Below are 56,084 nucleotides of genomic sequence, written 5' to 3'. Positions count from 1 at the left end.
GGAGATCTTGCAACGGAGATCATGAGAACCTCACGATCAAGAGAATTCCACGATCAAGAGAATTCCACGATCAAGGCCATCCCTATTCCACCCAGAGGGCATCCCTGCAGCAAGGCTCTTCTGAATGAAGCCGGGAAACCGGCCACCTGAACCACTCAGGGGGTGGGCTTCAGAGCACCTGGCCAACCATCACGGCGGCGAGAGCGGAGAAAACAGTGATTCCCAGAGCCGTGAGCGGATTCTGCCCCTGGGCCACAGCGAAGCTGGTGATCACACCGGCACCGAGGAAAGCCACGGTGATCTGGGTGGCGGCGGAAGGACGATCCAAGGGGTGGTGGGCGATTGCAGGCACCGTAGGGATCAATGGCCTGCCCGCCATGGCCAGCCGGTTGTTTCGTTACCCGGCGTCGGGCTTCGTTACGGGGCGTCAGCTTTCGTTACACCACGCAACCTGGAGGCCGGTCGGGCCCGGCCACTGCTGGCCCACTGCTTCAACGACTCAAGCTGCTCCCGTGCCGTCCGCGACAGCGGCACGAGATCGCTGGCGGCCCGGATCAGGTCGCTCTCGCCGAAATCGCGATGGTCACCGAAGGCGAGGTGCATGGCCTCCACAACAGTCTGCTCGAGTTCGGCTCCGGAAAATCCTGCGGTGCGATCGACCAGCACCTCCAGGGGAATGCTGTTCCCCGGCCGCCGCCGCTGCAGCTGCAGGCTGAGGATCGCTCGCCGTTCCGCCGCGTCGGGGAGATCAAGCAGGAAGATCTCATCGAATCGACCCTTGCGCATCAGCTCCGGGGCCAGGTTGGCGACCCCGTTGGCGGTGGCGACCACGAACACCGCCGAGGTCTTCTCCGCCATCCAGGTGAGCAGGCTGGCCAGCACCCGCTGGCTGGCACCCCCGTCGCTGCGGCTGTCGCCACCGAAGCCCTTGTCGATCTCGTCGATCCAGAGCACGCAGGGGGCCATCGCCTCGGCCCGCCGGATCATGTCGCGGGTGCGGGCCTCGCTGGCTCCCACCAGGCCGGCGAACAGGCGGCCCACGTCCAGGCGCAGCAGGGGCATCGCCCAGCTGTGGGCAATCGCCTTGGCGGTGAGCGACTTGCCGGTTCCCTGGGGACCGACCAGCAGCACACCCCGCGGCAGGGGCAGTCCATAGCGTTCCGCCTCGTCGCTGAAGGCCAGGCGACGCTGGTCCAGCCATTGCTTGAGCGCCTCCAGGCCGCCGATGTCGGCAGGGCTCGCCTCGGTGGGGCAGTATTCCAGCAGTTCGCTGCGGGCGATCGCCTGGCGCTTCTCCTCCAGCACCTCGGCTAGATCCTCGGAGCCAAGCTGGCCACGCCGGGCGAGGGCCCTGGCCGCCACCTGGCGGATCCGCTGCTCGGTGAGGCCACTGCAGCAGTGGATGAGCTGCTCCAGCTCGGCGGCGGGGGGCGTGTGGCCGCTGGCCCGGGCGATGCTCTCCAGCAGCCCTCGAATCTCGATGGCCGAGGGCAGGGGAAGATCCACCACGGTGAGGCACTCTTCCAGCTCCCTGGGGACCTGCCATTCCGGGGCGGTGATCACCAGGGTGCGCGGTTGTCGGCGCAGGCTGGTGGAGAGGTTGCGCAGGCGTCTGCAGATGCCGGGGTCCTCGCAATAGCGGTGAAAATCAAGCAGCAGCAGAATGGCGGGTTGGTCCTGCGGCAAGGCCTGCAGGCTGTCGAGGGCGGCCATCGGGTTGCGCGCCGCCTCACCGGAGCGGTTTGGCAGCCCGGCCAGGCCATCGACGAAGTCCCAGCGGAAGAGTGTGCGGTTGCCGAGTCGCTCCGCCGCCTGATTCAGGAGAGTTTCGACGCGCTCCTCCTCGGGCGAGCGGATCCAGAGAATCGGCGCCCGGGCCCGGATCAACAGATCGAGGTGATCCGACCAGGACTCAGTCATGGGAGGTCAACCATCGGCCTGGATCAACCAGGACGGCTCAGCTGGCTCAGCTGGGCCCAGCGGGGATCAGGCAGGGGCGCCGCCGCCAGCAGCGGGCCTGGGCCCGGGCAAGTGGCGCCGCAATGGTTGCGGCAAGGCCGCTGCAGGCTGAGCTGCTCAACGAACCAACGGGCCGGCTCGAAGCTTCCGAGGGGATCGAGGCAATCCACCGGCTGCTCGGAATCGGCGGGATCGGCACCATCGGGTGATTCGGCCGACTGGGCTGATTCGGCAGCGGATTCCAGCCAGGCGCCTGGATTCTCGACACTGAGGGCAACCACCTCACTGCAACGGAAGCGGAGCGGCTGGCTGAAGGGGTTGAGGCAGCGATCACAGCGCAGAGTGATGACCGTGCGGCCCTCGCCGCTGAGCTCGATCCGGTGGCCGGCATGGATGGCCGTGAGCGTGCCGCGCACCGGGGTGAGGCTTTCCAGCTCCGGCAGGAACTGATCCACCGACCAGCTGGCCCCACCGGCGAGCAGGCGCAGCTCCTGCACAGGCACCGGCCGCAACGGCAGGTTTTCCGGGCGGAAGGGCCGGCTCGGCTGGGTCATTTCCTGCCCTTCGGCTCGAAGGGCAGCCGCTCGATTCCGGAGCCGCTGGTGGCCGTGACAGCCACGGTCTGCTGGGCCAGCTGCTGGTCGAGGATCTCCTGAAGGTTGTCTGGGAGAGCTTCGCGGGTGAGCAGAAAGGTCTGGAGACCCTGGAAGATGTTGGCCACCACCATGTAGAGCAACACGCCGGCGGGCAGCGGGAAGAACAGGAACATTCCGGTGATCATCACCGGGGTGATCTTGTTGGCGGTGGATTGCTGGGGGTTGGGGGGCATTCCCATCCCGGAAAGGATCTGGGAGACGAACAGGCTTGCCCCGAAAGCGCCCACCAGGATGGCGATGTCCCAGTTGATCGCCCCGTCGGTGTAGAAGCCGACCTGGCCGAGCGCCTTGATGAACAGGAAGCCGCTGCGGGCCGCCAACCCAGGCACCTTGGCCTCGATCGTGGCATCGCCAGGGCTGAGGGCTTCGATCCGGCCGGTGTCGCTGACCCGGACCACTCCTTCACCTTTGGTGATGCCCCAGCTGGGCAGGTAAGCCGAGCCGTTCTCCACATTGGCCAGGGAGGCGGCGAAGGGCTCGCCGTCCTTGGTGTGAAGATCGATCTGAGCCGTGTCGCCGACGCCGAGTTTGGTTCCCTGCTCCAGGCTGGCGATCACCGGCACGTGGCTGGTTTCGGTGATGAAGATCGAATGGCTGGCGGTGTTGAACGGCTTTGGCTCCACCGTGGCGATCTGCTCGGCCGGCAAGACCTTGAGATTCAAGGTGTAGGGCACATCGGCGAACGGTGAGCCCCGCAGGGTGGCGAACAGGGCAAACAGAATCGGCATCTGCACCAGCAGGGGCAGGCAGCCCGCCAGGGGGCTGCCGAATTCCTTCATCAGCTTGCCGAGCTCTTCCTGCTGCTTCTGGGGGTTGCTGGCGTAGCGCGCCTTGATTTCCGCCTGCCGTTTCTGCATCACGGGCTGGGCGATCCGCATGCGACGGGCACTGCGGATCGATCCGGCACTCAAGGGGAACAGGGCCAGGCGGATCACCACCGTGAGGGCAATGATCGCCAGCCCGTAGCTCGGCACCAACCCGTAGAAGAAATCGAGGATCGGGAGCAGCAGATTGTCGGAGATGTAGCCGATCACGGCGGGGTGGCGACGGGGGTGGGAAGGTTCTTCAGGACAGTGTGCCCCAGCAGGGGGCTCAGGCGCCGGACGCCAGGGCGTCGCCGAATCCCTTGCTCTCCGCGGTGCGGAGACCCGAACCATTCGACTGGTTGCGGGCGGCCATGCGCTCAAGGATGTAGGCCTCGGTCTCCCGGAAGCGGGGCAGGGAGCGCATTTCCAGCTTGGCGCCGTCGTTGAGAACCAGGACCATGTCACCCCAGGCACCGAAACCGCGGGACACCGAGCGCACCTCACGGATCTGGGCGTAACTGATCTGGCTGCGGTCGCGGCCCAGCCAACCACCACTCACCGAAATCCGGCGGCTGGTGATCCGATAGCGCAGCCACAGGGCTCGGACGATGGCGCCGACGGCGAAGGGAATGCCGATCAGGGTGAGGCCGAAGACCAGATTGAAAATCAGATCTCCCCTGGCCGGTCCGCCCTCATAGAAGACTGGCTCCAGCAAAGGCGTGGGGGGGGAAGAGCTGGTGCCCTGGGCTTCCGGCGCTTGACCTGTCATCGGCTCAGACCTGCCTTCCGCAACAACGATGCACATTCTCCCAGCAAGGCCTCGGGGTCGGCTTCGGCGCAGCCCGGCTTGAGGCTGAACAGCAGCCACTGGGGTGGGTCAGCCAAGGCAGCGGCAGAACCGCAGTGGACCTGGAGCCAGGCATGAATGAGCCGGCGCAGCCTGTTGCGACTGACCGAACGCTTGCTCACCTTGCTGCTGATCACAACAGCGCAGCGCAGGGGGCTCGTGGGCACGGCCACCAGGCTGCTGCTCAGCAGGCTCTCCTCCGCCTTCAGGGTGCGCAGCACCATCCAGGTGCCATGAAAGCGGCGTCCGTTCCTGTAGAGGCGGTCGAAGGTTCTGTGACCCCGCAGACGCAGGTTCGGCGGCAGGGCCATGGTGCCCGCCGGCTGGGGCTCAAACAGCCAGACGGGCGCGGCCGCGGCGGCGGCGGGTGCGGATCACCCGACGGCCCGTGTGGGACCGCATCCGAACACGAAAGCCAGACACCCGCTTGCGCTTGCGGCTCGTTCCTTCCAGGGTGCGCTTCGTCATGGTGCGGCTCTACTACTCGCTCAGGGTCGATGAACCAACGTATCAGTCGGCCGGTCATTCGATCGGTCAGTTGGTGGGATCGATCTGAATCAGCCAGCTGCCGAGGTATCCGGCGAAGGGAACGTCGCCGGGCGCCTGGGCCAGGGCATTGAATTGATACATGCCGATGTTGAACGGATTGAAGATGTTCATGTAAACGCCGATGGTGCGCTCATCCGAAACAGGCCGATCCGGGAAGATGTCGATCGAGCGGCCATCCTTCGAAATTTCAACCGTGGCAGGAATCTTTTCCTTGCAACCGGTGCGCGACATCATGCCTCCTTCCTTCATGAAGCAGAGCTGTACATCCTCCGGCGAAATCTTGACATCAAAATTCTGGGGCACCACCACGCTGAGTTTGAGGATGGCCGTGTTGCGATCCTTGGGCCGCAACAGCAGGTAGTACTCCGAGCGCTTGAGCCGGGCCGTATCGGTGATGAAGTAATAAAGCCGCCGGTAATCCTTGCTGTTGTCCCAGCGGAACTCGACCAGGCCCGGGGTGCCCTGGGCCTGGGCCGAGCGGGGCGCTGAGGCACCCAGCAAGCCGGCCCCGAGTGTCCCGAGGGCGATGCCGGCCATCGCCGCCATCGCCAGGCGCAGGCGGCTGCGAAGTGGCCGTGCCGGGGAGTGCTGCGGCCGATGCTTCAGAACAGACATGGGGAGGGGCAGGCGACGGGTCGAACGATCATCGATTGGATTCTCGGACCAGGCCGCGGACCAGACCGGTCGGCAAGGGCAGCCACACAGCTGTCAGGTGTGACCGGATCTGTCCGGCCGGAGCCCGGCGGCCTCGCGAAGATAGGGATGGGCCGGGGTGCGGCCTGTCTCCATCCAGGCATGGGCCAGCAGACGGATGCAGCGGCACAGATCACCATCCACGGCCATCTGCTGGCAATCCAGCAGGGCCACCCCATCCCAGCCGGCCTGGCGGCGGGCGATCGAGGCGGGGAAGCAGGCGGTCAGATCCGCCGTCACCGAGAAGGTGACCGAGAGCACCTGGGATCCCCGCAGACCGTTCTGGCGGATCAGGGCATCGAGCAGCTCCTCAACCGCGGCGACGATCGCGGCCACCGTGTTGGCCTCCGCGGTGGTGGCACCCCGCAGGGCCCGCAGCTGCTGCCCGCCGCTCATGGCCGCCAAAGCCAGAGCGGCATGCCGCACCAGGCCAGCTCCAGGCTGAGGGCCTGCTGCAACGGGCCCAGCAGATTGAAACCAGGAATCAGGGAGCTGAGCCGCTTCGGTGGCTTGCCGAAAGTGGTCGGCCTGATCTTGTCCTCATCCAGTCCGACCAGGCGGGCCAGCAACCGTCGTGCATCGTCTTCGTCGCCCAGGGCATCGACGAGGCCGAGCGCCTTGGCCTGGGCGCCACTGAACACCCGGCCGTCGGCGAAGCCTCGCACCACCTCCTCGCTCAGACCACGGCCCGTCGCCACGGCTGCAACGAACTGGCCGTAACTGGAATCGATCAGCTCCTGAAGCAGCTGGCGCTCGTCGGCGGTGAGGGAACGATCCGGCGAAAGAATGTCCTTGTAGAGGCCGCTCTTGACGGTTTCAAAGCTGATGCCGATCCGCTTGAGCAGCTCGGAGAGGTTGTTCCCCCTCAGAATCACGCCGATCGAACCGGTGATCGTGCCCGGATTGGCCACGATCGTCTCGGCCGCCACCCCCAGATAGACCCCGCCGGAAGCGGAGATGTTGCCGAAGCTCGCCACCACTCGGCAACCCTTCCGGCGCAGCCGCAGCAGGGCACCATGGATCTCCTGGCTGTCGCCCACCGTCCCCCCCGGACTGTCGATGCGCAGCAGCAAGGCCGGGCATTCCCGCTCCTCGACCTGGCGCAGGGCCTTGAGCACCCGCTCCCGGGTGGCCCCGGCGATCGGTCCCTCGATCGCGATGCGCGCCATGGTTTTCCGAGACTTGCGGCGCCAGGGCCAGGGCATTCGCTTCGATGCGTGGTGGCTGGATCTTAAAAAGGTGGTCGGCGGCTGTTTCGATGATTCCAGGAATGACGTGGCTGCTGAGGCTGTTGCCCTTTGCGCTCTGGGGCACGGCGATGGCGGCGATGAGACCCCTGCTGGATGGGGCGGCCCCCCTGACGGTGGCCTGGATGCGGCTGATTCCAGCCGGGGCGGCGGTGCTGGCTGCGGCGGTGCTGATGGGCCGCTCCCTGCGGGTGGATCCAGCTGACCGGCTGTGGCTGCTTGCCTTTGCCCTTGTCGACGGCGCCCTTTTCCAGGGCCTCCTGACCAGGGGGCTGGGCAGCACCGGGGCCGGCCTGGGCTCGGTGCTGATCGATTCCCAGCCCCTGCTGGTGGCCCTGCTGGCCCGCAGCCTGTTCGGAGAGGCGATCAATCCGGTGGGCTGGCTTGGCCTTGTGCTCGGACTGGCCGGGATCCTCTGCCTGGGGCTGCCGGCTTCGCTGCTCAGCCACTGGTGGCTGGATGGGCCGCAGAGTCCCGCCGGGCTGGCCTGGAGCCATGGTGAACTCTGGATGCTGGGGGCGGCGGTGGCGATGGCGGTGGGGACCGTGCTCTGCAGGTTCGCGATCGGCCACAGTGATCCTGTGGCGATCACCGGCTGGCATCTGTTGATCGGCGGCGTGCCGTTGCTGGCCGCCAGTGCGCTCGGTCCCTGGCTTGATCCCGGGCTGGCACCGTTCTGGCCCCACTGGAGCCGCCTCGACTGGAGCCTGATGACCTACGCCAGCCTGCTGGGCAGCGCCCTGGCCTATGGACTGTTCTTCTGGTTCGCCCGTCGGGGTGATCTGACCGGCTTCAGTGCGCTCACCTTTCTCACCCCGGTCTTCGCCCTGCTCTGTGGGGTGATGTTTCTTGATGAACGGCTCCGGCCCCTGCAATGGATGGGGGCCGGTCTGGCGCTGGGATCCGTCGCCCTGATCAACCAGCGTCAGCGGCTCTGGGAAGGGCCGCGGGAACCATCGCCGGAGCCCCTGCCATGAGCCCGCCCTGCCTGCGGCTGCTGGTGGTGAACACCCCGGTCGGCACCCTGGGCAGCGGGCGCGGCGGCGGTGTGGAGATCACCCTGACCGGCCTGGTCGCCGGCCTGATCGCCCGCGGTCATCAGCTCACGGTGCTGGCCGCTGAAGGCTCCCGGCTGCCGCCGGGCTGCGAACGGGCGGCGCTGTGGACCCGCCCGGGAGTGGAGCAGCCCAGCTGGCAGCACCAGCCCCGCGATGGGTCCGTGCAGATACCAGCCGATGCCCTGCTGGCGGCCCTCTGGGATTGCGCCCTGAAGCACCAGGCGGATTTCGACGCCATCCTCAACCTGGGCTACGACTGGCTGCCGTTCTGGCTGACCCCCCATCTGGCCGCCCCGCTGTTTCACCTGGTCAGCATGGGATCGGTGGCCACGGTGATGGATGGGGTGATCCAGGCGGTTTCCGGCTGGGATCCCAGCCGGCTCGCCTTCCACACGGCTGCCCAGGCGGCCGATTTCGAGCTGAATGGCCCGGCGCGAGTGGTGGGCAATGGGTTTGATCTCTCCGCCTACCGGTTCCGCCCGCATGCCGATGCCCAGGCCCCACTGGGCTGGGCCGGACGGATCGCACCGGAAAAGGGCCTCGAGGATGCGGCGGCCGCCGCCGCCCAGCTGGGACGGAAGCTCGCCGTCTGGGGGTTCTGCGCCGATCCCATTTATGCCGCGGCGGTGGAGGCCTCCGTTCCGGCCGGCACGATCATCTGGAAGGGATTTCAGCCCACCGAACGGCTGCAGGCGGAACTGGGGGGCTGCGGGGCCCTGCTCAACACGCCCAAATGGAATGAGGCCTTCGGCAACGTGGTGGTGGAAGCGATGGCCTGTGGTGTGCCGGTGGTGGCCTACCGCAGGGGTGGGCCTGCCGAACTGATTCAGCCGGGCCTGAACGGCAGCTTGGTGGCCCCCGACGATGTCGGCGCCCTGGCCGCCGCGGTGGGGCCGGCGGAAGCCCTGGATCGGGGGAGTTGCAGGCAATGGGCGGAGCGGCACTTCTCCCGGGAAGCCTTCGCCGCCAGGATCGAATCCTGGTTGCGGGAAGGGCTGCTCGCAGCAGAGCGGCCCACGCCTCCGACTTAGGTTCTCAGCGCCCGAACCCGCTGCCGTGCCTTCCGCCCGCCCGCCGGCTGCCCACCGCCCCAGACCCGCCCATGGGCCCGTTCTGCTGGCTTGCCTGCTGGTGGGAACGGCCTGTTTCCTCTGGCAGCTCGGTGACACCGGCCTCGTCGATGAAACCCCGCCGCGCTTCGCCGAAGCAGCCCGGACCATGGCGGAAAGCGGCGACTGGCTGACCCCCTGGGTGAATGGTCTGCCCCGCTACGACAAACCCCCCCTGGTGTATTGGCTGATGGCCCTGGGCTACAGCCTGCCCGGCCAGGAATCCTGGAATCCCCTGGGAACCTGGGCCGCCCGTCTTCCCTCCGGGCTCGCCTCGATCGGGGTGATGCTGGCCCTCGCCGACACGCTGCTGCGCTGGCCCCAGCCCAGTCCAGGGGACCCGCCGCCCCCACCGTCCAGTCGAACCGCCGCCCTGACGGCCCTGACAGCGGCCCTGGCCTTCAGCCTCTCCCCCCTGGTGCTGCTCTGGAGCCGGATCGCCGTCAGTGATGCCCTGTTCAGTGGTTGCCTGGCGGTGGCCTTGCTGCTGTTCTGGCGGACCTGGGCAGAACCGCAGCAGTTCTGGTGGCCTGGCTGGGCGGTGCTGGGGCTGGCCGTCCTCAGCAAAGGCCCGGTCGCCCTGGCCCTGGCGGGCCTGACCCTGCTCGGCTTCGGCTGGCGACAGCAGGCCCTGTTGCCGCTCTGGCGCCGACTGAGGCCCCTGCCTGGGCTGGCGCTCACCCTGGCGGTATCGGGGCCCTGGTACGGGGCGATGCTCCTGGTGGAAGGACGCCCTTTCTGGGACAGCTTCTTTGGGTATCACAACTTCCAACGCTTCACATCGGTGGTGAATGAGCACCTGCAGCCCTGGTGGTACTTCCTGCCGGTGCTGGTGGTGGCCAGTCTTCCCTTCACCCCGCTGCTGGGGCTGGGGCTCGTTCGGGGCCTGATGGCCACGACCACCAGAAGCCTGCCCCCCAGCTCCTCACTGCGCAGCTTCGCGGCCTGCTGGTTGCTGGCGGTGCTGCTGCTGTTCACCCTGGCGGCCACCAAACTGCCCAGCTACTGGTTACCGGCCACGCCGGCCGCAGGCCTGCTGATCGCCCTGGCGGCCCAGGACGGAGTCGCCCGGGGCGGCCGCAGCCAGGCAAAAGCCGCGCCGGATCGCTGGTTTCAACGGGCCCAGGGCCTCACAGTGGCGCTAAGCGGCCTCCTGGCCGCCGCACTCTGGGCGTCCCCGGCCTGGATTCCCCTGATCGATGACCCCGAAATGCCGACCCTGCCAGGCGAGCTGCTGGCCAGCGGCTATGTGCTGAGGGCGGCCCTCTGTTTCAGCCTTGCCACCCTTGCCGGCGCCTGGTTCTGGTTGCGGACCCGGACCCCAGGCCCGGGCTGGCTGCTGGGCCTGCAGCTGCCCCTGGTGGCCTTCCAGCTGCTGGCGGTGCTGCCGATGTGGCAACTGGGGGATGGGGTGCGCGGTCGGCCCGTGCGGGCGATGGCGGCGGCGGCGGCGCAGCTGGCCCGGCCGGGGGAGAAGCTGGCGATGGTGGGGATCCTCAAGCCTTCGCTGCACTACTACAGCCGCCGGGTGGTCCTTTATGAGGGCACCACAGCCGACGGTCTTGCCAATCTCAGCGACCGGCTGCGCAGCGAACGACGCCGCAACCTGGAGCCATCCAGTTCGATGGCTGCTCCCACCGTGCTCATGGTGATCGACGCGGCGACCGCGGCCCTGCCCCACTGGCGCAGCCTGAAGGGCGCTCCCCTGTTCAGCAGCGGCCTCTACAGCCTCTGGCGCGTCGAGCGGGGTCGGCTGGATCAGCAGGCCAGCTCCCTGGTGCGTACCGGAAAGGCCAGGGTCAGCTGGAGGGATCCCCGGCCTGAGCGCTACTGACCTCGATCACCTGACGCTGACAGAAGCTGCAATGCCCCCAGCGACCCAGCTCTCCAGCCGGCGCCGGGCTGCCGCAGCGGGGGCAATCGGCGAGACCATGCACGTCGATGCGGCTGGGATGGGCGGCCCAGATCCGGGCTTCCTCCTCGGTGCCGGGGGTGGGGGCGCTGCCGGGATGGTGCTGCTGGAAACGCAGGTCGCGAACCGGAAATCCAGCACCACGCAGGGCACCGAGAAGCTGGTGGCGGTTGTAGCGCAGGGCCTGAAGCCACTGGGGATGGGTGGCGCCAACGCAGAGCACACCGGCCTGGAGGCTGAGCGGTTGGCAGTGGGGAGCCAGGGATGCCCCGGCGATGCGGGGCCAGGCCTGCCAGAGAGAGGCGAGATGGCCGTTGCGTTTCCACTGGCCTTGCAGGGCCGTCAGGCACTGGCCAAGCCCGGTGGCGGGCGGACGGACCGGCGAGGTCAGGATCTGGAGATTGCCGAACCGCCTGGTCTGGTCGCTGGGAGCGATGGCCATCCCCCGATCCTAGGTGCGGTCAACCGGCTGGCTCCAACCATTCCGCCACCGCTAACCTCAGATCCGACCCCACCGTGATCCATGGGCTTCTTCGATCGGCTCAGCCGCCTGCTGCGGGCCAACCTCAACGATCTGGTCAGCAAGGCGGAGGATCCAGGCAAGATCCTCGACCAGTCGGTGGCCGACATGCAGGCCGATCTGGTCAAGTTGCGGCAGGCCGTGGCCACGGCGATCGCCAGCCAGAAGCGCATTCAGAACCAGGCCGAGCAGGCAGGGGCGCAGAGCAAAACCTGGTACGAACGAGCCGAGCTGGCCCTCAAGAAGGGAGAGGAAGACCTGGCCAGGGAAGCCCTCAGCCGCCGCAAGACCTACCAGGACACCGCAACAGCTCTCACCAATCAGCTCAACAGCCAGGCAGGCCAGGTCGAAACCCTCAAGAAGAGCCTGCTGGCCCTGGAGGGCAAGATCGCCCAGGCCAAGACCAAGAAGGACATGCTCAAGGCCCGCTCCCAGGCCGCCCAGGCCCAGGAGCAGCTTCAGAGCGCTGTCAGCAGCCTTGGCACCAACTCGGCCATGGCTGCTTTCGAGCAGATGGAGGAGAAGGTGCTGCAGCAGGAGGCCCGCAGCGAAGCCGCAGCCGAACTGGCCGGAGCCGACCTGGAGAGCCAGTTCGCCTCCCTGGAGGGCGGCAGCGATCTGGATGATGAACTCGCCGCCCTCCGGAACCGCCTGGAAGGAGGCCCTGCCGCCCTGCCCCTGCTGGCTGCCGACAGTCCCACCCCCCAGCTGGAGCCCGTCAAGGTGGCGGAGGTCAACGCCGAACTGGAGGAGCTGAAGCGCTCGATCGACAAGCTCTGAATCGGTTCAGCCACCATCGATTCATACAATCGCCGCAGCTGACCTTCTGCCGTGGCCGTTGCCGTATTCACCGACGCGAGCTTCCAGGCCGATGTCCTTGAGGCCAGCGGCACAGTGCTGGTCGATTTCTGGGCCCCCTGGTGCGGTCCCTGCCGTCTGATCGCCCCCCTGATGGACTGGGCTGCGAACCATTACAGCGATCGGTTGGTGGTGGGAAAAATCGAGGTGGATGCCAATCCTTCCAGCCGCGACGCCTACCGGGTCCAGGGCATTCCCGCCCTGATCCTGTTCCGCGATGGCATCGAACTGACCCGCCACGAAGGCGCGCTCTCTCAATCCCAGTTGCAGGCCTTTCTCGACACCCATCTCTGATGCCGATCTCCCAACGGCTGAGCCGGTTGGGCCAGGGGGTGTTCGCCCGCAACGACAGCCGCAAGGCGGATTACCGCCAACGGTTGGCCGCAGCAGCCGAAGGCAGCGAGCCCTTGCCTGCCCTGCTGGACCTGTCGCTCGGCTCCACCGACCTGCCGCCGCCACCTGAGGCGATCGCGGCGATCGCGGCGGCTCTGGGCCGACCTGACAGCTCCTCCTATTGCCTGCACGGCGCCACCGGGCCCTTCCGCCAGGCGGTGGCCGCCTGGGCCCAGCGCCGTTTTGCGGTACGGGTGGATCCGGACTCGGAAGTGCTGCTGCTGGTCGGCTCCCAGGAGGGCACGGCTCACCTCCCCCTGGCGGTGCTCAATCCAGGCGATGCCGCCCTGCTGCTCGACCCGTACTACCCCTCCCATCTCGGTGGCCTGCAGCTCGCCGCCGCTGACCCCCACCTGCTTGGCCTGCGCAGCGAAGAGGGCTGGCGGCCCGACTTCGACCAGCTCCCCACCAGCCAATGGGAGCAGCTGAGGCTGATGGTGCTGGGCTTTCCCCACAACCCCACCGCCACCGTGGGGGATCAGGCCTGGGTGGATGCGGCCGTTGAGCGGGCCGTTCGTCACGACATCGTGTTCGCCCATGACAACCCCTACGTGGATCTGGCCCTGGAGGGAGAAGCTCCGGCGCTGTTGCGCAATCCGCTGTGGCGCCGCTGCGGCATCGAGTTCTTCTCCTTTTCGAAAAGCTGGTGCCTGGGGGGCTTCCGGCTGGCCTTCGCGATCGGTGCCGCTCCGCTGATCACCGCCTTGCGACAGCTCAAGGGGGTGGTGGATTTCAACCAGTCGCTGGCCCTGCAGGCCGGCGCGATCGCCGCCCTGGAGCAGGCCCCTCAGTGGCCGGATCGGATCCGGGCGATCTACCTTCAGCGGCGCAACCGGATGGCGGCGGCCCTGGAGTCGGCTGGATGGCTGGTGGAGCGGCCTTCGATGGCCCTTTACCTCTGGCTGGCCCTGCCCCCGGTGGCCCGTTCGGCCGGTCTGAACTCGGAGGCCTTCTGCGCGGCCCTGCTGGACCGCACCGGCGTGGCGCTCACCCCCGGCAACGGCTTCGGCGCTGGCGGGGAAGGCTGGGTGCGCCTGGCCCTGGTCCATCCGATCGAGCAACTCGAGGCCGGTGCGCTGCGGATGGGCCACTGGCTGGGCACTCTTTCGGCATGATCGGTGCCATTGCGGCCGCCAGGCGGCGGCTACTGGCGAAGCCGTCGCTGGCGGGGAACCGGAAACAGCCGCCGCCGATCGCCTGGCAGCTGCATGGCAGGGCCGTCTGCGCCAGCAGCGAAACCGTGCTCGACCGGTTGCTGGGAGCCGGCGCCCGGCCCCCTCTGGCCGTGTTCAGCCGGCACCAGCGCTTTGGCCATGGCCAGCAGGGAAGGCCATGGCTGGCCCCTGCCGGGGGGGTGTGGCTCAGTGCCGCGCTCCCCTGGGCCGGCGACCCCGGGGCAGCGGCTGACCTCGGCCTGGCCGCAGCGGTGGGGCTGGCCCTGCAGCTAGAAGATCTGGGCCTGGCGGTCGCGATCAAATGGCCCAACGACCTGCTCGTCGATGGACGCAAGCTGGCGGGCCTGCTGCCGCGGCTGCGGCTGAGCGGCGGCCGGATCCGCTGGGCCAGGGTGGGGCTCGGGCTGAATGGCTCCAACCGGGTGCCGGCCGGCGCGATCAGCGTGGCCCAGGCACTCGGCCGCTCCCTGGTGGCGGCTGAGCTGGCGGCACTCGCCGCCAGGGCTTTGTGTGCCCTCGACTGGGCCGCCGAGCATGCCGGCAAGCCCGAGGCCGTGCTGGCCGGCGCGAATCAGCGGCTGCGCCTGCCAGCCGGGCCGGTTCCCTGGCAAGGGGAGCTCTGGCAACCGCTTGGGCTGAACCGGGACGGCAGCCTGGCCGTTGCACTCGGCGAGCGTCGGGCGGCGGTGACGCGGAGCTTCTGAGCTGGACAAGCTGTGCCAGTGAGCTGGATCAGCTGAGCCGGACCATCTCGGGCGGGAATCAGGCCGGCTCTCCCTAGGATCCTGCCAAATCCATTTCTGGAACTGTGTCCCGCCGCGAACCCCTGCCACTGCTCGCGCTGGGCCTGGTCTCCCTGATCGGAGCCCCCCTGGTCCTGGCGCAGCAGGAGCTGCCGCAGCCGCTCCTGCCCCCCGACACCCCACCACCAGCGGCAGCCACCCCGCCGACCGCCCTCCCCCCGACGCCTCCCCGCAGCCTCCAGCCCGTGGCGGGGGAGCCACCAACCCCCCGGCGCCCTGATCCAGCCCAGCTGCAGCAATCGCCTCCCCAGTCCTTCGATCGGGCCCTGGATCAACTGGTCCTTGATGGAACCGTCAGCCCGGCGGAGCGCGCCAGGCTCCGATCGGCAAAACCACTCCAGCCGGGTGATCCGATCGCCCATCGCCAGGCCTGCGTGGCCGGAGCCCTGACCAGGGCCGAATGCCGCGCCGTGGTGGTGCGCTGGCCCGGGGACCGCCGCGAGACCCCTGACCTCGATGGGGCCGACCTGGCTGGAGGCCTGGCCGGTGGTGGCTTCCCCTACGGCCGCCTCGGAGCCGAAGGCGCTCCTCTGCCGCCCCTCACGGTGCCGGTTTCCGCCCTGCTGGCCGGCGCAGGTGGCAACTTCCGGCTGATGGATGTGTTCCGGGTGACCCCCAGGCCTGCTCCGCGGCTGGGCAACGGCAACCGCAGCCTGCTCTTCCCCCTGATCGGTTCAGCGGTCACCACCAGCAACTTCGGCTGGCGGCTGCATCCGGTGCTCGGGAATTGGTTGATGCATGCCGGCCGTGATCTGGCTGCCCCCGAAGGCACACCGGTGGTGGCGGCCCTGACCGGGCGAGTGGTCAGCAGCGGTCTGGCCGGGGGCTACGGACTGGCGGTTGAGCTTGAACATGACGGACCGAAACGCCGCACCCTCTACGGCCACCTCTCCGAGCTTTTCGTCAAGGAGGGCGAGTTGGTCAAGCAGGGCACGGTGATCGGCCGGGTGGGCAGCACCGGTCTGAGCACAGGGCCCCACCTCCATTTCGAACTGCGTCTCCCCGAGAACGGGAGCTGGGTGGCCATCGACCCCGGCGAACTGGATCCCGGCCGTGAGGCGATCGCCGGCACCGACGCCATCGCCCTGCTGATGGGCCAGCTGCTCCAGAGCCTGGAGCGTCCTGCCGCTCTGCCGCCGGCACCGAAACCCCAAGCCGCCGGCTAAGCCACCCCTGGCGGCATAGGTCGCATGAGCAGAGGTCTCATGAACCTTCCCGCTCTCCAGGAGACCCTCCCCCAGTGGTGTTCACCGCCGGAATGATCCCAAAGGCGGCCTTGCCCGCTGCGCGGGCTGAGCCGCCGGAGGCATCATCCCGCCGGTGAACTCAACCAGCCACCCGCCCATCCCGGAAGTGCACGATCCGGTCGGCACGGGCGGCGACATCGTCTTCATGGGTGACCATCACCACCGTCATGCCCTGGTCGTGGAGCTGATCGAAGATGCCCAGCACTTCCTGGGTGGTGTGGGAGTCGAGGGCGCCGGTGGGTTCGTCGGCCAGCAGCAGGGCCGGTTCGTTGATGATCGCCCGGGCAATCGCCACCCTCTGCTGCTGACCACCGGAGAGCTCATTGGGTCTGTTCTCCAGCCTGTGGCCCAGACCCACCCGCTCGAGCGCCTGCCTGGCCCGTTCGCGCCGCTGCCGGGCCGGCAGACCGGCATAGACCATCGGCAAAATCACGTTGTCCATGGCGCTCATGTTGGCGAGCAGATGAAACTGCTGGAACACGAAGCCAAGACGCTGGTTGCGCAGGTCGGCCAGTTCGTCGTCGCTGAGTTCCTCCACCGAAGTGCCGCTCAGCAGGTAATGGCCGGAGCTGGGACGATCGAGGCAGCCGATGATATTCATCGCCGTGCTCTTGCCGGAGCCTGATGCCCCCATCACGGCGAGATAGTCGCCGACCTGGACGGTGAGACTGAGGTCATCAAGGGCGCGGACCTCGGTGTCTCCGGAGCCATAGACCTTGCTGATATGGCTCAGTTGAGCGACCGGCTCCTGCTGCCGGACGGCCAGCCTGCCTGACCGGAGCGTGGCGGTCATCCCACCGGGGCGGCGACGCCACTGGCGATCGCCTGCTGGAGCATGGGGGTTCCGGCCACGGCGCTGTTGGCCCAGTTGAACAGGGGATTGGAAAGAACGCCGCCGACGGCCGTGATCAGAACGCAGGCCACCAGGGCGGCGCGAAGCGGCTTCATGCCGGTGAGAGTCCAGCTGATCGGCGGGTAGGCCTTCACCACATCTGAAGCCTCCTGGGGCTCCTTGACCACCATCATCTTGATCACGGAGATGTAGTAATAGATCGACACCACCGAGGTGATCAGGCCCACAACCACCAGCAGGTACTGGTGATCAGCCCAACCGGCAAAGAACAGGTAGATCTTGCCGAAGAAGCCGAGCATCGGAGGAATCCCGCCCAGCGAGAGCAGGCAGAGACTCAGCCCCAGGGTGATCAGCGGATCCTTCTGATAAAGACCGGCGTAGTCGGAAATCCGATCACTGCCGGTGCGCAACGAGAACAGAATGATGCAGGCGAAGGCGCCCAGATTCATGAACAGATAGGCCGCCATGTAAAGCACCATGGCCGCGAAGCCTTCTTCCGTTCCGCAGACCAGACCGATCATCACGAAGCCGGCCTGACCGATCGAGCTGTAGGCCAGCATCCGCTTCATCGAGGTCTGGGCGAGGGCCACCACGTTGCCGAGGGTCATGCTCAGCACCGCCAGCACCGTGAACAGCACTTTCCACTGGGCGTCGAAGCTCTCGAAGCAACCGACCAGCAGGCGTAGCGCCAGGGCGAAACCGGCGGTCTTGGAACCCACGGAAAGAAACGCCACCACAGGGGTCGGGGAACCTTCGTAGACATCCGGGGTCCACTGGTGGAAGGGAACGGCGGCGATCTTGAAGGCCACGGTGGCCAGCACAAACACCAGCGCCAGGGCGGTCACGGGGGTGGCACTGGTCTGGAGAGCCAGGCCGACCGCCTCCAGATTGGTGGAGCCTCCGGTCAGTCCGTAGAGCAGCGAGGCACCGTACAGAAAGACCGCCGCGGCGGCCGAGCCGACCAGCAGGTACTTGAGGGCCGCCTCTCCGGAGCGCGCATCGCGCTTCATGTAGCCGGAGAGCAGATAGCTCGACACCGAGAGGGTTTCCAGCGCCACGAAGATGCTCACCAGGTCGGTGGCCCCGCAGAGGAACATGGCCCCGAGCGTGGCGGCCAGCAGAATGGCGGCGTACTCGCCGACGGGTGTTCCGCTCTGCTCCACGTAGCGCCAGCTGATCAGGAGCGAGAGCAGGGTGGATGCGGCCACCACGCTCCGGAACGCCACCGCCAGGTTGTCGGCCAGGAAGGAGCCGAGGAAGGAGGGTTCAACCGGACCGTTCCACTGCAGGGCGAGCAGCACCAGGGCCGTGCCGAGGCCGGCGTAGCAAATCGCGGGAACCCAGCGGGTGGCTGCCTCCTCCCCGGCCAGATCCACCAGCAGGCAGATCAGCAGGGCCACGAGGATGGCGCTCTCCGGTGCGATCGCGCCGGCATTGAGCTGGAGGACCGTGATCCCCAGTTCCGGCGGTGATGCCGCTGCCGCCACAGTGTCCGCGAACAGCATGGGGAGAGATCCGAGCGGGATGGTCAAAGCTGCAAGAGACCGCCTGATGCTGCGGACTGTAGCGGCGTTGCCCGGCAGTCTTCGTAACGTTGGGCCCGTCGATGCGATAAAGAGGGGAGCGGATTTTCGCCTGCCTGTGGCGCACACCCTGGTCATCGTCGAGAGCCCCACCAAGGCGAGAACCATCCGTGGGTTCCTGCCGGCTGATTTTCGTGTCGAGGCCTCGATGGGTCACGTCCGCGACCTGCCCAACAACGCCAGCGAGATTCCGGCGGCCTACAAGGGCGAGAAGTGGGCCAACCTGGGCGTCAACACCACCAACGACTTCGAGCCCCTCTACGTGGTGCCGAAGGACAAGAAGAAGATCGTCAAGGAGCTCAAGGACGCCCTCAAGGGCGCCGAGCGGCTGTTGCTGGCGACGGACGAGGACCGGGAGGGCGAAAGCATCAGCTGGCACCTGCTGCAGCTGCTTGCCCCCAAGGTGCCGGTCAAGCGAATGGTGTTCCACGAAATCACCAAGGAGGCCATCTCCCGCGCCCTCGACCAGACGCGCGAGCTCGACATGGAGCTGGTCCATGCCCAGGAAACGCGGCGCATCCTCGATCGCCTGGTGGGTTACACCCTCTCGCCACTGCTGTGGAAGAAGGTGGCCTGGGGGCTCTCAGCCGGCCGGGTGCAATCTGTGGCGGTGCGGCTGCTGGTGCAGCGGGAAAGGGCCCGGCGGGCCTTCCGCAGCGGCAGCTACTGGGACCTCAAGGCCCGGCTCGAACAGGCCGGCGTCGGCTTCGAAGCCAAACTCACCCACCTGAAAGGGGAGCGGATCGCCACCGGCGCCGACTTCGACGAAACCAGCGGAGGCCTCAAGGCCGGCAGCAAGGTGAAGCTGCTCAGCGAATCCGAGGCCCAGGCCCTCCAGGCGGCGGTGGAAACCAGCTCCTGGCGGGTTGCGGAGGTGGAGGAGAAACCCACGGTGCGCAAGCCCGTTCCCCCCTTCATCACCAGCACCCTGCAACAGGAGTCCAACCGCAAGCTGCGGCTTTCGGCCCGCGACACGATGCGCACGGCCCAGGGGCTCTACGAACGCGGCTTCATCACCTACATGCGCACCGACTCGGTGCATCTTTCCGAGCAGGCGATCCTGGCCGCCCGCAGCTGTGTGGCCGAAAAGTACGGCCAGAACTATCTCAGCCCGGCACCGCGTCAGTTCAGCACCAAGTCCCGCAACGCCCAGGAGGCCCACGAGGCGATCCGCCCCTCCGGCGACCAGTTCCGCACGCCCAGGGAGACCGGCCTCGACGGCAAGGACCTGGCGCTCTACGAGTTGATCTGGAAGCGCACCGTGGCCAGCCAGATGGCCGACGCCCGCCTCACCATGCTCAGCGTGGAGTTGCAGGTGGGGGAGGCCAGCTTCCGGGCCTCCGGCAAGCGGATCGACTTTGCCGGTTTCTTCCGGGCCTACGTGGAGGGAAGCGATGATCCCGAAGCGGCCCTGGAGGGACAGGAGGTGCTGCTGCCGGCTCTGGCCGTGGGGGACAGCCCCGCCTGCAGGCAGGTGGAAGCCCTGGGCCACCAGACCCAGCCACCGGCGCGCTACAGCGAAGCCGCCCTGGTGAAGATGCTCGAGAAGGAGGGCATCGGCCGCCCTTCCACCTACGCCAGCATCATCGGCACGATCATCGACCGGGGCTACGCCACCCTGGCTGGCAACGCCCTGACACCCAGCTTCACCGCCTTCGCCGTGACCGCCCTGCTGGAGGAGCATTTCCCCGATCTGGTCGACACGAGCTTCACCGCCCGCATGGAGACCACGCTTGATGAGATCTCCACCGGCAAGGAACAGTGGCTCCCCTATCTGAACGGTTTCTTCAAAGGGGAGAAGGGCCTGGAAACCCAGGTGCAGCAGCGGGAGGGTGACATCGACCCCACCGCCTCCCGCACCATTGCGATGGAGGGGCTGCCCTGCGTGGTGCGGATCGGCCGCTTCGGTGCCTATCTCGAGGCCAGGCGGGTCGCGGACGATGGCAGCGAGGAGCTGGTCAAGGCCACCCTGCCGATCGAGATCACCCCGGCCGAACTCGATGCCGAGCACGCCGAGCAGATCCTCAGGCAGAAAACGGAAGGGCCGGAAAGCATTGGCGAGGACCCGGAATCAGGCGAGGCGATCTACCTGCTGTTCGGCCAGTACGGCCCCTACCTGCAACGGGGCCAGGTGAGCGAGGAAAATCCCAAGCCGAAACGCGCCTCCCTGCCCAAGGGGGTGAAGCCGGAGGAACTCAGCCTTGAGGCGGCCCTCGGTCTGCTGCGCCTCCCCAGGCTGCTTGGTGAGCATTCCGACGGTGGCAAGGTGCAGGCCGGCCTGGGCCGGTTCGGTCCCTACATCGTTCATGACAAGGGCAAAGGCGAGAAGGACTACCGCTCCTTGAAGCCGGAGGATGATGTTCTGGAGGTGGATCTCGCCCGGGCGATCGAGCTGCTGGCCATCCCGAAGAAGGGCCGTGGTGGTCGCACCGCCCTCAAGGATCTCGGCAGCCCCGGTGGGGAGGGGGAAGCCATCCAGGTGTTCGATGGTCCCTACGGGCTCTACGTCAAGCAGGGCAAGCTCAACGCCTCACTGCCCGAGGGCAGCACCGCTGAAACGATCACCCAGGAAGAAGCCGTCGCGTTGCTGGCAGCCAAGGCTGGAAGCAGCAAAGCGAAAGGCCGCAAGCCGGCTGCCACCAAGGCCGCCGGCAAGACCGCCAGCAAGACCGACAGCCAATCCGCCGGCAAGGCAACGCCGGCCGCCCGGAAACCGGCCACCACCAAAACAGGCCGGCTCCGTGCCAGCGCCGTTCGAATCGTCAAGGCCGCCTCGAGTTGATGGGGGCCTCCTCAGGGCTGCTGCTGGGTGCCACCGTGCTGCTGGGCCTCTCCCTGAGCAGCTGCAGTGGTAACCCGATCGGTGAACGGCTTGCCGCCGGCTTCGATCCGCCTGGCGGCGTTGCCGGCCAACCGGCCACACCAACCACCCAGGCGCCGCCGGCCCCACCCGCCGCAGGCGTCGCTCCGGCGAATCCCCCTGGCCCTGCCAGGCCAGGCCTCCCTGGCACCGCAGTACCAGGCGCCGCAGCAACGAACCCGGCAACGGCCAGGCCCAAGGCCACGGCCAATCCAGGCCAGACGCCAAAATCGGCGCCCACCCCAAAAGTGGCGGCCAGCTCAGCTGCCGTTCCTTACAGGGTCACCCTGAAACTGCCCGCCGCCGACCCCGCCGCTCCCGCCGAGGTGGTCACCGAGGCCCTGCGGGCGGCGGGGGTTCGCTTCGAGGTGGAAACGATCGAGCGGATTCGCTCAACCAGCCCAGCGGAGGGAGCAGCCCCCACCAGCTCACAACCCGCCTCCACGCCGGCGCCGGCGCCCCGCTGAGCCGACGCCATGTCCCTCTCCCCGCAGCCAGGCCCCAGCCAGGGCAGCCCCGTCCAGGACAGCCCTTCCCGCCAGCTCAGTCGGAGACAGGCTCTGCAACTGGTGGAAACGGCCTACCTGGCGGCCGCCACGGCCCTGCTCTGGGCCGGTCTCTACTACCTGCCGGTCGGTGGTGCGCTGTTTCGCCTGGCCCTGCCGCTGCCCCTGGCGTTGTTGCAACTTCGCCAGGGCTGGCGCTGTGGCTGGGAAGGCCTTGTGGTGGCCGCCCTGCTGCTCGTTGCCCTGATGGGCCCGATCCGCGGACCACTGGTGCTGTTCCCCTATGGCTTGCTGGCCCTCTGGCTGGGCTGGGGCTGGCGGCGGACCTGGAGCTGGTGGCTGACCTGGGGTGTGGGGCTGCTGATCGGCAGCGCCGGTTTTCTGGTGCGGGTGGCGGTGCTCTCCTTGCTGCTCGGCGAAAATCTCTGGGTGCTGATCACCGCCGCCGCCGCCGGGCTGCTGGAGCGGCTCAGCGGCCTGCTCAACCTGGGGGTCGGCCCCGACCTGCAACAGGTGCAGGCCATGGCCCTGCTGCTGGTGCTGGTCCAGAACCTGATCTATGTGCTGGCCCTCCATGCGGTGGCCTACTGGATCTTTCCAAAGCTGCAGGCTCCGATCAGCGAACCACCAGCAGCGTTGCGCTCCCTGGTCAGCCTTGATCCCCTCTGAGATTCCCTCTGAATTCCCCTCTGCGTTGAGTGGCGACCCGGCCAGCGCTCGCTCCTGGTGCGAGCGGTTGCGGGCGGGAACGCCGGACGCCCAGCTGCTGCTGCTGCTGGCCGGCACCCAGACCGCCGAGGTGGCAGGGATATCCGCCGCTGGGGCGACGGCGGCATCCCGACGCCTCACCGCCGCCGCCGACGCCGAGCTGCTGCTGCGGGGACCGGGGCCTGGTCGCTGCCATGCCCTGCCGCCGTTGCCGGCCGGAGTGAGCCCCGCCCTGATCAGCCATGTGGTGCGCCGGGAGCTGGCCCTGGAGACCCTGGTGGTGGATCTGGGCTGCCCGGTGATGCCGGCGGTGCCCCATCTCCGGCTCGGCCAGTTGCCGGCCCGCTGCCTGAGCACGGGTGCCGCCATGGCACCGGAACGGGTGAGCCGGTTGGTTCAGCTGGGGGAGAGCTGGGCCAGGGGCTGGGCCCGTCGGCCTGGCCAGCCCCCTCTGGTGTTGGCCGAATGTGTGCCCGGAGGCACCAGCACCGCCCAGGCGGTGCTGAGTGGCCTGGGCATCGAGGCCGCCGGCCTGGTGAGCGGCAGCCTGCGGCAGCCGGCCCACGCCCTGAAGGCCTCCCTGGTGGAGCAGGGGCTGCGCGCCGCCGAACTCTGGCGGCTGCCGTCAGGAGAGCCGGTGGATCCGCTGCGGGTGGTGGCAGCGGTGGGCGATCCGATGCAACCCCTGGCCGCCGGCCTGGTGCTGGCCGCCGCCGCCGCTGAGATCCCCGTGCTTCTGGCCGGTGGCAGCCAGATGGCGGCGGTGCTCGCCCTGGCCCTGGCCCTGGCACCCGACGACCTGAGGCCAGGGCTGGTGGCTGGGACCGCTCTGGTCACCACCGCCTGGGTGGCGGGCGAACCTGGCAGTGATCTGTCCCTGTTGCTGCAGCGGATCGGCAGCCGTTGGCGGGTGGAGCCGATCGCCTTCGCCACCGGCCTGCGATTCCACGGCTGCCGCAGCCGTGGCCTGCGCGACTATGAACGGGGCTATGTGAAAGAGGGGGTGGGAGCCGGTGGCCTCGCCCTGCTCTGGGAGCTCTCCGGCCGGCGGCTCGCCCAGCTCAGCGAGGCCTGTGACCTGGCCTGCGAGCAGCTGGAGGGCTGCGCCTAGGGTCCGCTTCTATGCATCCGCCTTCGCCCCTGATCACGCCTCTGAGCCGCCGCCGGCTGCTGCGGTGGGGAGCCCTCGGCGGCCTGGGCCTGATCGCCGGCTGCGGCAGCACAACCGCGGCGCGGCTGCTTTACAGCCGCGGAGACCTGCCGGCGGCCTGGCTGAAGCGTTTGCCCGATCCGTGGCGCAGCCAGGCTGAGGAGAGCCCGGCCGCGGCCCTGGCGCGGCTCGCCGACGCCGATCTGCTGCAGTGGCCCGACGGCTGGCTCCAGGAGATCAGGCCAGACCAGCTGCAACCCTTCACGCCTCCAGGCGCCACCGGGGCGGCGGCCCTCTTCGATGGGCTGGCCCCCTTCGCCGAACCGGTGAGCCGCCTGTTCACCGAGCCGCCGCCGGCCGACGGCCTGATTTCCAGGGCTCCGCTCGCCTATCCCTGGGCCTTCGGCACCTGGCTGCTGGTGTTGCGCAACCGCCGGGATCTGGCCGAGCGCCACGCCGAGGGCTGGAACCTCCTGCTGGATGAACGACTCAAGGGCCTGGTGCTGCTCCCTTCCAGCCCCAGGGTGGTGATCGAGCTGGCCCTGCGGCAGATCGGTCGGTCGAGCCGCCAGAGCGGTGGCCTGGCCGACCCGCGGCTCCTCCCCCAGCTCAGGCGCCTGCGGGGCCAGGCGCGGGCCTTCGACGACCGCGATGGCCTCAACCTGCTGCTGCGGGGCAAGGCCGAAGCGGCCGTGGTTCCAAGCCAACGGCTCCTGCCCCTGCTGCGCAGTGATTCCAGACTCACGGCCCTGTTGCCGGCCAGCGGCTCGCCGCTGTGGTGGAACCTGCTGCTGCGGCCCTCAGGGAGCCGCGAACCCGCCCCGCTGGCCTGGATCCGTCAGCTGGGTGAAGCGTCGCTTCAGCCCCGCCTGCTGGCGGCAGGCTGGGTTCCTCCGCTGCGGCGCGAGAGGCTGGCTCCGGCCCTGGCCCAGTGGCCGGAGGCCGTGGCTGCCCTGCTCTATCCCGAGGCGGCGGTGCTGGCGAACTGCAACTCCCTGCCGCCCCTGGCCGCTGAGGAACGCTTCCGCTACCAGCAACTCTGGGACCACGCAGCTCCCAGCTGAGCCAGCGCTAACCCCAGAGCCGCCGCCGAGGGGACGCCGCCAGCAGTCCGTGGGTCTCGGCGAGCAGATCGGGAATCGCCAGACCATGGGGACAGCGGGGCAGGCAGGCGCCACAGCGCTCACAGGCCCTGGCATCGAGCGCTTCCCACCAGTGGCCGGCCCGGCCGATCAGGTTGTAGCGCTCCCGGGCAAAGGCCTCCATGCCATGGCCGAGCACCAGGTTCCGCAGGCGCAGCAGCTCCGGGATCGGTACGTCCACCGGGCAGGGAAGACAGGCGCGGCACTGGCCGCAGCGTTCGGCCCCCAGGCGCTGACGCCCGGCGGCGGCCAGTCGAGCCAGCGCGGCCTGCTCAGCCGTGCTGAGTGGACCGTCGGCGGCGGCGAGGCGGACGGCCCAGGCCAGATCGCCAGGCTGGGCAGCTCCAAGGCTGAGCGTGCTGATTCCTGCGCTCAACAGGAAGCGATAGGCGAGCTCCAACGGCGCGAACGGGGCGCAATCCTCCAGCAGCGAAGGCGGTGGGTCGTAGAGACGGCCGCCCTTGTCGGCAGGTGAAATCGCCAGCACACCGATCCCCTCGGCCAGGGCCTGGCGGGCCAGGGGCAGCCGCTGCTGATCGAACAGATGAAGATGGAGGCTGCAGAAGCCGAAGCGGCCGCTCGAAAGAGCTGATTCGATCAGCTCGGAGCTGCCGTGGCTGCTGAAGCCCAGCTGCCCCACCAACCCTTCGCCCTGGGCCCAGCGCAGCAGCTCACCGCCTTCCCCGGTCAGGGCCCAGGCCAGGTGTTCCGGCCGGTTGAGGCCGTGCACCGCCAGGTTGTCGAGCCGCTCCACCCCCAGCCGCTCCAGGCAGGCGCGCAGCTGGGCCTGCCCCTGCCGCAGGCCGGGCCCGGGCAGGATCTTGCTGGTGATCACCACCCGGTCCCGCTGCACCGCCAGCTGGCCCAGGGCCAGGCCCAGATATCGCTCGGCGGGTCCGTAGGCAGGCGCAGTTTCCAGATGGTTGATGCCGGCCTCCAGGGCGGCAGCCAGCAGCCGCTCCATCTGGTCAGCGCTCTCCAGCGCCCGCATCGTGCCGAGGCTGAACAGGGAAACGGCCGGTCCACGCCCGAACGGGCGCCGGACCGGCCCCGGATCAGCCGGGGGCACCGGAAGGGTCGCCAGGTGGATCCTGGGGGGAGGAGCCCGATGGCTCGGGACCGGCTTCCGGGTCAGGGTCGCCCTGACGCTGGGAGCGACGGACGTTGCGGATCAGCTCCGCCGGGCTGACCCGATCGAGAAAGCGGCGGAAGTCTTCCTGGTCCTCGGCGTCGGCTTCGGCATCGACGGGGATCGAGGCGTCCGCCACCACCTCCTCAAGCATCCAGATGCCGGCATCGGTGCGAAGGGCCAGGGCGATCGCATCACTGGGCCGGCAATCGATCTCCCGCCCCTCACCGGCGGCGGTGGTCAGCTTCAGCACAGCACGAAAGGTGCTGTCCTCGATGGCGTGGATGATCACCCGCTCCAGGGTGAGGCCCGCCGCCGCCATCAGGGTGGCCATCAGATCGTGGCTGAGCGGCCGGGGGGGCGCCTGGCCACCCATCCCGGCCAGGATGTTCTGGGCCTGGGCCTGGTCGATCCAGATCGGCACCTGACGGCGACCGCAGGGATCGCGAAGCAGCACGATCGGGCTGCGACTGGCCGCATCGAGGGCGATGCCGACAACGCGCATTTCCACCATGATTTAGCTGCGCCTGCCCGTTGGCCATTATGGGCAGGTCCTTCAATGGGCGGATGTTCACCGGGTTGGTTCAGGCGGTGGGTCGGCTCAGGCGCCACCCCCGCGGCGTGATCGTCGACGGGATCAACGATTCATTCACGCTCGCCCTCGGTGACAGCGTGGCGGTGGATGGCGTCTGTCTGACCGTGGCGGAGCTGCAGGCAGGCGGCTTCCGGGCGGATGTCAGCGCGGAGACGCTCAGCCGCAGCACTCTGGCCGCCAAGGCCGCCGGGGGCGCGGCGGTGAATCTGGAGCCTGCCCTGCGGCTGGCCGACCGGATCGGTGGCCATCTGGTCAGCGGCCATGTGGATGGGCTCGGCGAGGTGACCGGCATCCGGCAGCTCCCAGGCTCCTGGCAACTGGAGCTTCGCTGGCTTGATGCGGCCTACGGCCGTTATGTCTGCGACAAAGCCAGCGTGGCCGTGGATGGGATCAGCCTCACGGTGGCTGGCGCCAGTCCCGGTGGGGATCGGTTCTGGATCGCCGTGATCCCCCTCACCTGGACAAGCACCACGCTTGAGCAGAGACAGGTGGGGGACAGGATCAATCTCGAGGCTGATCTGCTCGCCAAGTACACCGAACGACTGATCGCCACCCGAGCGGCCAGCGCGCCTTCCGCCGAACCATCCAGGGTGGATGATGCCTGGCTGGCCGAGAACGGCTGGAGCTGACCATCCGCTCCAGACCCGATCCTGTCGAGAGGTTGCTCAGGCCCGGCGAGGGTTCACGGTTCGGACTAGGTTCCGATCACCTGCACCGGATCCATGCTGCTGGACCGCAAGGCGATCACCGCACTGCGCACCTTCACGACCGCGGAGGGTGTCTTGATGCTGGTGCTGGGGGTGCTTGCCCTGATTTTCCCGGTGGTCACCTCGTTCTGGATCACCGCGATCGTGGCGGTGGCCTTTCTGGTGGGGGGGATCGTCGGCTGGGTGGACAACCTCTACCGGGCCCGTCATCTCACCCGCTGGCATGCCTTCTGGCGGCTGGTGGTGTCCACCTTGTTCCTGGTCACCGGGGCCTGGATGATCAGCCAGTTCCGAGGCGGGCTGGCCGCCGCGGCCGCCCAGGTGGCAGCCCTCTCCCTGGCGATCGGGCTGGTCTTCGTGGTGGAAGGAGTGGTGGCGATTCTGGTGGCGGCCAGCCACCGCCAGCTGGCAGGCTGGGGCTGGGGTCTGGCCAACGGCGCGATCACGCTGCTGCTTGGGTTGCTGATCCTGACGATGCGCTACCCGCTGCCTGTGCTGGGCATTCTGGTGGGGGTGAGTTTCGTGTTCAGCGGCATCGACCTGCTGGCCTTCAGTTCCCGCTTCCACGCCGATCCGGTTGATCCTGTCGATCCGGAACGGCCAGCACAGACCCCTCAAGCCTGAAGCGCCCAGGTCAGTTCTTGCCTGGCACGCTCTCCTCAAGGGGCAGCAGCAAGATCGAGCCGGTTTCCTGATGGATCTGGATCTCAAGCTCCTGGCCTGGTTCCAGACCCAACCGCCGGGTGTAGGCATGGCCGATCAGCAGGTTGCCGTTGCCATGCACACGGGTGCGGAAATCAGCCTGGCGTCCCTTGTTGCCGCGGCCGGAAGGGGTGTTGCCCGCCAGCCGATAGCCCTTGGCCTCAACGAGGGCGCGATAGAAACTCTTCTTGAGCAGGCGACCACTCGGACTGACATAACCGCAGGCCCTGGCGATCTCATCTTCCGAACAACTGCTCAGGGTTCGCGCCTTCTCCAGCAGGATTTTCCCTTCCAGCATTGATGTCTGCGTCATGGCGATCGGATGTCACCGAGCCTAGATGGCTCTGCCAATGTTGCACCACTGTTTGGCCGCTCGCCAGCGGCGCTTAAACCAGGTTGTTCAGAGCGGGTCCTTCAGAGCAGGTCGTTCAGAGCAGATAAAGGATGCCGAACAGAATCAACCAGATCCCATCGACAAAGTGCCAGTACAGCTCAGCGGCTTCAACGCCGAAGTGATGCTCGGGGGTGAAACGACCCGGAACCCTCGCCTGCCACCAGACGATCAGGATCATGAGGGCCCCCAGGCAGACATGCAGGCCGTGAAAGCCGGTCAGGGCGTAGAAGGTGCTGGCGAACAGGTTGTCGGTCAGGCCGAAGGGCAGAGAAAAATACTCAACCATCTGACCCCCCAGAAAGGCCACTCCCAGACTGGCGGTGATCAGCAGCCAGAGACGGCAGGCCCCGTTCCGGGACTGCTTGAGCTCCTTGGCGGCACGATGGAACGTGAAGCTGCTCGCCACCAGCAGGGCGGTGTTGAGGGTGGGAAGAATCAGCTCCAGCTCGTAGACCTCGCCCGGTGGAAGGGGATTCACCGCCCGGAAGGTGAGGTAGGCGGCGAAGAAGCCGGCGAAGGTCATCCCGTCGGCCACCAGAAAGGTGGCCAGTCCGAACATCCGCAGATCGACATGCTCGGTATCAGCCGCCAGAGCTCCTGCTTCGGGAGTGGGGGATGGATCGGGAATGGAGGTGAGGATGGTCATCGTTTCAACGGCCCTCGGACCAGATCTCCAACCCTGACACGGCCTTGAGATCAATCTGACCCTCCGGGACCCCGTATCCGTAGGGATGGGTCACCAGCGGGGCCGGCCCCTTCCAGTTCTCCACCGGCGGCGGGGAACTGGTCAGCCACTCCGGAGTGAGGGCGTTCCAGGGATTGTCGCCTGCCACCTGACCGGCCAGGGCGCTCCAGACCACGTTGACCAGGAAGGGGAGCGTGCTGATCGCCATCAGCAGGGCTCCGACGCTGCTGAGCTGATTGAGAAGCGTGAATTGGGGGTCGTATTCGGCCACCCGTCGGGGCATGCCGTTGAGACCGAGCCAGTGCTGAGGTGCAAAGCAGAGATTGAAACCGATGAAGGTGAGCAGGAAGTGCAACCTGCCGAGCGGTTCGTTCAACATTCTGCCGGTGAATTTTGGAAACCAGTGATAGATCGAGCCAAACACAACGAACACCGTTCCACCATAAACAATGTAATGGAAGTGTCCTACAACAAAATAGGTGTCGTGGACATGGATATCAAAGGGAACCTGAGCAAGGGCCACACCAGTGATCCCTCCGAAAACGAAATGAACTATGAAGGCACAGGAAAACAGCATGGCGCTGTTCAGGGCGATCTTTCCGCCCCAGAGGGTGGCAAGCCAGTTGAAGAACTTGATGCCCGTTGGCACAGCGATGAAAGCGGTGGCAATCGTGAAGAACAATCGCATCCAGGGAGGCGTGGCACTGGTGAACATGTGATGGGCCCACACGATCAGGCCAAGAAACACAATGCCCAGAATGGAATACACCATTGTGGTATAGCCAAACAAGGGCTTGCGGGCATGCACCGGCAGGATCTCGCTGACCAGGCCGAAGGCCGGCAGCACCATGATGTAAACAGCTGGATGGGAGTAAAACCAGAAAAGATGCTGGTAAACAACGGCATTGCCGCCCAGTGCAGGATTGAAGAATCCGGTGTGAGCAATGATATCGAAACTGAGCAGAACAAGCGTGCCAGCCAGCACCGGCGTGGCCAGAACAACCAAAATGCTGGTTCCAAGCATGGCCCAGCAATACATGGGCAACTGCATCATTCCAAGCCCTGGCCTTCGCATCTTCAACACCGTGGCGATGAAGTTGATTCCACCGAAGATTGAACTCCCCCCCAGCAGCAGAACACTCAGGATCCAGACCACCTGGCCGGCAGCTGGTGTTGTGAGGCTGAGCGGCGGATAAGCCGTCCAACCAGACTGGGCAGCTCCAGCGATGAAATAGCTGGCGATCAGCAGGAAACCAGCAGGAGGGATCAACCAGAAGGCCACGGCATTGAGCCGGGGGAATGCCATATCCCGCGCGCCGACATAAAACGGAATCAGATAATTACCAAAGCCACCGTTCACAACAGGAACGATCCACAGGAAGATCATCACCGTGCCATGCAAGGTGAGCACTTCGTTGTAGGTTTCGCGGGGCATGAAGTCCGAAATCGGGCTGAGCAACTCAACCCGGATCATCCCGGCGAGGGCGCCACCAACCAGATAGAAGAAAAAGGCTGTGACCAGATACTGAAGACCGATCACCTTGTGATCAAGACTGAAGCTCAGGTAACGAAGCCAGCCCTCCGGCTGCAGGTTGCTCGAGTGAGAGGTCTGGGGCGGGAGGGAGAGAGTCATCGTCGCCGGTCTGTGCTGGTGGAGGGATGGAACAAATCAGCTGGACCGTACTCAGCCTGTGGCGAGCGGGGCAGTCAAGGCAAGGGTGGCTGGGCGGTTCGAAGCCAGCCAGCTGTCGAAGGCCTCCGGCTCATGCACCACCACCGTGGAGCGCATCCCGCCGTGGTAGGGGCCGCACAGCTCTGCGCAGATGATCGGATACTGACCGGGCAGGGTTGGGGTGAAGGTGAGAACGGTGGGTTGGCCAGGGATGACATCCTGCTTGAGCCGGAACTGGGGAACCCAGAAGGCGTGGATCACATCCCGGGCCTCCATGCGCAGCTCCACGGTCTGGCCGGCTTTGACATGGAGTTCCCCACTGGTGAAATCCCCTTCCGGATAATGAAAGAGGAAGGCGAACTGAAGCGCTGTGACCTCCACGGGCAACAGGCCTGCCTCCGTTCCGCCGGGAGAGCCGATCCCTCCCCAGAGCCGTGGCTCAACATCCTGGGTGACAAGCTCCTCGACACTGGCCGGCATCACGGCAGAACCCATGGAAGCGTGCATGGCGTGGGGATCGGCCAGGGGGATCATTCCGCCCATCCGGTCATAGATGTCATAGCTGTAGATGCCCACGAAGAGCACCACAATCGCCGGAATGGCCGTCCAGAAAATCTCCAGCTGAAGATTCCCTTCAACGGCCACTCCATCGCCGAGATCTCCATCCCGGCGCCGAAACCGCACCAGACTGAAAATCAGCAAACCGACAATTCCGAGGAAAAGGATTGTTCCGATCGTGAATAGGACGGCAAACAATTCGTCGTAAAGGGGAGCGTTGGTGCTGGCCGCCGCGGGAAGCAGATTGACGTTCTGACCAACCCAGAGTCCGCTCAGGACAAGGATCATGCCCAGAACCAGGGTCACGATGGCGGAGGGAATGGGCATGACCCGGTCGCATTGCTCCCACCCTATGGCGTGGTCGAGCTCCGGCGGGGGTTGCCAAAAAGATCAACTGCGACTCGCCGCGATGTCGTGAGCGATTCCACACAGACGCAGGGGGACGTGTATGGAGATCCAGGTGTGGAGTTCACGGTCAAATTCGATCGCTAGCTTGTCTGCCATGACTGCTGGTTTGCTCTTTCTCAGCTCCCACCTCGTGGTGGCCCTGGTGGCGCTGGTGGGCATCGGTGGAGCCACCCGGGTGATGGAGGCCGGCCTTGCCTGTCCGGACTGGCCCCTCTGCTACGGCACCCTGCTGCCTGGCGACCGGATGACCCTCCAGGTGTTCCTCGAATGGTTCCACCGACTCGATGCGTTCCTCGTGGGCATCGGGTTGCTGGTGCTGTTCAGCCTCAGCCTGCTCCGCCGGTCCCGCTTGCCCCGCTGGTTGCCCTGGCTGAGCGGTGCGGCCTTGCTTCTGGTCGGTGTCCAGGGCGGCCTCGGTGCTTTGACGGTTCTGCAGCTGCTGCGTTTCGATCTCGTCACAGCCCACCTGGCCACGGCCCTGGTTCTGGTGGCCCTGCTCAGCGGAGTGCACCAGGGGTTGGCCGGCTGCCTTTCCTCAGAAGCCGGGGAGCCCACGCCTGCCATCCGATCCCCCCGCAGCCAGCTCTGGTGGCTGGCTGCGGCGGCGGCCGGGCTTGCTGTGTTTGTCCAGGCCCTCTCCGGCGCCCTGATGGCCAGCCAGTGGGCATCAGGGCGTTGCCTTTCCTCCGGCGCTTCCTGCGCCTGGCTTTCGGTCCACCGGCAGCTCGCCTCTCCCATCGCCGGCGCCGTGCTGCTGGTTGGAGTGGCGATCGCCCTGCTGCCAGGCCCCCAGCGGCGGCACTGGCCCCTGGCCGTGGCAGCCAGCCTGCTGGTGATCCTGCAGGTCCTGCTGGGCGTCTTCACCCTGCGGCTGGCCCTCTCCGTTCCACTGGTCACCGTTGGCCACCAGCTCACCGCCGCGCTGCTGGTGGCTGTCCTCGCCGCCCTGGCCGTGCAGGCCTGGCGGAGCTCCGATCTCAGCCCCATGACTGCCCCCAGCCCTTCCCCCCTGCAGACCTCCCATGGTTAGCGCCAGCGTGGCTCCAGCCCCTTCGGTCCAATCCCTGAGCCGAGCGGAGCTGGTGCCTTCGCGGGCCCGGGTCCGGCTGCCGGCCTGGCTTGAGATCGCCAAGCCCCGCCTGATCCCCCTGCTGCTTGCCACCACCCTGGGTGGGATGGCGTTATCGGAAGGCTGGCCCCTTCCCACCCCACGGCTGGTCTGCACCCTTGTGGGCGGCGCCCTGGCCGCCGCCGCCGCCGGTGTCTTCAACTGTCTGTGGGAGCAGGAGCTGGACGGACGGATGCTGCGCACCAGCGGCCGCGCCCTCCCCTCAGGTCGGCTCTCCCAGGCCACCGCCTTCAGCATCGCCGTAGGGCTCACCTGCCTGGCGGCCGTGCTGCTGGTCGTTGGGGTGAACTGCCTGGCGGCCGGCCTCGCCCTGCTTGGGCTTTGCAGCTATGTGCTGCTCTACACAGCCCTGCTCAAGCCCCGCACCACCCAGAACATCGTGATCGGCGGGGTCGCCGGGGCGATCCCCCCCCTGGTCGGAGCCGCGGCGGCCACCGGCCAGGTGGGCCTGGGGGGATGGTGGCTGTTCAGCCTGGTGATGCTCTGGACTCCAGCTCACTTCTGGGCGCTGGCCCTGCTGCTCAAGGAGGACTACCGCTCCGTGGGCATTCCGATGCTTCCCGTGGTCAAGGGCGTGGTGCCCACCACCCGGGCGATCAGCCATTACGCCTGGGCCACGGTGCTGGTCAGCGGGCTGGGGGTGCTGGCGCTGCCGACGGGCGGACTGCTCTATGGCCTGCTGGTTCTGCCATTCAATTCAAGGTTGCTGCAGATGGGCCGTTCCCTGGCCAGCAGCCCGGACGACCCCCTGCCAGCCAAGGGGCTGTTCCGCTGGTCGATCCTGTATCTGTTCGGCATCTGCCTGCTGCTGCTGCTGGCCCGACTGCCAGCAGCGGCCGCATTCAGCAGCCAGTGCTGGCAGTTGCTGGTGGCTGCCTATCCGTTCCTGCCGGCCTCGGCCCTCTGAGCGCGGCGCCGGAGCCCTTTCTAGATTGAGTCGTCCCATCAGCCGCTCAAGGCTGTCAGCAGCGGTGCCAGAAACGGTGATCGAGCTTGAAGAACTCCACAAGCGCTACGGCCCGGTCGAAGCCCTGGGGGGGTTCAGTCTGCAGGTTTCGCAGGGAAGCCTCTATGGCCTGCTGGGTCCCAACGGGGCCGGCAAGACCACGGCCCTGCGCATTCTCTGCACCCTGCTGGCCCCCGACAGCGGCCATGTGAGGGTGGCGGGGATCGATGCCCTGGCCCAGCCTCGCGCCGTCCGGGAACTGCTGGGGTACGTGGCCCAGGAGGTGGCGATCGACAAGATCCTCACGGGACGGGAGCTGCTCGAACTCCAGGGGGCTCTGTACCACCTGCCGGCCGATCGTCTGCGGGCCCGGCTGCTCGAACTGACCGACCTGCTCGCCATGCACGACTGGATCGATCGGCGCTGCGGAACCTATTCCGGCGGGATGCGCCGTCGGCTCGACCTGGCCAGTGGACTGCTGCACAACCCTGCCGTTCTGGTGCTGGATGAGCCCACCGTCGGGCTTGACATCGAGAGCCGGGCGACGATCTGGCAGGTGTTGCGCCAGCTGCGCGATCAAGGCACCACGGTGCTGCTCAGCAGCCACTACCTCGAGGAAGTGGACGCCCTGGCCGATCGGCTGGCCATCGTTGAGGATGGGCGGGTGATTGCCGAGGGCAGTCCCAGCACCTTGAAAAATGCCCTCGGCGGTGATCGGGTCACCCTGCGGGTGCGCGAGTTCAGCGATGACGTCGAAGCGGCGCGGGTGCAGCAGGTGCTGCAGGCTTGCCCAGGCATTCAGCAGATGGTGGTGAACAGGGCCCAGGGCCATTCGCTCAACCTCGTGGTCGAGAGCGAGGCGGTGATCGAGCCGCTGCGCCGCCAGCTCGCGGCGGCTGATCTGCCGGTCTTCTCCCTCTCCCAGAGCCGCCCGAGTCTGGATGATGTCTATCTCCAGGCCACCGGCCGCACCCTGATGGATGCGGAGCTGGCGGTGGCCGGCAGCCGTGACCCCAAGGCGGAGCGCAAGCAGGCGATGCGTTGAGCTGATCCCTCCTTCCGATCCCACCCCTTTCTTCCATTCCCTCTCCGGCGATGACCAGTGCCCCCTCCCTCTCCGCCCCCGTTCCACGGCCGGAGGCACCACAGGCCACCCGGTCGGCCCTGGCCGATCTGAGCCAGGAAATCCTCGCCCTGACCAAGCGGCTGTTCCTGCAACTGGCCCGCCGGCCCTCGACCCTGGTGGCAGGCGTGCTTCAGCCCCTGATCTGGCTGGTGCTGTTCGGAGCGCTGTTCGCCAAAGCCCCGGAGGGTCTGCTCCCCGATGGCATGAGCTACGGGCGCTTCCTGGGGGCGGGTGTGATCGTGTTCACGGCCTTCAGCGCGGCGCTCAATGCCGGCCTGCCGGTGATGTTCGACCGGGAATTCGGCTTTCTGAATCGATTGCTGGTGGCTCCGTTGCGCTCGCGCAGCTCGATCGTGATCGCCTCGGTTCTGTACATCACCAGCCTCAGCCTGGTCCAGAGCCTGGCGATCATGGGCACGGCTGCCCTGCTGGGCTACGGCTGGCCGGGGACCTACGGATTGCTGCTGGTCCTGATCACCCTGTTGTTGCTGGTCTTCGCCGTGACCGGGCTCAGTCTTGGGCTCGCCTTCGCCCTGCCGGGCCACATCGAGCTGATCGCGGTCATCTTTGTCGTCAACCTGCCGCTGCTGTTCGCCAGCACGGCCCTGGCACCGATTTCCTTCATGCCGGCCTGGTTGGGCTGGCTTGCGGCCCTGAATCCACTTACCTTCGCGATTGAACCGATCCGCGCCGCCTACGGCGGCAACGTCTCCCTGACGGCAACAGTGCTGGAAGCGCCCTACGGCGCTCTCAGCACTGCCCACTGCCTGCTGGTGCTGGCCATCCTGGCCGTCGGTCTGTTCCTGCTGATCCGGCCCCTGTTGGATCGGAAACTCAGTTGAGTGCCGCCGTGTCTCCCTCTTCCGCCCTGCCGGACCCACTCCGGCCTGCCGCCCTGCCGGCACCTGAACGCTCCCTCCGCATCCAGCTCCTCGAGGCCCTGCGACAGCAGGATCACCCTGCCGTGGCCAGGCTCTCTGCCCGCTGGGCCCATCGCCATGGGGTCGAGGCCCTGGAGCGGCTGATTCACGACCAGAGCCTCCTGGAGCCCGGCCGGATCGAGGAGGAACCAACGGCCGCAGCCATCACGCCGCCACCGCAAGGGAGCTTCGACCCTGGGGAGCAACCGATGGAGGGTGCCCTCGAGGGCACCCTCAGCAACCCTCCGGCCCAGGGTTTCCACCCGATCCGGCGCCTGAAGACCCTGGTGCGCGACTGCATCGACGAGGTGGCCAGCACCTTCCAGGGCGAGACCGATCAGCGCCTGCTTGAGGAGAACGCCCCTGTCACCAGCCGCTTCAGCCTGGTCCAGCCCCTGGAGCCAACTGGCCCCGTGCCGCTCCCAGCCCCGCCGCCGGTCCATCCTGATCTGGCTGATCTGCGTTCCTGGTTGCCGGATCATCAGGACGACCACCAGCGCCGGGCCTCCTGAGCCTGCGTTCGCCGCCGCCTTCCTTCACTGTGTCCCCTGCTCCCCTACCCCAGCGGCTCAGTCGCGCCACCCTGCAACGGGGGCTGATCGTGTCGGTGCAGGCGCCGGAGGGATCGCCGATGCGCCATCCCGATGTGATCGCGGCGATGGCGGCAGCCAGCCTCGAGCAGGGGGCGATCGGGGTCAGGCTGGAGAGACCTGAGCACATCGGCGCCGTACGGCGGCGCTGTCCGCAGGCCCTGATCGTCGGATTGTGGAAGCGCAGCTTTGCCGACAGCTCCGTTTACATCACGCCTGGCTGGGAAGAGATCCTGGCTGTCTGGGCCGCCGGTGCCGACCTGGTGGCCCTGGACGGCACCGATCGCGCCCGGCCTGGGGGCCAGGACCTGGCCGGGCTGATCGAACGTGCCCACGCCGAGCTGGGAGCGCCGCTGATGGCTGATGTGGACAGCCTGGCCAATGGACTGCGGGCGGCTGAGCTGGGCTGCGACTGGGTAGGAACCACCCTGCATGGTTACACCGAAGCAACCGCCACCTGCCGACCGCCGGCCTGGGAGCTGCTGGCTCCCCTGCGAGCGGCCCTGCCGGCCGAAGTGCCCCTGATCTGCGAGGGCGGAATCTCCAGCAGCTCCGAAGCCCTTCGGGCCCACCAGCTGGGAGCCGATGCCGTGGTGGTGGGGACGGCCATCACCGGGGTTGACCTCCAGGTGGCGGCCTACGTCCAGGCGATGGCTCGGTGAGCGGGAGGCTCACATCATCCCGGGCATGCCCATTCCACCCATGCCGGGCATCCCCATGCCTCCCATACCACCCATGCCGCCCATTCCATCCATGCCACCGGGGGCGGGAGCAGCCGCGGGTTCGGGCTTGTCGGCGATCAGCACTTCGGTGGTGACCAGCAGGGCGGCAATCGAGACGGCATCCTGAAGCGCCAGTCGGACCACCTTGGCCGCATCCAGGATGCCGGCGGCGATCAGATCTTCGTATTCACCGTTGAGGGCGTTGTAACCCTTGCCTGAGCGCAGAGCCTCTGCCACCACCACCACACCGTTGGCGCCGGCGTTGTCAGCGATCTGACGCAGCGGAGCGGAAAGGGAGCGTTGCACGATCTGGGCGCCGGTGCGCTGGTCTCCGCTCAGCCTGGCGATCAGGCCGTCGAGCGGGGCGGCGAGCTGCAGCAGGGTGCTGCCGCCACCTGGCACGATGCCCTCCTCCACAGCTGCGCGGGTGGCGTTGAGGGCATCCTCGATGCGCAGCTTGCGGTGGCGCAATTCGGTTTCCGTGGGGGCCCCGACTTTGATCACCGCCACCCCACCGGCCAGCTTGGCGATCCGCTCGTTCAGCTTTTCGCGGTCGTAGTCGGAATCGGTGGCCTCCAATTCCCGCTTGATCGAGGCGACCCTCTCGGCCACGGCGTCGCGGTGGTCATCACTACCCACGATCGTGGTGCTGTCCTTGCTGATCGTGATCCGGCGCACCCGGCCCAGATCCGCCAGGGTGACCTTGTCGAGGGTCATCGCCCGGTCCTCGCTGATCAGGGTGGCTCCGGTGAGAACGGCGATGTCCTGCAGGGAGGCCTTGCGCCGCTCGCCGAAGGCGGGGGCACGCACGGCGGCCACCTGCAGAACGCCGCGATTCTTGTTCACCACCAGGGTGGCGAGGGCTTCTCCCTCGACCTCCTCAGCCAGGATCACCAGGGGTGTGCCTGCCTTCGAGACCATTTCCAGCACGGGGATGAGATCAGCAATCGCGCTGATCTTGCGATCGGTGACCAGCAACAGGGCGTTGTCGAAATCGCAGACCTGGCGATCGGCGTCGGTGACGAAGTAAGGGGAGGAGTAGCCCCGGTCAAAGGCCATCCCCTCGGTGATCTCGAGCTCGGTGGCAAGCGAACGGGATTCCTCGACGGTGATCACGCCGTCGGTGCTGACCTTGTCCATGGCATCGGCGACCATCTGACCGATCAGCTCATCTCCCCCGGCACTCACGGTGGCCACCTGGCGGATCGCGTCACCGGCCACCACCTGAGCCAGACGGGCGATGCCATCGACCACCTCGGCGGCGGCGGCCTCCATGCCACGCCGCAAGCCGACGGGATTGGCCCCTGCCGCCACATTGCGCAGACCTTCCTGTACCAGCGCCTGGGCCAGCAGGGTGGCGGTGGTGGTGCCATCACCGGCCTGATCCTTGGTCTTGGAGGCCACCTGCTGGATCAGCTTGGCACCCAGATTTTCAAACGGATCATCGAGCTCGATCTCCTTGGCGATCGTCACGCCGTCATTGACGATGTCCGGGGCACCGAACTTCTTCTCCAGCACCACGTTGCGGCCCCGGGGACCGATGGTGACCTTGACGGCGTCAGCGAGCGCATTCACCCCCCGCTCCAGGGCGGCGCGGGATGCATCCGAGAAGCAGATCAGTTTGGCCATCGGTTGGTGGTGGGGCACGCCATCGCGATACCCGGATCAGAGAAGGCCTCAGATTCCCATGGCGGTGTGGGGGATGTCAGCGGATCGGGGGTGGGGAAAGCCGAATCGCGGCTTCGGCCACGCTGCCTCGATAGGGTCTTGACATGGAGGAACTGATCACCCCCAACCTGGCCGGTGCCCTGGGCGATGTGGCCGCCGATCCGGTGGCCGGTCCCAATGTGATGGCTTTCGTGATCATCACCGGCCTCGGCCTGGCGATGGCGGTGGTCTATGTGCCGATCCGGCTCTTTCTCACCCTGACCGCCCGCAGCCGCAGGCTGAAGCTGCTCCAGCGCATCCGTCGCCTGCGAGAGGAACTGGGCCAGCCCCTGGAGAGCTGATCAGCTCATCAGCATGCCGCCATCCACCTGGAGCACCTGACCGGTGATGTAAGCGGCGGCGGGGTCTGCGGCCAGGAAGCGAACGGCGCCGGCCACCTCCTCGGGCTGGCCGAGCCGGCCGAGCGGAATCGCCCTGAGGATCGGCTCCGGATCCAGGCCCTCGGTCATGTCCGTGGCGATGAAGCCCGGCGCCACCGCGTTGACCGTGATGCCACGGCTGGCGAGTTCCGCGGCGACGGAGCGGGTGAAGCCAACCACGCCGGCCTTGGCGGCGCTGTAGTTGGCCTGGCCGGGGTTGCCGCTCAGGCCGACCACGGAGGTGATGTTGATGATGCGCCCGCGGCGGGCCTTGAGCATGCTGCGGCTGACGGCGCGGGTGCAGAGGAAGACACCGGTGAGGTTCAGATCGATCACCGCCTGCCAGTCGGAGCGCTTCATGCGCAGCAACAGGCCATCGCGGGTGATACCGGCGTTGTTGACCAGCACGTCGAGGCGGCCACTGCGCGCCAGCACCGCCTCGATCAGTCCGTCCACCTGGGCTTCGTCGGCCACATCAGCCTGGTATGCCCAGGCCCGGCCACCCGCCGCCGTGATCTCGGCCACCACGGCCTCGGCGGCATTGCTGGAGCTGGCGTAGTTGACCACCAGCTCGGCACCATCCGCCGCCAGGGCCAGGGCGATGGCCCGGCCAATTCCCCGGCTGGCGCCGGTGACAAGGGCGGTCTGACCCTCCAGGGGCAGGGCAGTGGGAGCGGGCATCGGGAGGGAATGCTGGAGGCAGCGATCGTATGTCGCCCGCTTCCGGCCGCATCCCCCGCGGCTGAATTGGCCCAGATCCCCTCAATCCACCATCGCGGCAACCCCCTCGACGGCCTTGCCGAGAATGGAGGTGAAGCGCTGCAGCTGCTCCTGACTGCCCATCACCACAAGCATCTGGCCGGGCGCGAGCCGGACCTCGCTGCCGGGGTTGGCGATCAGCTTGGCCTCCTCCTGGTGATAGGTCGAGCCCCGGTAGCTGTAGGGATTGGCGACCTTGGGCGCAGGAGTGCGGATCGCCAGCACCAGGGCCCCTGAGCGGCGCCCCAGCTCCAGTTCCGCCAGGCTGCGGCCATTGAGGTCACCGAGCCGGGCACCGTCTTCACTGAGCTGGAACTCCTCCACCTCACATTCGGACGTGGAGAGCAGATCCATGAACCGCACCGCCAGCGGGCGAAGGGCCGTGGCCGCCATGGTGCGTCCCCCGGCCACATAGGGGCTCACCACCTGGTTGGCGCCGGCCTGAAGCAGCTTGCGCTCCGCTTCATCGCTGTCGGAGCGGGCGATCAGGCGGCATTGCGGAGCAATGCCGCGGGCACTGAGCACTACGTAGAGATTGGCGGCATTGCTGGGCAGGGCCGCCACCAGGCTGCGGCAACGGTGAATTCCGGCCTCCAGCAGGGTTTCGTCGAGGGTTGCGTCGGACTGCAGCACGGTGATGCCGCGGTCTTCCGCCGCCTCCTTGCGGTCCTGATCCATTTCAATCACCAGCACGGGCACCCCTTCGCTGGTGAGCTGTTCGGCGATTTCACGGCCGATGCGGCCATAGCCGCAGAGAATCACATGGTTTTCCATGGTCATGAGGAAGCGGCGGAAACGTTGTTCTCCCATCCGGCGGAAGTAACCGGATTCACTCAGTCCGAGCAGGCTCTGGATGGTGACCTGCACCACCACCAGCCCTCCCACGAGCGCAAAGGTGGTAACGAAGCGGCCAGCCGCCGAGAGCGTCTCGGTGGTGCCATCGCTCCAGCCGAGGGTGCTGAGAATGATCAGCACCATCCAGTAGCAGTCGCCCCAGTCCCAGCCTTCGGTGAGGCGATAACCCACCGCGGCGGCGTTGACCACGAAGAAAAGCGAAAGCAGCGGGGTTTTCCACGGCTTCGGGTTCCGGGCAGACGGAGGCCGGCGGCGAAAGCGCAGGAGCAGGGGGGTGGTGTTGGAGGAGGGCATCCAGCGGAGCCGTTGGGAAATTGGCGTTGATGGAGATGCCGCTGATGGAGATGCCTTGATCGAGGGGCCGTTGATCGAGGGGCCGTTGATCGAGGGGCCGTTGATCGAGGAGCCGTTGATCGAGGGGCCGCCTATCCCAGTCCCAGGGCCTGCATCACCTCGGCGACACCGAGCTGATCGAGGCCACCTGCTGTGCCGACTCCTTGTACCCCCTCACGGCGCGGCAGGCTGTCGCCGCTGCGACCCAGCGCCACCAGGGGGGTGCCTGTCAGCAGAGCCAGCTCCGTGATGCTCGGATCGCTGCTGAGCACCACATCGGCACTGGCCACCTGGGCGGCCTGCTGAACAGGACTGCCGCCGCTGGCGCGACTCACCCGCAGGTCGGCCAGCCTGGCGCGGATCGCCTCTGGCAGGGCCTGCCAGTGGGCGGCGGGCCAGTCTGGGGAGACGCTGGTTTGCGGCATCGGAGCGAGCAGCAGCAACGGGCCCTTGCCAGGCGGCAGCTGGGCGGCAGCGCCATCGAGATCCGCCTTCCGGAGGCTGAGCCGAAAGGCATCGGCATCGAGCGGCAGCTCCAGCGGCCGCAGCCAGGCCTCCAGGGCCTGACTGGGCCACCCAGCCGGGGGAGCCGGGAGCCTGGTGGTGGCCGAGAAACCGGAACGGGCGATCCGGGTGGGGATGTGGGTGAGGGAGAGGAGCAGATCAAGGGCCCAGCCGGAGGCCAGGTTGATCGAGAGCTGGAAATCCGGCTCCCGGACGGCTCCGAGCAGGTTGGCCCACTCCGCCAGGCTGACCCCGGCAGCAAAGCTGAACGGCAGAACCTTCTCAACGGCCGGCAGCAGTTTCCAGACCGCCGCGCTCTCCTGTGGGCAGGCCACCTGAACCTGGGCGTTGAGCCCAGCGGCCACGGCAGCCACGGCGGGGATTGCCTGCAGTTGGGATGCGCTGCCGCCGGGAATCAAGAAAAGAACACGCATCTGGGCGGCGGCTGGCAGGCGTGGCGCGAGCTGATTGTATGGATCGAAACCGGTTTTGCCGCCCCATCAGGAGTCGCTTGTGCATTTGCTGATCGCCGCTGCCGGCAGTGGACGCCGCATGGGCGCCGAGCGGAACAAGCTGCTGCTGCCGGTGGCGGGCCGCGCCGTCCTGGCCTGGACGCTGGAAGCGGCCCTCGCCTGCGACTCGATCCGCTGGATCGGGGTGGTGGGTCAGCCGGTCGATCAGGCTGCGGTGGAAGCCCTGATCGAGGCCGCCCGACCGGAACGTCCCGTGCGCTGGATCGTCGGTGGCGCCAGCCGCCAGGAGTCGGTGAGCCGGGGTCTGGCCGCCCTGCCGCCGGAAGCCGGCGGTGTGCTGATCCATGACGGCGCCCGCTGCCTGGTGACACCGGCCCTGATCGCCCGCTGCGCCGAAGCGGTGGAGCGGGGCGAAGCGGTGATCGCCGCCTCGCCTGTGAGCGACACGATCAAACAGGTGGATGGAGAGGCCATGATCGAGCGGACCCTCGACCGCTCCGTGCTCTGGGCTGCCCAGACCCCCCAGGGCTTCCCGGTGGAGGCCCTGCGCCAGGCCCATGGCCGGGCGATCGAGCAGGGCTGGGTGGTCACCGATGACGCCGCTCTGTTCGAGCAGCTGGGCTGGCCGGTGCGGGTGATCGCCGCACCGGCGTCCAACATCAAGATCACCACCCCCTTCGACCTGAGCCTCGCCGCGACCTTCCTGGCAGAGCGCGCCGCTAAGGCAGCAGAGTGAGCTGGCCAGCGGCGCCATCGAGCCGGACACGACAGCCCAGTGGCAAGGCGGCATTGCCGGGGGCATGACCCACCGGCAACCGTCCGACCACGGGTATGCCCAGATCAGCGCTGCGCTCCCTCAGCACCTGCTCCAGGCTGAAGCGATGCGCCGGTGGTTCACAGGATTCAGCGGAGTCGGCCGCGATGTCGGCCACACGGCCTGCCACGGTGTCAGCTGGATCGTCGCAGCCCTCGAAACTGCCGAAACCGAGGCCGGCGAGCTGCTGCAGGGCGCCGCACAATCGCCAGTGGGTGAGCAATCGCTCGATCCGGTAAGGCGCTTCACCCACATCTTCGAGAATCAGCACCGCCCCGGCCAGGGGTGGCAGGAAAGGGGTGCCGAGCAGGTGGGTGGCCACGGTCAGGTTGGCCACCAGCAGCGGGCCCTCGGCGATGCCACCGCACCAGCTCTCGCCCTGCAGGGGAGGCAGCGGTTCGCCGAACAGCAGGGCCCGCAGCCGCTCGCGGCTCCAGGCCGGCTCGCTGGCGAGGCTGGTGACCATCGGACCGTGGATCCCGCCGCCGACCCCCAGCGCCAGCCGCGCCCAGAGCAGGGATGTGGCATCCGAAAAGCCGAGCAGCCAGCCCTGGTGAGCGGGCAGGTGCTGCTCCAGCAACCGGGCCGAGCCCCAGCCACCGCGCACGCAGGCCAGCAAGGGGGCGGAGCTCTGCAGGTCGGCGCAGCGCTGGCTGTCGCTGCCGGCCAGGTAGCCCCAGCGGCGGGCCGGATCAAAGGGGCGCTCCACCTCCAGCCCCCACTCCTGCAGCAGAGCCACGCCCTGCTCGAGGCGGCCCGGATCGCCGAGAGCAGAGCTGGCGGCCACCAGCCGCACCCGCTCGCCGGGCCGCAGCGCTGCTGGCATGGGCAACACCCTGGCGGCCCTTCGGCTGAACGAGTCTGGGGCGGAGCGCTCCATCAGGGCCGCCCTGTCACCAGGGCCAGCAGCAGCAACCCGCCAAGCAGCACCTGATGCCGGAAGTGCGCGGCGAAGGTGGAAGTGGCCGGTTCAGCGCGCAGCAGCAACGCCTCCCGCTGCATGGTGATCGCCGCGAAACCCCAGAGCGGCCAGAAAGGCCAGCTCACCCCCTGCAGGCTGGCGGCGATCGCCAGGAACAGGGCGGTGAGGCCGTAGCAGATGGCGACGGCGGTCGGAGCGGCGGCACCCAGGCTGAGGGCACTGCTGCGCAGGCCCACCGCGGCATCGTCACGCCGATCGGCCATGGCGTACACCGTGTCGAAGCCGAAGGTCCACAACAGGGTGGCCGCCCAGACCAGCAGCAGGGGCCAGCCGCCACCCCTCTCGCCCCAGAGACCGCCGGTGGCGGCAGCCCAGGGGATCAGCACGGCGAAGCCCCAGCAGAAGGCCAGCACCAGCTGGGGGAAGGCGAACCAGCGCTTGGCGGATGGATAGAGCAGCACCGGCGGCAGGGTGGCGATCGCCAGTGCCAGGCAGAGCCCCCGCCCCCGCTCCGGCAGCAGGGCCACCACCAGCAGAGCGGCCAGCAGAGCGAGCACCAGCAGCAACGCAGCGCTGGCGACACTCACCCGCCCGCTGGCGAGGGGGCGGTTCCTGGTGCGCTCCACCAGGGGATCGAGGTGCCGGTCCCAGAGGTCATTGGCCACGCAGCCGGCTCCGCTGACGGCGAGGCCACCGAGCACGACCAACCCGACCAGCGGCGCTGGCGGCGGCCCGGAGGGCAGCAGCCAGAGGGCCCAGCCGGCTGGAATCAACAGGATCAGACGACCACTGGGCTTCTGCCAGCGCAGCAGCTCGACCCAGCCCCGCAGGACGGCGCGGATGTGCATGGGGCCAGGTTAGTTGCGGGGACGCAGCCATCCGCTCACCCACCCGGGGCGCAATGGCAAAGTGACGCCGTTTGCGCCGGGCCATCGATCGGATGCCAGCCTCCACAGTCGCCCTGGATCCGTCGTCGGAGCTGCGCCAGGTGGCCGCGATCGACATCGGCACCAACTCGATTCACCTGCTGATCGCCGCCGTCGACCCCCAGACGCGCAGTTTCCGGATCATGCAGGCGGAGAAATCCAGCACCCGCCTGGGGGAGCGCGATCCCGACAGCGGTGAGCTGACGCCCGCGGCGATCGATCGGGCCTTCCTCGTCCTCGGTCGCTACCGCGACCTGGCCCACAGCCACGGGGCGGAGCAGATCCTCACCGCCGCCACCAGCGCCGTGCGGGAAGCCCCCAACGGCCGCAGCTTCGTGCAGGCGGTGCAGGAGCGGCTCGGGCTTGAGGTGGATCTGGTCAGTGGGCCGGAGGAGGCCCGCCTGATCTACCTCGGAGTGCTCTCCGGCATGGCCTTCGGGGACCAGGCCCACCTGATCCTCGACATCGGTGGCGGTTCCACCGAGCTGATCCTCGCGGACGGACGTGATGCCCGCGAACTGACCAGCACCCGGGTGGGGGCGGTGCGGCTGCAACGGGATTTCGTTGACCAGGACCCCCTGACACCAGCGCGGCTGGCCTTCCTGCGGGCCTTCATCCAGGGGTCCCTGGAGCCGGCGGTCGACCGGGTCCGGCGGGCCCTCAAGCCTGGCGAGCGGCCCGTTCTGGTAGCCACCAGCGGCACGGCGATCACCCTGGCCGCCCTGGCCGCCGCCCAGGAGGAGCGGCCGCCGCTGCGGTTGCAGGGCTTCAAGGTGAGCCGCGAGCGGATCGATCAGCTGGTGGATCAGCTGGCGGCGATGACCCTGGAGGAACGCAAGGCGATCCCGGCGATCAATGAACGGCGAGCCGAAATCATCGTGCCCGGTGCCCTGGTGCTGCAGCAGGCGATGGTGATGCTCAAGCTCCGCGAGCTGGTGATCAGCGACCGGGCCCTGCGGGAGGGGCTGATCGTCGACTGGATGCTGCGCCAGGGGCTGATCGTCGATCGCTTCAGCTTTCAGAGCAATGTGCGCCAGCGCACCGTCGAGGATCTGGCCCGACGCTTCCGCGTCGACCAGGCCCGGGCCCAGCGGGTCGCCGCCCACGCGCTCGAGCTCTACGACCGCTGCTCGGGCCTGCTGCACCACGATCATGGCGAAGGTCGCCAGCTGCTCTGGGCCGCCGCGATGCTGCACACCTGCGGGCAGCACATCAACATCAGCGCTTACCACAAGCACAGCTGGTATCTGATTCGCCATGGCGATCTGCTCGGCTATTCCGAAACCGAACAGGTGATGGTGGCGGCGATCGCCCGCTACCACCGCCGCAGCCTCCCCAAGAAGCGCCATGAGGCCTGGCTGCAGGTGCCCAGCGGCGAACAGCGCCAGACGGTCAATGCGATGGCTCTGCTGCTGCGGCTGGCCGCTTCCCTGGATCGCCGCCCGACGCCGGCGGTCAAGGCGCTGAGCGTCGCGATCAGGAACGGTCAGTTGAAGATCGGCCTGGAGGCGGCCGCCGCGGGACTCGACCTGAGCCTGGAGCGCTGGAGCCTGGAGGCCTGCGCCGAACCGCTTGCCGAAGCCACCGGCGTGAAGCTGGTGGTGCAGCTGGAGTCGGCAGCTGAAACAGGCAAGGGCAGGCCCTAGGAGCAGCAGATCAGCGCCGGATTCAGGCCGGATGAGGGCTGGTATTCAGGTTGGACTTCGGGTTGGTTTTCAGATCCGGCGCAGGGAATCGGCCCTGTTCTTGAAATCACTGAGCAGCAACTGCAAGTAGGTGACCTTTCGCAATTTGATGTTTGCGGTCAGGGACATGCCGACCTGCAAGGGAAGATCCTGGCCACTTTTCAGCTTGAGCTGCTGGGAAACGAGGCGGATATCGGCCGGGAAACGATAGGTTTGCTTCAGGGAATCGGGGGGCAGGGCATCGGAGCCGATCCGGCGAACGGCACCGGAGATCACCCCGAAATCGGAGGCGGGGAAGGAATCGATGCTGATATCAACCGGTTGGCCCACCTGAACGAAGCCGATCGAAGCGCTGGGAATCTCGACCCGTGCTTCGAGCTTGTCGAACGGAACGATCTTCATCACCGGCTCGCTCGTTTGGGCCACGAAACCACTGCCGGTGGGCTTGAGGTTGAACACCAGGCCGTCCACCGGCGATCGCACCTCCTGATAGCGGATATTCACATTTAGTTCGATCAGCGAGGTGCGCAACTCCGCCAGCTGGCCGGCCAGCTCCTGTAGCCCCTGATTCAGGATCGCCTCCTGGCGGAGCCGATCAGCGGCGGACTGTTCGAGTTTCCCCTGCACCTCCTGCACCTTGTTGCGCTGCTGCAGAAACTGCAGTTCGGCGGCGGCACCTTCGCGATTGAGCACATCAAAACGCTGAAGCACTTCCCCTTCGAGGGCGAGGGAGCGACGCAACATCGTTTGCTCCGTGGTGTTGAGATCAAGGGAGCGGCGCAGTTCGGCCTGCTTGAGCTGAAGTTGCTGCTGCTTGTGGCGGATCGTTTCCCGGATGCTGCGCTGGCGATCAAGGCTGGCTTCGGTATCGAGGCGAAGCAACACCTGGCCCTGCTTCACCCTGTCTCCCTCCTTGATCAGAACGGATTTCACCACTCCGCCCACCGGCATCTGCACATCTTTGACCACACCAAGCGGCTCCAACTTGCCTGGCACGGTGACGATCTCCTCGGTCTGGGCCAGGGCCAACCAGCCCAGCGCAAAAGCCGAGAGGCCCATCAGGCTCCAGGTGATGCCCCGCACCCACACGGTGGATTGCTGAAGCACCACCGCCTCCGGCTCCGACTGCACCCCGCGTTCCAGGGCGTTCTGGGCCTGCCGGAAGGGAGACCATCGCCGAAAAGACCAGGCCATCAAGCGCTCTCCTGTTGGCGCGACTGGGCGTAGTAGCGGCCCTGAAGGCTGATCAGTTCGGCATGGCTGCCGGTTTCGACAATCGCTCCCTGGTGCATCACCACGATCAGGTCTGCGCGGCGGATCGTGTTGAGACGATGGGTGATGAAGAAGGTGGTGCAACCGGCCATCCGCTCGCGGAGGTTGTCGCAGACCCGGCGTTCGGTGTCGTAATCGAGGGCGCTGGTGGCCTCATCCATCACCAGCAGCTTCGGGTTGCCGAGCAGGGTGCGGGCGATGGCCAGGCGCTGACGCTGCCCTCCGGAGAGCGATGCCCCCCGCTCGCCAAGCATGGAGCTGTAGCCATCAGGCAACGCCATGATGAAATCATGGGCCTCCGCGGCGCGGGCGGCGGAAACGATCGCTTCACTGGTGGCTTCTGGATTGGTGAGGGCGATGTTCGTGCTGATCGAACCGGAGAACAGCAACGGTTCCTGGGGCACGATGCCGATCTGGCGGCGGAGGGAATAGAGCTCCACCTTGTCGATGTCGTACTGGTCGATCAGGATCTGCCCGGAGCTGGGGCTGTAGAGCCTGGGCAACAACTTCATCAAGGTGCTCTTGCCGCTGCCGCTCTGGCCAACGATTCCCACGAAGGTACCTGGCTGGATGGTGAGATTGATGTTCTTGAGAACCTCCGGAGTGGCTGGGCTGAACCGAAAGCTGACGGCCTGAAAATCCACCAGACCAACCAGCGGTGGCAGGGGGATCTTGGCCTGGTCGGCCTGGTTCGATTCCTCGGGTGTGTCCACCACATCGGCCAGCCGCTCGAACGACACCCGCAATTCCTGAATGTTCTGCCAGATCGAGGAGAGCCGCAGCAGCGGCTGGGTGACGAAGCCACTGATGATCCGGAAGGCGATCAGCTGACCCAGGGTGAGTTCGCCCTTGAGCACGAGGCTGGCACCCACCCAGAGCACCATCAGCTGGGAGAGCTTCTGGAGCACCTGGCTGGTTTCATTGAGGGCGGTGCCGGTGATCGCCTTCTCGAAGCTGCGGGCGATGTATTTGCTGTAGTACTCCTGCCACTTCCAGCGACTCACCATCTCGACGTTCTGGGCCTTCACCGTCTGGATGCCGGTGAGCACCTCCACCAGATGGGACTGGGTGCGGGCGTTCTCCTCGGCGGTGCTGCGGATCTGGCGACGGATCAGGGGAGAGCCCAGCAGGGTGAGGGCGATCTGGATCGGCAGGACAGCCAGAGCGATCAGGGTGAGCAGCCAGCTGTAGAGCAGCATCACCAGGATGTAGATCACCGAAAACACCGCATCGAGCACGGTGAGCAGGGCCTGGCCGGTGAGGAAGTTGCGGATTTTCTCCAGTTCGGCGATCCGGGTGCCGAGCTCACCGACCGGCCGTCGATCGAAGTACCCCAGCGGCAGCCGCAGCAGGTGATCGATCACCTCGGCACCGAGCCGCAGATCGATGCGATTGGTGGTGTCGGTGAACAGGAAGGTGCGCATGCTGCCGATCAACCCCTCCATCAGCGTTACCACCACAAGGGCAAAACCCAGCACCTGAAGGGTGTCGAGGCTGCGCTGGGAAATCACCTTGTCGATGATCACCTGGATCAGCAGGGGATTGGCCAGGCTGAACAGCTGCACCACGAAGGAGGCCAGCAGCACCTGCAGCAACATGCCGCGATAGCGCTGCAGCGCCGGCCAGAACCAGCCCGGGCCGAAACGCTGCTCGGGGCTGCTGCTGCTGCGCTCCAGCATCAACAGCTCGATCCCCTCCGGGAAGTGTTCCTCCAGCTCGGGCGGTGAGAGTTGAACCCAGCCATCCCGGGGGGAGGCAAGCCGAAGGCCTGCGGCATTGCTGGCGGTGGCAATGGCAAAACCGCCGTTCCAGGGCAGCAGGCAGGGGGTGAGGAGGCGGGTGGCGGCGCGGGCGGGCACCTTGGCGCCGCTGACATGCAGCCCGAGCGTGGCCGCCAGCTGGCCGCAGAGCGGCAGATCAGGCGCCGGTTGGCGCCGCAGGGCACTGCGCAGGCTGGATTCGATCGCGTCGCGGCGGAAGGGAAGCTCCAGCAGCGTGGCCAGCATCTGAAAGCAGGCCAGGGTTTCATCCAGGGGGCCACTGGCGCGGATCAGGCGCAGCTGCCTGGCCGGATCGGACTGGCCGAGGTCGAGGTCGGAGGCCAGGGGTGGCCCGGCTGGATGCTCCTCGCCAGGCCCTGCTTCCGGGCCGGAGAAGGGAGCGGCGACCACGGCGAGCAGGGCCGCCGGCAGGGCGATCAGCCGGGCCGGCAGGGGTGGACGGACCACGGGCAGGGGATCGCCACGGCGCAGCACCGTTCCAATCTCCGCTCCACCCAGGTTGGCGCTGGCCACCACCAGAACCTCCTCTTCGCCCAGCGTGGCCCACACCCCCGGCCCGGCCGCCAGCAGACGGGCCTGAGCGCTGGCCTGGATCAGGCTCTGCCGTTGCTGATCGGAATCGAAGCAGCGGGCACTGTCGACATGGAGCACCGTCAGCAGCGCCTGCAGCTCGGCCGGCCAGAGCTGGGCGGCACACCAGCTGCGGAAGGCCGCACTGCTGGCGTGGAGCTCCAGGATGAGGCGATCCGGCAAGGTGACGGCCCGAACGGCACTGGCGGCACTCACCTCTTCACAGGCCGCAGCGCGCAGCAACGAGGCCAGACCAATGATGGAGCCGGGTCCGAGCCGCTCCAGGGTGAATGGCAGACCGTTGGTTTCAGCCAGCAGCCTGGCCTGGCCTTCCAGCAGCACCACCACCCGATCGGCGAGCACGTCGGCGCGGCTGATCGAGGCCCCGACGGGGTAATCCACCAGGGTTTGGGCCTCAGCCAGCCGCTGCTGATCGGCAGCGGGGAGATCGCGGAATGGGGCCAGGTCCAGCAGGGAGCCGGGGGGGAGCAGGGTGGTCATCGATCCAGGATCGACAGGCCGGGCAACTGCTGCCGCACGCTCTCCTCCACCCAGGCCTCGAACAGCTCACGGGCCATCGCCAGCTCTGTGGCGGCATCGAAACAGGCCGGCCGCAACGCTTCAAGACGCACAACGAGCCACCAACTATCGATCCGCAGGGGGAGGCGCAACTGGCCCGGCTGGCTGCTGCGCAGCAACTCGGCGAGGGCTGGATGGGCCTGGATCAATGGCACAGGACCGATCACGCCGCGGGTGCGCTGTTCCGGCCCCATGGCATGGCTGGCGGCGAGTTCGGCGAAGTCGGCTTCTCCTTCAGCGATGCGGAGGTAGAGCTCCCGGGCCAGAGAAGCCTCACAAACCCGCAGCAGGCTGTAGACCACCTCATCAAGCTGATGCTTGCGGGCCAGGAAGTGGTTTTCGCTCCGATGAGCGAAGTGCTCGCGGCAATGGGCCTCGATGCGGCTGGGAAGTTCCGCCTGCCAGGCGGCATCAGCGCGGCTGAGGCCGCGCTGATGGCAGAAGGTATCCAGCTCCGCTTCGCTGCCGATGCCATGGCAACGGCACCAGCCCTGGAAAGCCGCCTGGCGATCCTGCTCTGACAGGGCAATGGCCTTGACCGCAGCAGCGATGATCTGCTTGCGCAGCAGCGGCAGCAGCAGATCGTGACGACTGAGCCAACGCCGCTGATCAGCGGTGATGGGAAAGGTGTCTGGGGTCGCGGCACCAATGCTGAATGGCTGGATCGCCGCCATGCTTTGCCGAGATTCCATCAAGAGAATACAGAGCGGCGCCGGGCGAAGGTGTCGGAAGGTCGATGGGCTTCACACTCTGGGCAGGTGATGGCCTCGACAAGACCGAAAACCAGCCGATGAACGTACTGTTCGTGCATCAGAATTTTCCGGGCCAGTATCGCCACCTGGCCGCCGCCCTGGTGGCCCGTGGCGATCAGGTGACAGCGATCGGCGGACCCACGGCGCAGCCGCTGGACGGAGTACTGCTGCATCGCTACAACCCCTTGCCAGCAGGTGGAGTGCCGGCCTGCCACGACTGGGCAGCCGACCTGCAGACCAAGGTGCTGCGCGGCGAGGCGGTGGCAACCCGGATCGACGCGCTGCGAAGCCAGGGGCTCAAGGTGGATCTGGTGATCGGCCATCCCGGCTGGGGCGAGCTGCTGGCCATCAAGGATGTGCTGCCCGGGGTACCGGTGCTGCACCAGCTGGAGTTCTTTTATCAATTGGCGGGTGCCGATGCCGGCTTCGATCCGGAGTTCACCAGGCCGGGCTGGCCTTCCCGGGCCCGGCTGCGCCTGCGGCGTGCGCCCCAGCTGCTGGCCTTGGAAGACCTCGACTGGGGCCTGGCTCCCACCCGATGGCAGGCCAGCACCGCACCGATCGCCTACCGCGATCGGATCAGCGTGATCCATGAAGGCATCGACACCCAGCTGGTGGCACCGCGGCAAGGTGCCGAGATTCGGCTGGAGCGGGCGGGCCTCACCTTGCGGCCAGGTGATGAGGTGGTGAGTTTCGTGGCCCGCAACCTGGAGCCCTACCGGGGCATTCACTGCTTTCTGCGGATGCTGCCGTTGCTGCAGCAACTGCGCCCCCAGGCGCGGGTGGTGATCGTGGGCGAGGAGGGCGTGAGCTACGGGGCGCCGCCACCAGGAGGCGGCAGTTGGAAGCAGGTGCTGCTGCAGGAGCTTGCCGGCAGGCTCGACCTTTCCAGGATTCACTTCGTGGGGCGCATACCCCATCCGGTGTTGCATGAGCTGTTCCGGATCTGTGCCTGCCATGTGTATCTCACCTATCCATTCGTGCTGAGCTGGAGCCTGCTGGAGGCGATGGCCTGCGGTGCTGTGGTGATCGGTTCGGCCACCGCACCGGTGCAGGAGGTGATCGAAGCGGGCCGCAATGGCCTGCTGGTGGATTTCTTTGATCAGGAGGGCCTAGCGAATGCCATCGCTTCGGTGCTAGCGGACCCCAAACGTTTCAGCTCCCTGGGCCTAGCGGCCCGCCAGACCGTGGTGGAGGGCTACGACCTGGCGAGCGTATGCCTGCCGGCCCAGCTGGCGCTGGTGGATGGGCTGTCAGCTGGGCGGTTGCCGTTGCTCAGGTGATGGTGAAGAAGGTGTTGGTGAGGGCTAGGTCGGGCGTGAGGGTGGCGAAGGCGATGGAGCCAATGGCACCGGTACCATCGCGGTCATAGAGCAGGGAGCCGATAGTTGAATCGTAAAGAATGCGCTGGTCAGCTGTTGTTGCTGCGGCACCGACGAAGAATGCCGAGGCCGCCAAGGTCCCCACTGCGGCGAGGGAGGGAGCGGTGAAGAAGCTATTCTCTAATTGAATGATCTCGCCTAGGTCGATATCAAAATTTGTGATCGAATCGATATTGGTGCTGGCATCAAGAGTCGAAGCAAACCGATAGGTGTCTTTACCAAGGCCACCGGTGAGGGTGTCATTCCCTCCTGCTCCATTTAGAAGATTTTCGCCGTCGTTGCCGGTGATGATATTGCCGAGGCTGTTGCCCGTGCCGGTGATGTTTGCTGCTCCCGTAAGGGTGAGGTTCTCGACGTTCGTTGTCAGCGTGTAGGCCGCAAGCGAACTCCTCACCATATCCGTGCCTCCGAGGACGGCATCGGCGTTACTTTCAACAACGAGGTCTCCAATAGTTGCGACGGTGTAAGTGTCGTTGCCATTGCCACCGGTCAGCGTATCGATGCCGTCAACTCCGTTGAGGCTGTCATCGCCTCCCTTGAGGATGTTGGCGGCCTCATTTCCGAGTATGGCATTCCTCCCGCTGTTGCCAGTGCCGTCGATGGGCGCCAGACCGGTGAGGGTGAGGTTCTCCACATTGGCGGTGAGTGTGTAGGCCGCCAGGGAACTCAGGACTGTGTCGGTACCGCCGGCAGCAGCGGCGTTGGTTTCAACAACGATGTCACCAGCTGCGACGGTGTAGGTGTCGTTGCCATCACCACCGGTCAGCGTGTCGATGCCGTCAACTCCGAGGAGGCTGTCGGCGCCTCCCTTGAGGCTGTTAGCGAAGGCATTGCCGGTGATCGTGTTGGCCAGGCTGTTGCCCGTGCCGCTGAGGGCTGTGGCTACTGGCGCGAGGGTGAGGTTTTCCACGTTCTCTGTCAGCGTGTAGGCCGCCAAAGAACTCAGCACCCTGTCGATACCACCAGTAATCGAATCGGCATTGGTTTCCACCACCAGATCGCCCACCGTTTCAATGGTGTAGGTGTCGTTGCCATTCCCGCCGGTCAGCGTGTCGATGCCGGTGCCACCACCTATGAGGCTGTTGGCCAGGCTATTACCTGTGAGCGTATCGCCTAGGGCACCACCGATCAGGTTCTCAAAGTTTGTGGCCGAACCAAGGGTGAGGCTGAGGTTGCCGTTGACAACCTGGATGGTGGCCAAGCTCAGGTCGACGTTGATTGCGATGGTGGTGGTTGCAGTGAAATCAAGGCTGTCGATACCGCCACCGGCCTCATTGAGGATGTCAGCGCCGAGGGCCAGATCTGCATCAAAGAGATAGGTGTCGTTGCCAGCAGCACCTGTAAGTGTGTCGCTGCCGCCGCCACCGGTGAGGCTGTTGGTCAACGAGTTGCCGGTGAGGGTGTCAGCGAAGGTGCCACCGATGAGGTTCTCAAAGGTGCTAGCTGAACCAAGGATGAGGCTCAGGTTGGTGGTGGCGACAACCTGGATGGTGGCTACAGCGAGGCTGAGGTTGATTGCTCTGGTGCTGGTGGCACTGAAATTGAGGGTGTCAATGCCGCCACCGGCTTCATTGAGGGTGTCAGCGCCTAGAACAAGGTCTGCATCAAATAGATAGGTGTCGTTACCGGCACCACCTATCAGGGTGTCGTTGCCGCCGCCACCGGTGAAACTGTTGGCCGCCAAGTTGCCAGTGATCACATTGGCGAGGCTGTTTCCTGTGCCGCTGATGGCTGCTCCCTCGAGGGTGAGGTTTTCCACATTTGCTGTCAGCGTGTAGGCCGCCAGAGAACTCTTCACCTCATCCGTGCCCCCGATGACCGCATCGGCGGTGATTTCAACAACGAGGTCACCAACTGTTGCGACGGTGTAGGTGTCGTTACCATCACCACCGGTCAGCGTGTCGATGCCGTCAACTCCGAGGAGGCTGTCGTCGCCCCCTTTGAGACTGTTAGCAAAGCCATTGCCAGTGATCGCGTTGGCCAGGCTGTTGCCCGTGCCGCTGCTGGGTGCTCCTCCGGTGAGAATGAGGTTTTCCACGTTGGCCGTCAGTGTGTGGGTCGCCGCGGAGCTCAGGACCGTATCAATCCCGCCAGTAATCGAATCGGCATTGGTTTCCACCACCACATCACCAATGTCGTCAACGGTATAAGTGTCATTACCGTCGCCACCTGTGAGCGTATCGGCGCCGGCAGCTCCATCGAGGCTATCGATGCCTGCTAATCCATCAAGGCTGTTGTTGCCGGTGTTGCCAAGCAGGCTGTTGTTGAGGCTGTTGCCCGTGCCGTTGATGGGTGCTCCTCCCGTGAGGGTGAGGTTTTCCACGTTGGCCGTCAGTGTGTGGGTCGCCGCGGAGCTCAGGACCGTGTCAATGCCGCCAGTAATCGAATCGGCATTGCTTTCCACAACCACATCACCGATGTTGTCCACAATGTAGGTGTCGTTGCCGTCGCCACCGGTGAGTGTGTCGGCGCCGAGGGCTCCGTCGAGGCTGTCGTTGCCTGCTAATCCGTCAAGGCTGTTGTTGCCGATGTTGCCAAGCAGATTGTTGTCGAGGCTGTTGCCCGTGCCGTTGCTGTTGGCTGATCCCGTCAGGGTGAGATTTTCCACATTCGCTGTCAGCGTATAGTTCGCCAGCGAACTCAGCACGCCGTCGACGCCGCCAGTGATCGAATCGGCGTTGCTTTCAATAATGAGGTCACCAACGGTTCGGACGGTATACGTATCATTGCCATCACCACCGGTCAGCGTGTCGATCCCGTCAGCTCCATTGAGGCTGTCGGCGCCTCCCTTGAGATTGTTGGCGGCGCTGTTGCCGATGATCGCGTTGGCAAGCGTGTTGCCAGTTCCGTTGATGGCGGCTACACCGGTGAGGGTGAGGTTTTCAACGTTGTCGTTAAGGGTGTAGGAAACGGAGGAAAGCACCTGGTCGGCACCACCGGAGGCGAGACTGGCATTCGTTTCAACTACCATGTCACCTACATTGTCCACAACATAGATGTCGCTGCCATTCCCACCAGTCAAGGTGTCGGCCCTCAGACCACCATTGAGGGTGTCATTACCCGATCCGCCGAAGATGATATCTTTTGCTGCTGTTCCAGTAATCTGGAAGCGCTCTATGTTGCTGAAGGAAACCTGATCATACGCATAAGCCGTTGTGTAATAAGCCGTGATCTGACCACTGAGGCTAGCCAATGCAGGGTCATTAAAGTACATTGAAATGCCACTGGTCGGGGATGTGACGGGGTTGAAATAGGTATTGCTTGAATAATTAACAATCAACAGATCGCCAGTTCCAGTTCCACCATCCACGTTGTCTATTCCGAGACCGGCATTGATCGTGTCATTGCCCCCATTAGTGATAATGTTGTCGTTGCCCCTGACCGTGAAGGCAATGGTGTCAGCGGCACTACCGGTGCTGAGGCTGGTGAAGGCTTCGATGTTGTTGACCGTCCAGGTGCCGGTGGGCAGAACG

54 protein-coding genes are annotated in these 56,084 nt (G+C 66.7%); 25 read left to right on the top strand and 29 right to left on the bottom strand.

What is annotated here, in order from left to right; genetic code table 11:
* Positions 1-169: 169 nt before the first annotated feature.
* The 10 genes from KQ307_RS05235 to sppA all read right to left on the bottom strand — a co-directional run bounded on the left by KQ307_RS05235 (position 170) and on the right by sppA (position 6,715).
* Positions 170-328 (bottom strand): hypothetical protein, encoded by a 159-nt coding sequence (locus tag KQ307_RS05235; protein WP_259702929.1) that lies wholly within the window; start codon positions 326-328, stop codon positions 170-172.
* Between the two features lie 89 nt (positions 329-417).
* The gene (locus KQ307_RS05230; protein WP_259702928.1) at positions 418-1,920 is read right to left on the bottom strand and encodes an AAA family ATPase; all 1,503 of its coding nucleotides are present in this window, start codon (positions 1,918-1,920) and stop codon (positions 418-420) included.
* Between the two features lie 23 nt (positions 1,921-1,943).
* Positions 1,944-2,513 carry a DUF177 domain-containing protein gene (locus tag KQ307_RS05225; protein ID WP_259702927.1) on the bottom strand — a complete coding sequence of 190 codons (570 nt, stop codon included), beginning with the start codon at positions 2,511-2,513 and terminating at the stop codon, positions 1,944-1,946.
* Positions 2,510-3,649 (bottom strand): membrane protein insertase YidC, encoded by a 1,140-nt coding sequence (gene yidC, locus KQ307_RS05220; protein ID WP_259702926.1) that lies wholly within the window; start codon positions 3,647-3,649, stop codon positions 2,510-2,512. Before yidC ends, KQ307_RS05225 begins: the two co-directional genes overlap by 4 nt.
* Before the next feature lie 58 nt (positions 3,650-3,707).
* Positions 3,708-4,190, bottom strand: coding sequence for a PH domain-containing protein (locus KQ307_RS05215; RefSeq protein WP_259727208.1), 483 nt, complete (start codon positions 4,188-4,190; stop codon positions 3,708-3,710).
* On the bottom strand, positions 4,187-4,579 hold the full coding sequence (locus KQ307_RS05210; protein WP_259727207.1) for a ribonuclease P protein component: 393 nt from the start codon (positions 4,577-4,579) through the stop codon (positions 4,187-4,189). Before KQ307_RS05210 ends, KQ307_RS05215 begins: the two co-directional genes overlap by 4 nt.
* Before the next feature lie 19 nt (positions 4,580-4,598).
* Complete coding sequence (gene rpmH / locus KQ307_RS05205; RefSeq protein ID WP_006170261.1) at positions 4,599-4,736, bottom strand: 50S ribosomal protein L34; 138 nt, start codon at positions 4,734-4,736, stop codon at positions 4,599-4,601.
* A gap of 66 nt (positions 4,737-4,802) precedes the next feature.
* Positions 4,803-5,432 carry a DUF2808 domain-containing protein gene (locus tag KQ307_RS05200; protein ID WP_259727206.1) on the bottom strand — a complete coding sequence of 210 codons (630 nt, stop codon included), beginning with the start codon at positions 5,430-5,432 and terminating at the stop codon, positions 4,803-4,805.
* Between the two features lie 93 nt (positions 5,433-5,525).
* A complete protein-coding gene (aroH, locus tag KQ307_RS05195; RefSeq protein WP_259702922.1) occupies positions 5,526-5,906 on the bottom strand; it encodes a chorismate mutase in 381 nt (126 codons plus the stop codon).
* On the bottom strand, positions 5,903-6,715 hold the full coding sequence (gene sppA / locus KQ307_RS05190; protein WP_259702921.1) for a signal peptide peptidase SppA: 813 nt from the start codon (positions 6,713-6,715) through the stop codon (positions 5,903-5,905). Before sppA ends, aroH begins: the two co-directional genes overlap by 4 nt.
* A gap of 65 nt (positions 6,716-6,780) precedes the next feature.
* Between sppA and KQ307_RS05185 the strand changes: the two genes are divergently transcribed.
* Genes KQ307_RS05185 through KQ307_RS05175 form a run of 3 tightly spaced genes read left to right on the top strand, consistent with a single transcriptional unit; the run spans position 6,781 to position 10,758 of the window.
* Positions 6,781-7,734, top strand: coding sequence for a DMT family transporter (locus KQ307_RS05185; RefSeq protein ID WP_399241856.1), 954 nt, complete (start codon positions 6,781-6,783; stop codon positions 7,732-7,734).
* On the top strand, positions 7,731-8,846 hold the full coding sequence (locus KQ307_RS05180) for a glycosyltransferase (RefSeq protein WP_259727204.1): 1,116 nt from the start codon (positions 7,731-7,733) through the stop codon (positions 8,844-8,846). The genes KQ307_RS05185 and KQ307_RS05180 overlap by 4 nt, the downstream gene beginning before the upstream one ends.
* Positions 8,847-8,871: 25 nt before the next feature.
* Positions 8,872-10,758 (top strand): glycosyltransferase family 39 protein, encoded by a 1,887-nt coding sequence (locus KQ307_RS05175; protein ID WP_259727203.1) that lies wholly within the window; start codon positions 8,872-8,874, stop codon positions 10,756-10,758.
* Here KQ307_RS05175 and KQ307_RS05170 read toward each other — a convergent pair.
* Positions 10,724-11,278, bottom strand: coding sequence for a DUF721 domain-containing protein (locus tag KQ307_RS05170; RefSeq protein ID WP_259702917.1), 555 nt, complete (start codon positions 11,276-11,278; stop codon positions 10,724-10,726). The two genes, KQ307_RS05175 and KQ307_RS05170, sit on opposite strands and share 35 nt — an antisense overlap.
* 81 nt (positions 11,279-11,359) lie before the next feature.
* Between KQ307_RS05170 and KQ307_RS05165 the strand changes: the two genes are divergently transcribed.
* The 5 genes from KQ307_RS05165 (at position 11,360) to KQ307_RS05145 (ending at position 15,751) form a co-directional block, all read left to right on the top strand.
* Positions 11,360-12,136, top strand: a complete 777-nt coding sequence (locus KQ307_RS05165) for a PspA/IM30 family protein (RefSeq protein ID WP_259702916.1) — start codon at positions 11,360-11,362, stop codon at positions 12,134-12,136.
* A gap of 51 nt (positions 12,137-12,187) precedes the next feature.
* Positions 12,188-12,508, top strand: coding sequence for a thioredoxin (trxA, locus tag KQ307_RS05160; RefSeq protein WP_259727202.1), 321 nt, complete (start codon positions 12,188-12,190; stop codon positions 12,506-12,508).
* A complete protein-coding gene (locus KQ307_RS05155) occupies positions 12,508-13,722 on the top strand; it encodes an aminotransferase class I/II-fold pyridoxal phosphate-dependent enzyme (RefSeq protein WP_259702914.1) in 1,215 nt (404 codons plus the stop codon). Before trxA ends, KQ307_RS05155 begins: the two co-directional genes overlap by 1 nt.
* Complete coding sequence (locus KQ307_RS05150; protein ID WP_259727201.1) at positions 13,719-14,486, top strand: biotin--[acetyl-CoA-carboxylase] ligase; 768 nt, start codon at positions 13,719-13,721, stop codon at positions 14,484-14,486. The genes KQ307_RS05155 and KQ307_RS05150 overlap by 4 nt, the downstream gene beginning before the upstream one ends.
* A gap of 104 nt (positions 14,487-14,590) precedes the next feature.
* A complete protein-coding gene (locus KQ307_RS05145; protein WP_259727200.1) occupies positions 14,591-15,751 on the top strand; it encodes a M23 family metallopeptidase in 1,161 nt (386 codons plus the stop codon).
* A gap of 160 nt (positions 15,752-15,911) precedes the next feature.
* Here the strand turns inward: KQ307_RS05145 and KQ307_RS05140 are convergent, their stop codons facing one another.
* Both KQ307_RS05140 and KQ307_RS05135 read right to left on the bottom strand, forming a co-directional pair.
* Positions 15,912-16,625: an ABC transporter ATP-binding protein gene (locus KQ307_RS05140; RefSeq protein ID WP_259727199.1), complete on the bottom strand. Its 714-nt coding sequence runs from the start codon at positions 16,623-16,625 to the stop codon at positions 15,912-15,914.
* The gene (locus KQ307_RS05135) at positions 16,622-18,190 is read right to left on the bottom strand and encodes an NAD(P)H-quinone oxidoreductase subunit N (protein WP_399241853.1); all 1,569 of its coding nucleotides are present in this window, start codon (positions 18,188-18,190) and stop codon (positions 16,622-16,624) included. The genes KQ307_RS05140 and KQ307_RS05135 overlap by 4 nt, the downstream gene beginning before the upstream one ends.
* A gap of 136 nt (positions 18,191-18,326) precedes the next feature.
* Between KQ307_RS05135 and topA the strand changes: the two genes are divergently transcribed.
* Genes topA through KQ307_RS05110 form a run of 5 tightly spaced genes read left to right on the top strand, consistent with a single transcriptional unit; the run spans position 18,327 to position 24,556 of the window.
* On the top strand, positions 18,327-21,050 hold the full coding sequence (gene topA / locus KQ307_RS05130; RefSeq protein WP_259727198.1) for a type I DNA topoisomerase: 2,724 nt from the start codon (positions 18,327-18,329) through the stop codon (positions 21,048-21,050).
* Positions 21,050-21,595 (top strand): hypothetical protein, encoded by a 546-nt coding sequence (locus tag KQ307_RS05125; RefSeq protein ID WP_259727197.1) that lies wholly within the window; start codon positions 21,050-21,052, stop codon positions 21,593-21,595. The genes topA and KQ307_RS05125 overlap by 1 nt, the downstream gene beginning before the upstream one ends.
* Positions 21,596-21,604: 9 nt before the next feature.
* Positions 21,605-22,303, top strand: a complete 699-nt coding sequence (locus KQ307_RS05120) for a DUF2232 domain-containing protein (protein ID WP_259702908.1) — start codon at positions 21,605-21,607, stop codon at positions 22,301-22,303.
* 25 nt (positions 22,304-22,328) lie between these two features.
* On the top strand, positions 22,329-23,453 hold the full coding sequence (gene cobT / locus KQ307_RS05115) for a nicotinate mononucleotide-dependent phosphoribosyltransferase CobT (protein ID WP_259727196.1): 1,125 nt from the start codon (positions 22,329-22,331) through the stop codon (positions 23,451-23,453).
* An 11-nt stretch (positions 23,454-23,464) separates the two neighbouring features.
* Positions 23,465-24,556 carry a twin-arginine translocation pathway signal gene (locus tag KQ307_RS05110; RefSeq protein ID WP_259727195.1) on the top strand — a complete coding sequence of 364 codons (1,092 nt, stop codon included), beginning with the start codon at positions 23,465-23,467 and terminating at the stop codon, positions 24,554-24,556.
* A gap of 7 nt (positions 24,557-24,563) precedes the next feature.
* Here the strand turns inward: KQ307_RS05110 and KQ307_RS05105 are convergent, their stop codons facing one another.
* Positions 24,564-25,625 carry an aldo/keto reductase gene (locus KQ307_RS05105; protein WP_259727239.1) on the bottom strand — a complete coding sequence of 354 codons (1,062 nt, stop codon included), beginning with the start codon at positions 25,623-25,625 and terminating at the stop codon, positions 24,564-24,566.
* A 64-nt stretch (positions 25,626-25,689) separates the two neighbouring features.
* Positions 25,690-26,277, bottom strand: coding sequence for a bifunctional nuclease family protein (locus tag KQ307_RS05100; protein WP_259727194.1), 588 nt, complete (start codon positions 26,275-26,277; stop codon positions 25,690-25,692).
* A gap of 53 nt (positions 26,278-26,330) precedes the next feature.
* Here KQ307_RS05100 and KQ307_RS05095 point away from each other — a divergent pair, with 53 nt between their 5' ends.
* Together KQ307_RS05095 and KQ307_RS05090 are read left to right on the top strand one after the other, a co-directional pair.
* Positions 26,331-26,987 (top strand): riboflavin synthase, encoded by a 657-nt coding sequence (locus KQ307_RS05095; protein WP_259727193.1) that lies wholly within the window; start codon positions 26,331-26,333, stop codon positions 26,985-26,987.
* Positions 26,988-27,080: 93 nt separating this feature from the next.
* Complete coding sequence (locus KQ307_RS05090; protein WP_259702903.1) at positions 27,081-27,689, top strand: HdeD family acid-resistance protein; 609 nt, start codon at positions 27,081-27,083, stop codon at positions 27,687-27,689.
* 10 nt (positions 27,690-27,699) lie between these two features.
* Here the strand turns inward: KQ307_RS05090 and KQ307_RS05085 are convergent, their stop codons facing one another.
* The 4 genes from KQ307_RS05085 to KQ307_RS05070 all read right to left on the bottom strand — a co-directional run bounded on the left by KQ307_RS05085 (position 27,700) and on the right by KQ307_RS05070 (position 31,403).
* Positions 27,700-28,065 (bottom strand): AbrB family transcriptional regulator, encoded by a 366-nt coding sequence (locus KQ307_RS05085; protein ID WP_259702965.1) that lies wholly within the window; start codon positions 28,063-28,065, stop codon positions 27,700-27,702.
* Between the two features lie 130 nt (positions 28,066-28,195).
* On the bottom strand, positions 28,196-28,807 hold the full coding sequence (locus tag KQ307_RS05080; RefSeq protein ID WP_399241848.1) for a heme-copper oxidase subunit III: 612 nt from the start codon (positions 28,805-28,807) through the stop codon (positions 28,196-28,198).
* Positions 28,808-28,811: 4 nt separating this feature from the next.
* Positions 28,812-30,479: a cytochrome c oxidase subunit I gene (gene ctaD, locus KQ307_RS05075; RefSeq protein WP_259727192.1), complete on the bottom strand. Its 1,668-nt coding sequence runs from the start codon at positions 30,477-30,479 to the stop codon at positions 28,812-28,814.
* Positions 30,480-30,530: 51 nt separating this feature from the next.
* Positions 30,531-31,403, bottom strand: coding sequence for a cytochrome c oxidase subunit II (locus tag KQ307_RS05070; protein ID WP_259727191.1), 873 nt, complete (start codon positions 31,401-31,403; stop codon positions 30,531-30,533).
* 175 nt (positions 31,404-31,578) lie between these two features.
* Here KQ307_RS05070 and KQ307_RS05065 point away from each other — a divergent pair, with 175 nt between their 5' ends.
* The 6 genes from KQ307_RS05065 to KQ307_RS05040 all read left to right on the top strand — a co-directional run bounded on the left by KQ307_RS05065 (position 31,579) and on the right by KQ307_RS05040 (position 36,857).
* The gene (locus tag KQ307_RS05065; protein WP_259702900.1) at positions 31,579-32,514 is read left to right on the top strand and encodes a heme A synthase; all 936 of its coding nucleotides are present in this window, start codon (positions 31,579-31,581) and stop codon (positions 32,512-32,514) included.
* Positions 32,507-33,520, top strand: coding sequence for a heme o synthase (locus KQ307_RS05060; protein WP_259702899.1), 1,014 nt, complete (start codon positions 32,507-32,509; stop codon positions 33,518-33,520). The genes KQ307_RS05065 and KQ307_RS05060 overlap by 8 nt, the downstream gene beginning before the upstream one ends.
* Positions 33,521-33,596: 76 nt before the next feature.
* Complete coding sequence (locus tag KQ307_RS05055) at positions 33,597-34,604, top strand: ATP-binding cassette domain-containing protein (RefSeq protein WP_259727190.1); 1,008 nt, start codon at positions 33,597-33,599, stop codon at positions 34,602-34,604.
* Positions 34,605-34,654: 50 nt separating this feature from the next.
* Entirely contained in the window at positions 34,655-35,527 is an 873-nt protein-coding gene (locus KQ307_RS05050) for an ABC transporter permease (protein WP_259727189.1), read from the top strand.
* 8 nt (positions 35,528-35,535) lie between these two features.
* Entirely contained in the window at positions 35,536-36,117 is a 582-nt protein-coding gene (locus tag KQ307_RS05045; RefSeq protein WP_259727188.1) for a hypothetical protein, read from the top strand.
* A 29-nt stretch (positions 36,118-36,146) separates the two neighbouring features.
* Positions 36,147-36,857: an N-acetylmannosamine-6-phosphate 2-epimerase gene (locus tag KQ307_RS05040; RefSeq protein WP_259727187.1), complete on the top strand. Its 711-nt coding sequence runs from the start codon at positions 36,147-36,149 to the stop codon at positions 36,855-36,857.
* A 9-nt stretch (positions 36,858-36,866) separates the two neighbouring features.
* On the opposite strand, the gene groL is transcribed toward KQ307_RS05040, so the two are convergent.
* On the bottom strand, positions 36,867-38,546 hold the full coding sequence (gene groL, locus KQ307_RS05035) for a chaperonin GroEL (RefSeq protein WP_259702894.1): 1,680 nt from the start codon (positions 38,544-38,546) through the stop codon (positions 36,867-36,869).
* Between the two features lie 143 nt (positions 38,547-38,689).
* On the opposite strand from groL, the gene KQ307_RS05030 reads away from it, so the two are divergent.
* Positions 38,690-38,926 (top strand): hypothetical protein, encoded by a 237-nt coding sequence (locus KQ307_RS05030; protein ID WP_259702972.1) that lies wholly within the window; start codon positions 38,690-38,692, stop codon positions 38,924-38,926.
* On the opposite strand, the gene fabG is transcribed toward KQ307_RS05030, so the two are convergent.
* The 3 genes from fabG to KQ307_RS05015 form a co-directional block, all read right to left on the bottom strand.
* Complete coding sequence (gene fabG, locus KQ307_RS05025) at positions 38,927-39,685, bottom strand: 3-oxoacyl-[acyl-carrier-protein] reductase (protein WP_259727186.1); 759 nt, start codon at positions 39,683-39,685, stop codon at positions 38,927-38,929.
* 81 nt (positions 39,686-39,766) lie between these two features.
* Positions 39,767-40,912 carry a potassium channel protein gene (locus KQ307_RS05020; protein ID WP_259727185.1) on the bottom strand — a complete coding sequence of 382 codons (1,146 nt, stop codon included), beginning with the start codon at positions 40,910-40,912 and terminating at the stop codon, positions 39,767-39,769.
* A gap of 131 nt (positions 40,913-41,043) precedes the next feature.
* A complete protein-coding gene (locus KQ307_RS05015; RefSeq protein ID WP_259727184.1) occupies positions 41,044-41,889 on the bottom strand; it encodes a glycosyltransferase family 9 protein in 846 nt (281 codons plus the stop codon).
* 79 nt (positions 41,890-41,968) lie between these two features.
* On the opposite strand from KQ307_RS05015, the gene ispD reads away from it, so the two are divergent.
* Positions 41,969-42,664, top strand: coding sequence for a 2-C-methyl-D-erythritol 4-phosphate cytidylyltransferase (ispD, locus tag KQ307_RS05010; protein ID WP_259727183.1), 696 nt, complete (start codon positions 41,969-41,971; stop codon positions 42,662-42,664).
* Here the strand turns inward: ispD and KQ307_RS05005 are convergent.
* Entirely contained in the window at positions 42,648-43,568 is a 921-nt protein-coding gene (locus tag KQ307_RS05005; RefSeq protein ID WP_259727182.1) for an LD-carboxypeptidase, read from the bottom strand. The genes ispD and KQ307_RS05005 overlap by 17 nt on opposite strands.
* A 53-nt stretch (positions 43,569-43,621) precedes the next feature.
* Complete coding sequence (locus KQ307_RS05000; protein ID WP_259727181.1) at positions 43,622-44,512, bottom strand: 4-hydroxybenzoate polyprenyltransferase; 891 nt, start codon at positions 44,510-44,512, stop codon at positions 43,622-43,624.
* 92 nt (positions 44,513-44,604) lie between these two features.
* Between KQ307_RS05000 and KQ307_RS04995 the strand changes: the two genes are divergently transcribed.
* Positions 44,605-46,236 (top strand): Ppx/GppA phosphatase family protein, encoded by a 1,632-nt coding sequence (locus KQ307_RS04995; RefSeq protein ID WP_259727180.1) that lies wholly within the window; start codon positions 44,605-44,607, stop codon positions 46,234-46,236.
* Between the two features lie 69 nt (positions 46,237-46,305).
* Here KQ307_RS04995 and KQ307_RS04990 read toward each other — a convergent pair whose 3' ends face one another.
* The 3 genes from KQ307_RS04990 to KQ307_RS04980 are packed head-to-tail and all read right to left on the bottom strand — an operon-like array spanning position 46,306 to position 51,169.
* Complete coding sequence (locus KQ307_RS04990; RefSeq protein WP_259727179.1) at positions 46,306-47,469, bottom strand: HlyD family secretion protein; 1,164 nt, start codon at positions 47,467-47,469, stop codon at positions 46,306-46,308.
* On the bottom strand, positions 47,469-50,399 hold the full coding sequence (locus tag KQ307_RS04985) for a peptidase domain-containing ABC transporter (RefSeq protein ID WP_259727178.1): 2,931 nt from the start codon (positions 50,397-50,399) through the stop codon (positions 47,469-47,471). Before KQ307_RS04985 ends, KQ307_RS04990 begins: the two co-directional genes overlap by 1 nt.
* Positions 50,396-51,169: a peptidylprolyl isomerase gene (locus KQ307_RS04980; protein ID WP_259727177.1), complete on the bottom strand. Its 774-nt coding sequence runs from the start codon at positions 51,167-51,169 to the stop codon at positions 50,396-50,398. Before KQ307_RS04980 ends, KQ307_RS04985 begins: the two co-directional genes overlap by 4 nt.
* 44 nt (positions 51,170-51,213) lie before the next feature.
* Here KQ307_RS04980 and KQ307_RS04975 point away from each other — a divergent pair, with 44 nt between their 5' ends.
* Complete coding sequence (locus KQ307_RS04975; RefSeq protein ID WP_259727176.1) at positions 51,214-52,512, top strand: glycosyltransferase; 1,299 nt, start codon at positions 51,214-51,216, stop codon at positions 52,510-52,512.
* Here KQ307_RS04975 and KQ307_RS04970 read toward each other — a convergent pair.
* Positions 52,505-56,084, bottom strand: a 3,580-nt coding sequence (locus KQ307_RS04970) for a calcium-binding protein (protein ID WP_311133748.1), incomplete at its 5' end; no start/stop codon positions are given. The two genes, KQ307_RS04975 and KQ307_RS04970, sit on opposite strands and share 8 nt — an antisense overlap.

It is taken from the genome of Synechococcus sp. CS-1326, from assembly GCF_025128115.1.
In the GTDB taxonomy this organism is placed as follows: Bacteria; Cyanobacteriota; Cyanobacteriia; order PCC-6307; family Cyanobiaceae; genus Regnicoccus.
The sequence above is the reverse complement of the archived record's forward strand: the minus strand, read 5'-3'. Positions and strand labels throughout refer to the sequence as shown.

Coding starts and splice junctions, on each gene's coding strand:
- KQ307_RS05170 (WP_259702917.1), bottom strand. CDS start 11,278: ATGGCCATCGCTCCCAGCGACCAGACCAGGCGGTTCGGCAATCTCCAG.
- sppA (WP_259702921.1), bottom strand. CDS start 6,715: ATGCCCTGGCCCTGGCGCCGCAAGTCTCGGAAAACCATGGCGCGCATC.
- KQ307_RS05140 (WP_259727199.1), bottom strand. CDS start 16,625: ATGACCGCCACGCTCCGGTCAGGCAGGCTGGCCGTCCGGCAGCAGGAG.
- KQ307_RS05080 (WP_399241848.1), bottom strand. CDS start 28,807: ATGACCATCCTCACCTCCATTCCCGATCCATCCCCCACTCCCGAAGCA.
- KQ307_RS05105 (WP_259727239.1), bottom strand. CDS start 25,625: ATGCGGGCGCTGGAGAGCGCTGACCAGATGGAGCGGCTGCTGGCTGCC.
- KQ307_RS04990 (WP_259727179.1), bottom strand. CDS start 47,469: ATGGCCTGGTCTTTTCGGCGATGGTCTCCCTTCCGGCAGGCCCAGAAC.
- KQ307_RS05120 (WP_259702908.1), top strand. CDS start 21,605: ATGTCCCTCTCCCCGCAGCCAGGCCCCAGCCAGGGCAGCCCCGTCCAG.
- KQ307_RS05005 (WP_259727182.1), bottom strand. CDS start 43,568: ATGCCAGCAGCGCTGCGGCCCGGCGAGCGGGTGCGGCTGGTGGCCGCC.
- KQ307_RS04980 (WP_259727177.1), bottom strand. CDS start 51,169: ATGGAATCTCGGCAAAGCATGGCGGCGATCCAGCCATTCAGCATTGGT.
- KQ307_RS05125 (WP_259727197.1), top strand. CDS start 21,050: ATGGGGGCCTCCTCAGGGCTGCTGCTGGGTGCCACCGTGCTGCTGGGC.
- KQ307_RS05100 (WP_259727194.1), bottom strand. CDS start 26,277: ATGGTGGAAATGCGCGTTGTCGGCATCGCCCTCGATGCGGCCAGTCGC.
- KQ307_RS05065 (WP_259702900.1), top strand. CDS start 31,579: ATGACTGCTGGTTTGCTCTTTCTCAGCTCCCACCTCGTGGTGGCCCTG.
- KQ307_RS05165 (WP_259702916.1), top strand. CDS start 11,360: ATGGGCTTCTTCGATCGGCTCAGCCGCCTGCTGCGGGCCAACCTCAAC.
- ctaD (WP_259727192.1), bottom strand. CDS start 30,479: ATGACTCTCTCCCTCCCGCCCCAGACCTCTCACTCGAGCAACCTGCAG.
- KQ307_RS04985 (WP_259727178.1), bottom strand. CDS start 50,399: ATGACCACCCTGCTCCCCCCCGGCTCCCTGCTGGACCTGGCCCCATTC.
- KQ307_RS05150 (WP_259727201.1), top strand. CDS start 13,719: ATGATCGGTGCCATTGCGGCCGCCAGGCGGCGGCTACTGGCGAAGCCG.
- KQ307_RS05215 (WP_259727208.1), bottom strand. CDS start 4,190: ATGACAGGTCAAGCGCCGGAAGCCCAGGGCACCAGCTCTTCCCCCCCC.
- KQ307_RS05210 (WP_259727207.1), bottom strand. CDS start 4,579: ATGGCCCTGCCGCCGAACCTGCGTCTGCGGGGTCACAGAACCTTCGAC.
- KQ307_RS05050 (WP_259727189.1), top strand. CDS start 34,655: ATGACCAGTGCCCCCTCCCTCTCCGCCCCCGTTCCACGGCCGGAGGCA.
- KQ307_RS05230 (WP_259702928.1), bottom strand. CDS start 1,920: ATGACTGAGTCCTGGTCGGATCACCTCGATCTGTTGATCCGGGCCCGG.
- KQ307_RS05060 (WP_259702899.1), top strand. CDS start 32,507: ATGGTTAGCGCCAGCGTGGCTCCAGCCCCTTCGGTCCAATCCCTGAGC.
- KQ307_RS05200 (WP_259727206.1), bottom strand. CDS start 5,432: ATGTCTGTTCTGAAGCATCGGCCGCAGCACTCCCCGGCACGGCCACTT.
- KQ307_RS05015 (WP_259727184.1), bottom strand. CDS start 41,889: ATGCGTGTTCTTTTCTTGATTCCCGGCGGCAGCGCATCCCAACTGCAG.
- KQ307_RS05085 (WP_259702965.1), bottom strand. CDS start 28,065: ATGCTGGAAGGGAAAATCCTGCTGGAGAAGGCGCGAACCCTGAGCAGT.
- rpmH (WP_006170261.1), bottom strand. CDS start 4,736: ATGACGAAGCGCACCCTGGAAGGAACGAGCCGCAAGCGCAAGCGGGTG.
- KQ307_RS05020 (WP_259727185.1), bottom strand. CDS start 40,912: ATGCCCTCCTCCAACACCACCCCCCTGCTCCTGCGCTTTCGCCGCCGG.
- KQ307_RS05070 (WP_259727191.1), bottom strand. CDS start 31,403: ATGCCCATTCCCTCCGCCATCGTGACCCTGGTTCTGGGCATGATCCTT.
- KQ307_RS05090 (WP_259702903.1), top strand. CDS start 27,081: ATGCTGCTGGACCGCAAGGCGATCACCGCACTGCGCACCTTCACGACC.
- KQ307_RS05110 (WP_259727195.1), top strand. CDS start 23,465: ATGCATCCGCCTTCGCCCCTGATCACGCCTCTGAGCCGCCGCCGGCTG.
- KQ307_RS05095 (WP_259727193.1), top strand. CDS start 26,331: ATGTTCACCGGGTTGGTTCAGGCGGTGGGTCGGCTCAGGCGCCACCCC.
- KQ307_RS05185 (WP_399241856.1), top strand. CDS start 6,781: ATGACGTGGCTGCTGAGGCTGTTGCCCTTTGCGCTCTGGGGCACGGCG.
- KQ307_RS05000 (WP_259727181.1), bottom strand. CDS start 44,512: ATGCACATCCGCGCCGTCCTGCGGGGCTGGGTCGAGCTGCTGCGCTGG.
- KQ307_RS04975 (WP_259727176.1), top strand. CDS start 51,214: ATGGGCTTCACACTCTGGGCAGGTGATGGCCTCGACAAGACCGAAAAC.
- fabG (WP_259727186.1), bottom strand. CDS start 39,685: ATGCCCGCTCCCACTGCCCTGCCCCTGGAGGGTCAGACCGCCCTTGTC.
- KQ307_RS05135 (WP_399241853.1), bottom strand. CDS start 18,190: ATGCTGTTCGCGGACACTGTGGCGGCAGCGGCATCACCGCCGGAACTG.
- KQ307_RS05030 (WP_259702972.1), top strand. CDS start 38,690: ATGGAGGAACTGATCACCCCCAACCTGGCCGGTGCCCTGGGCGATGTG.
- groL (WP_259702894.1), bottom strand. CDS start 38,546: ATGGCCAAACTGATCTGCTTCTCGGATGCATCCCGCGCCGCCCTGGAG.
- aroH (WP_259702922.1), bottom strand. CDS start 5,906: ATGAGCGGCGGGCAGCAGCTGCGGGCCCTGCGGGGTGCCACCACCGCG.
- KQ307_RS05225 (WP_259702927.1), bottom strand. CDS start 2,513: ATGACCCAGCCGAGCCGGCCCTTCCGCCCGGAAAACCTGCCGTTGCGG.
- KQ307_RS05155 (WP_259702914.1), top strand. CDS start 12,508: ATGCCGATCTCCCAACGGCTGAGCCGGTTGGGCCAGGGGGTGTTCGCC.
- KQ307_RS05180 (WP_259727204.1), top strand. CDS start 7,731: ATGAGCCCGCCCTGCCTGCGGCTGCTGGTGGTGAACACCCCGGTCGGC.
- KQ307_RS04995 (WP_259727180.1), top strand. CDS start 44,605: ATGCCAGCCTCCACAGTCGCCCTGGATCCGTCGTCGGAGCTGCGCCAG.